At 71.9% G+C, this 57671-nt stretch carries 48 protein-coding genes (2 of these 48 running past the window's edge); 23 read left to right on the top strand and 25 right to left on the bottom strand.

The window, feature by feature from the left end; translation table 11 throughout:
* The 3 genes from ACFQBR_RS18170 to ACFQBR_RS18160 form a co-directional block, all read left to right on the top strand.
* Positions 1–372: the 3' portion of an IclR family transcriptional regulator gene (locus tag ACFQBR_RS18170; RefSeq protein WP_344179711.1), read on the top strand. Its footprint begins 420 nt before the window's first position; only the last 372 of its 792 coding nucleotides appear in the window; its start codon lies off the left edge, out of view; the stop codon is at positions 370–372.
* 265 nt (positions 373–637) lie between these two features.
* A complete protein-coding gene (gene glpK / locus ACFQBR_RS18165) occupies positions 638–2134 on the top strand; it encodes a glycerol kinase GlpK (RefSeq protein WP_344179714.1) in 1497 nt (498 codons plus the stop codon).
* Positions 2135–2354: 220 nt separating this feature from the next.
* A complete protein-coding gene (locus ACFQBR_RS18160) occupies positions 2355–3104 on the top strand; it encodes an MIP/aquaporin family protein (protein WP_267948391.1) in 750 nt (249 codons plus the stop codon).
* Between the two features lie 118 nt (positions 3105–3222).
* On the opposite strand, the gene ACFQBR_RS18155 is transcribed toward ACFQBR_RS18160, so the two are convergent.
* The gene (locus ACFQBR_RS18155) at positions 3223–4065 is read right to left on the bottom strand and encodes a helix-turn-helix domain-containing protein (RefSeq protein ID WP_267948390.1); all 843 of its coding nucleotides are present in this window, start codon (positions 4063–4065) and stop codon (positions 3223–3225) included.
* Positions 4066–4473: 408 nt separating this feature from the next.
* Between ACFQBR_RS18155 and ACFQBR_RS18150 the strand changes: the two genes are divergently transcribed.
* Positions 4474–6042, top strand: coding sequence for a glycerol-3-phosphate dehydrogenase/oxidase (locus ACFQBR_RS18150; protein ID WP_267948389.1), 1569 nt, complete (start codon positions 4474–4476; stop codon positions 6040–6042).
* A gap of 160 nt (positions 6043–6202) precedes the next feature.
* Here ACFQBR_RS18150 and ACFQBR_RS18145 read toward each other — a convergent pair whose 3' ends face one another.
* The 10 genes from ACFQBR_RS18145 to ACFQBR_RS18100 form a co-directional block, all read right to left on the bottom strand.
* Positions 6203–6406, bottom strand: coding sequence for a cold-shock protein (locus ACFQBR_RS18145; RefSeq protein WP_267948388.1), 204 nt, complete (start codon positions 6404–6406; stop codon positions 6203–6205).
* A gap of 689 nt (positions 6407–7095) precedes the next feature.
* Positions 7096–8004 (bottom strand): ABC transporter ATP-binding protein, encoded by a 909-nt coding sequence (locus ACFQBR_RS18140; protein ID WP_330157431.1) that lies wholly within the window; start codon positions 8002–8004, stop codon positions 7096–7098.
* Positions 8005–8012: 8 nt separating this feature from the next.
* Positions 8013–8963, bottom strand: a complete 951-nt coding sequence (locus ACFQBR_RS18135; RefSeq protein WP_330157432.1) for an ABC transporter ATP-binding protein — start codon at positions 8961–8963, stop codon at positions 8013–8015.
* Complete coding sequence (locus ACFQBR_RS18130; RefSeq protein ID WP_344179717.1) at positions 8963–9865, bottom strand: ABC transporter permease; 903 nt, start codon at positions 9863–9865, stop codon at positions 8963–8965. Before ACFQBR_RS18130 ends, ACFQBR_RS18135 begins: the two co-directional genes overlap by 1 nt.
* Complete coding sequence (locus ACFQBR_RS18125; protein WP_330157434.1) at positions 9862–10857, bottom strand: ABC transporter permease; 996 nt, start codon at positions 10855–10857, stop codon at positions 9862–9864. Before ACFQBR_RS18125 ends, ACFQBR_RS18130 begins: the two co-directional genes overlap by 4 nt.
* A gap of 183 nt (positions 10858–11040) precedes the next feature.
* Positions 11041–12747 (bottom strand): ABC transporter substrate-binding protein, encoded by a 1707-nt coding sequence (locus ACFQBR_RS18120; protein WP_344179719.1) that lies wholly within the window; start codon positions 12745–12747, stop codon positions 11041–11043.
* 280 nt (positions 12748–13027) lie between these two features.
* Positions 13028–14047, bottom strand: coding sequence for a LacI family DNA-binding transcriptional regulator (locus tag ACFQBR_RS18115; RefSeq protein ID WP_267948382.1), 1020 nt, complete (start codon positions 14045–14047; stop codon positions 13028–13030).
* Positions 14048–14166: 119 nt separating this feature from the next.
* Positions 14167–15048, bottom strand: coding sequence for an Fpg/Nei family DNA glycosylase (locus ACFQBR_RS18110; protein WP_267948381.1), 882 nt, complete (start codon positions 15046–15048; stop codon positions 14167–14169).
* 100 nt (positions 15049–15148) lie between these two features.
* Positions 15149–18271, bottom strand: a complete 3123-nt coding sequence (locus ACFQBR_RS18105; RefSeq protein WP_378553889.1) for a DNA helicase — start codon at positions 18269–18271, stop codon at positions 15149–15151.
* Positions 18272–18413: 142 nt separating this feature from the next.
* Positions 18414–19868, bottom strand: a complete 1455-nt coding sequence (locus ACFQBR_RS18100; RefSeq protein WP_344179722.1) for a PucR family transcriptional regulator — start codon at positions 19866–19868, stop codon at positions 18414–18416.
* Positions 19869–20056: 188 nt separating this feature from the next.
* On the opposite strand from ACFQBR_RS18100, the gene gabT reads away from it, so the two are divergent.
* Entirely contained in the window at positions 20057–21394 is a 1338-nt protein-coding gene (gene gabT / locus ACFQBR_RS18095; protein ID WP_267948379.1) for a 4-aminobutyrate--2-oxoglutarate transaminase, read from the top strand.
* Positions 21395–21451: 57 nt separating this feature from the next.
* Here gabT and ACFQBR_RS18090 read toward each other — a convergent pair whose 3' ends face one another.
* A complete protein-coding gene (locus ACFQBR_RS18090; protein ID WP_344179726.1) occupies positions 21452–23059 on the bottom strand; it encodes a PucR family transcriptional regulator in 1608 nt (535 codons plus the stop codon).
* A gap of 194 nt (positions 23060–23253) precedes the next feature.
* Here ACFQBR_RS18090 and ACFQBR_RS18085 point away from each other — a divergent pair, with 194 nt between their 5' ends.
* Both ACFQBR_RS18085 and ACFQBR_RS18080 read left to right on the top strand, forming a co-directional pair.
* Positions 23254–24540, top strand: a complete 1287-nt coding sequence (locus ACFQBR_RS18085; RefSeq protein WP_267948377.1) for an aspartate aminotransferase family protein — start codon at positions 23254–23256, stop codon at positions 24538–24540.
* Positions 24541–24677: 137 nt separating this feature from the next.
* Positions 24678–26186, top strand: a complete 1509-nt coding sequence (locus tag ACFQBR_RS18080; protein ID WP_267948376.1) for a CoA-acylating methylmalonate-semialdehyde dehydrogenase — start codon at positions 24678–24680, stop codon at positions 26184–26186.
* 241 nt (positions 26187–26427) lie between these two features.
* Here the strand turns inward: ACFQBR_RS18080 and ACFQBR_RS18075 are convergent, their stop codons facing one another.
* From ACFQBR_RS18075 to rlmN, 4 genes are all read right to left on the bottom strand, one after another.
* Positions 26428–26673 carry a hypothetical protein gene (locus tag ACFQBR_RS18075; protein ID WP_267948375.1) on the bottom strand — a complete coding sequence of 82 codons (246 nt, stop codon included), beginning with the start codon at positions 26671–26673 and terminating at the stop codon, positions 26428–26430.
* Between the two features lie 240 nt (positions 26674–26913).
* On the bottom strand, positions 26914–27723 hold the full coding sequence (locus ACFQBR_RS18070) for a carbon-nitrogen hydrolase family protein (protein ID WP_267948374.1): 810 nt from the start codon (positions 27721–27723) through the stop codon (positions 26914–26916).
* A 408-nt stretch (positions 27724–28131) separates the two neighbouring features.
* Positions 28132–28602, bottom strand: coding sequence for a hypothetical protein (locus ACFQBR_RS18065; protein ID WP_344179729.1), 471 nt, complete (start codon positions 28600–28602; stop codon positions 28132–28134).
* 25 nt (positions 28603–28627) lie between these two features.
* Positions 28628–29725, bottom strand: coding sequence for a dual-specificity RNA methyltransferase RlmN (gene rlmN, locus ACFQBR_RS18060; protein WP_267948370.1), 1098 nt, complete (start codon positions 29723–29725; stop codon positions 28628–28630).
* A gap of 200 nt (positions 29726–29925) precedes the next feature.
* Here rlmN and ACFQBR_RS18055 point away from each other — a divergent pair, with 200 nt between their 5' ends.
* Entirely contained in the window at positions 29926–31011 is a 1086-nt protein-coding gene (locus ACFQBR_RS18055) for a suppressor of fused domain protein (protein ID WP_267948369.1), read from the top strand.
* A gap of 78 nt (positions 31012–31089) precedes the next feature.
* Here the strand turns inward: ACFQBR_RS18055 and ACFQBR_RS18050 are convergent, their stop codons facing one another.
* Positions 31090–31464 (bottom strand): BlaI/MecI/CopY family transcriptional regulator, encoded by a 375-nt coding sequence (locus ACFQBR_RS18050; protein WP_267948368.1) that lies wholly within the window; start codon positions 31462–31464, stop codon positions 31090–31092.
* Positions 31465–32154: 690 nt separating this feature from the next.
* On the opposite strand from ACFQBR_RS18050, the gene ACFQBR_RS18045 reads away from it, so the two are divergent.
* The 4 genes from ACFQBR_RS18045 to ACFQBR_RS18030 all read left to right on the top strand — a co-directional run bounded on the left by ACFQBR_RS18045 (position 32155) and on the right by ACFQBR_RS18030 (position 38304).
* On the top strand, positions 32155–35781 hold the full coding sequence (locus ACFQBR_RS18045) for a multifunctional oxoglutarate decarboxylase/oxoglutarate dehydrogenase thiamine pyrophosphate-binding subunit/dihydrolipoyllysine-residue succinyltransferase subunit (protein ID WP_344179733.1): 3627 nt from the start codon (positions 32155–32157) through the stop codon (positions 35779–35781).
* A 14-nt stretch (positions 35782–35795) separates the two neighbouring features.
* Positions 35796–35978, top strand: coding sequence for a DUF6104 family protein (locus ACFQBR_RS18040; protein WP_267948366.1), 183 nt, complete (start codon positions 35796–35798; stop codon positions 35976–35978).
* Between the two features lie 325 nt (positions 35979–36303).
* Complete coding sequence (locus ACFQBR_RS18035; protein WP_267948365.1) at positions 36304–37155, top strand: DUF4097 family beta strand repeat-containing protein; 852 nt, start codon at positions 36304–36306, stop codon at positions 37153–37155.
* Positions 37156–38304 carry a PadR family transcriptional regulator gene (locus ACFQBR_RS18030; protein WP_344179736.1) on the top strand — a complete coding sequence of 383 codons (1149 nt, stop codon included), beginning with the start codon at positions 37156–37158 and terminating at the stop codon, positions 38302–38304. It begins immediately after the preceding gene.
* Between the two features lie 80 nt (positions 38305–38384).
* On the opposite strand, the gene ACFQBR_RS18025 is transcribed toward ACFQBR_RS18030, so the two are convergent.
* Together ACFQBR_RS18025 and ACFQBR_RS18020 are read right to left on the bottom strand one after the other, a co-directional pair.
* Positions 38385–39932 (bottom strand): serine hydrolase domain-containing protein, encoded by a 1548-nt coding sequence (locus ACFQBR_RS18025; protein ID WP_344179738.1) that lies wholly within the window; start codon positions 39930–39932, stop codon positions 38385–38387.
* A 400-nt stretch (positions 39933–40332) separates the two neighbouring features.
* Positions 40333–41526, bottom strand: a complete 1194-nt coding sequence (locus ACFQBR_RS18020; protein WP_344179741.1) for an NAD(P)-dependent malic enzyme — start codon at positions 41524–41526, stop codon at positions 40333–40335.
* 390 nt (positions 41527–41916) lie between these two features.
* Between ACFQBR_RS18020 and ACFQBR_RS18015 the strand changes: the two genes are divergently transcribed.
* The 7 genes from ACFQBR_RS18015 to ACFQBR_RS17985 all read left to right on the top strand — a co-directional run bounded on the left by ACFQBR_RS18015 (position 41917) and on the right by ACFQBR_RS17985 (position 47480).
* Positions 41917–42834, top strand: a complete 918-nt coding sequence (locus ACFQBR_RS18015; protein ID WP_267948361.1) for an ABC transporter substrate-binding protein — start codon at positions 41917–41919, stop codon at positions 42832–42834.
* 43 nt (positions 42835–42877) lie between these two features.
* Complete coding sequence (locus ACFQBR_RS18010) at positions 42878–43840, top strand: amino acid ABC transporter permease (protein WP_267948360.1); 963 nt, start codon at positions 42878–42880, stop codon at positions 43838–43840.
* Positions 43840–44658 (top strand): amino acid ABC transporter ATP-binding protein, encoded by an 819-nt coding sequence (locus ACFQBR_RS18005; RefSeq protein ID WP_344179744.1) that lies wholly within the window; start codon positions 43840–43842, stop codon positions 44656–44658. The genes ACFQBR_RS18010 and ACFQBR_RS18005 overlap by 1 nt, the downstream gene beginning before the upstream one ends.
* A gap of 188 nt (positions 44659–44846) precedes the next feature.
* Positions 44847–45434: a class I SAM-dependent methyltransferase gene (locus ACFQBR_RS18000; protein WP_344179746.1), complete on the top strand. Its 588-nt coding sequence runs from the start codon at positions 44847–44849 to the stop codon at positions 45432–45434.
* A 203-nt stretch (positions 45435–45637) separates the two neighbouring features.
* The gene (locus ACFQBR_RS17995; RefSeq protein WP_344179747.1) at positions 45638–46129 is read left to right on the top strand and encodes a GNAT family N-acetyltransferase; all 492 of its coding nucleotides are present in this window, start codon (positions 45638–45640) and stop codon (positions 46127–46129) included.
* A 125-nt stretch (positions 46130–46254) separates the two neighbouring features.
* Positions 46255–46680 (top strand): ATP-binding protein, encoded by a 426-nt coding sequence (locus tag ACFQBR_RS17990; protein WP_267948356.1) that lies wholly within the window; start codon positions 46255–46257, stop codon positions 46678–46680.
* A gap of 41 nt (positions 46681–46721) precedes the next feature.
* Positions 46722–47480: an RNA polymerase sigma factor SigF gene (locus tag ACFQBR_RS17985; RefSeq protein WP_267950266.1), complete on the top strand. Its 759-nt coding sequence runs from the start codon at positions 46722–46724 to the stop codon at positions 47478–47480.
* 33 nt (positions 47481–47513) lie between these two features.
* Here the strand turns inward: ACFQBR_RS17985 and ACFQBR_RS17980 are convergent, their stop codons facing one another.
* A complete protein-coding gene (locus tag ACFQBR_RS17980) occupies positions 47514–47903 on the bottom strand; it encodes a hypothetical protein (protein ID WP_267948355.1) in 390 nt (129 codons plus the stop codon).
* Between the two features lie 143 nt (positions 47904–48046).
* Between ACFQBR_RS17980 and ACFQBR_RS17975 the strand changes: the two genes are divergently transcribed.
* Both ACFQBR_RS17975 and ACFQBR_RS17970 read left to right on the top strand, forming a co-directional pair.
* A complete protein-coding gene (locus ACFQBR_RS17975; RefSeq protein WP_344179748.1) occupies positions 48047–48979 on the top strand; it encodes a diacylglycerol/lipid kinase family protein in 933 nt (310 codons plus the stop codon).
* Positions 48980–49281: 302 nt separating this feature from the next.
* Positions 49282–49539 (top strand): WhiB family transcriptional regulator, encoded by a 258-nt coding sequence (locus tag ACFQBR_RS17970; RefSeq protein ID WP_267948353.1) that lies wholly within the window; start codon positions 49282–49284, stop codon positions 49537–49539.
* 206 nt (positions 49540–49745) lie between these two features.
* Here the strand turns inward: ACFQBR_RS17970 and ACFQBR_RS17965 are convergent, their stop codons facing one another.
* Positions 49746–51290, bottom strand: coding sequence for a sensor histidine kinase (locus ACFQBR_RS17965; RefSeq protein ID WP_267948352.1), 1545 nt, complete (start codon positions 51288–51290; stop codon positions 49746–49748).
* A gap of 144 nt (positions 51291–51434) precedes the next feature.
* Here ACFQBR_RS17965 and ACFQBR_RS17960 point away from each other — a divergent pair, with 144 nt between their 5' ends.
* Positions 51435–52175, top strand: a complete 741-nt coding sequence (locus ACFQBR_RS17960; RefSeq protein ID WP_267948351.1) for a GntR family transcriptional regulator — start codon at positions 51435–51437, stop codon at positions 52173–52175.
* An 80-nt stretch (positions 52176–52255) separates the two neighbouring features.
* Here the strand turns inward: ACFQBR_RS17960 and ACFQBR_RS17955 are convergent, their stop codons facing one another.
* From ACFQBR_RS17955 to ACFQBR_RS17940, 4 genes are all read right to left on the bottom strand, one after another.
* Positions 52256–53590: an HD-GYP domain-containing protein gene (locus tag ACFQBR_RS17955; RefSeq protein ID WP_267948350.1), complete on the bottom strand. Its 1335-nt coding sequence runs from the start codon at positions 53588–53590 to the stop codon at positions 52256–52258.
* Positions 53590–54960 carry an HD-GYP domain-containing protein gene (locus ACFQBR_RS17950; RefSeq protein WP_344179749.1) on the bottom strand — a complete coding sequence of 457 codons (1371 nt, stop codon included), beginning with the start codon at positions 54958–54960 and terminating at the stop codon, positions 53590–53592. Before ACFQBR_RS17950 ends, ACFQBR_RS17955 begins: the two co-directional genes overlap by 1 nt.
* An 817-nt stretch (positions 54961–55777) precedes the next feature.
* The gene (gene rsrA / locus ACFQBR_RS17945; RefSeq protein WP_267948349.1) at positions 55778–56086 is read right to left on the bottom strand and encodes a mycothiol system anti-sigma-R factor; all 309 of its coding nucleotides are present in this window, start codon (positions 56084–56086) and stop codon (positions 55778–55780) included.
* Positions 56083–56745, bottom strand: coding sequence for a sigma-70 family RNA polymerase sigma factor (locus ACFQBR_RS17940; protein WP_276567186.1), 663 nt, complete (start codon positions 56743–56745; stop codon positions 56083–56085). The genes rsrA and ACFQBR_RS17940 overlap by 4 nt, the downstream gene beginning before the upstream one ends.
* A gap of 356 nt (positions 56746–57101) precedes the next feature.
* Between ACFQBR_RS17940 and ACFQBR_RS17935 the strand changes: the two genes are divergently transcribed.
* Positions 57102–57671 carry the 5' portion of a class I SAM-dependent methyltransferase gene (locus ACFQBR_RS17935; protein ID WP_267948347.1) on the top strand. It continues 246 nt past the right edge of the window, so 570 of the gene's 816 nt are visible here — the first part of the coding sequence; its start codon is at positions 57102–57104; its stop codon lies off the right edge, out of view.

The raw sequence follows: 57671 nt of genomic DNA, 5'->3' as shown, positions 1-57671 counted from the left end.
GGCCGGGTGCTGATGGCCTTCGACCCCCTGGCCGTGCCCGAGGAGGACACGGACGCCGTCGAGGCGGGCGGGGCGGTGACCCTGCCGTCGTTCACCCGGCACACCGTGACCTCCCCCGCCGTCCTGGAGCGGCGGCTGGACGAGGTCCGCGAGAACGGCTGGGCCTGGGAGGTCGAGGAACTCGTCGACGGAGAGGTGTCGATCGCCGCGCCCATCCGCGACCGGCGCGGCACCACGGTCGGCGCCATAGGCGTCCGCGGCGCCGTCGAGCGCCTGCGCGGCGAGGAGGGCCGGCCCGACATGGAGCAGGTCTCGTACGTGCGCGACGCCGCGAGGGCCATCTCGCGGGACCTGGGCGTCACCCCGTACTGAGCGCGTCCCGCCGCGCCCCGGCCCGGCCGCCCCGCGCCGGTTCCGCGCGGTGGCTTCCGTGAGCCGCCCCTTCCCTGGCACCGTTGCCCGGCAGGCTGCGTGACCCACGCGACACGATTGCGTCACACGGCCTTGACATGGGAAGGAAGAACGGATGAAACTAACGCCTACCCATGCGTCAATGTCGTACAACGTGCGGGGATAACCCGTGTGCGTGTGTGTCCGGCCCCCATCCCGAGCCCTCCACCTTGAAGGCGAGCAACCGATGAGTCAGCAGTACGTCGCCGCGATCGACCAGGGCACCACGTCGAGCCGCTGCATCCTCTTCGACCGGGACGGACGCATCGTCTCCGTCGACCAACGCGAGCACAGGCAGATCTTCCCCCAACCGGGGTGGGTCGAGCACGACGCCGAGGAGATCTGGACCAACGTCGAGGTGGTCGTCCAGGAGGCCCTGGAGAAGAGCGACATCACGCCCGACCAGGTCGCCGCCGTCGGCATCACCAACCAGCGCGAGACCACCGTGGTGTGGGACCGGGAGACCGGCAAGCCCGTCCACAACGCCATCGTCTGGCAGGACACCCGCACCGACGACCTGATCCGCGCACTGGCCGCGGACGGCGGCCAGGACCGGTTCCGCGAGAGGTCCGGCCTTCCGCTGGCCACCTACTTCTCCGGCCCCAAGCTGCGCTGGCTGCTCGACAACGTGGACGGGCTCCGCGAACGGGCCGAACGGGGCGAGGTCCTGTTCGGCACCATGGACACCTGGATCATCTGGAACCTGACCGGCCGCCACGTCACCGACGTGACCAACGCGAGCCGCACCATGCTCATGAACCTGGCCACCCTGGAGTGGGACCCCGAGATCCTCGACGCACTGGGCATCCCGGCGGCCGTGCTGCCGGAGATCCGCTCGTCCTCGGAGGTCTACGGCGAGGCCCGCGGCTACCTGGAGGGCACCCCCGTCGCGTCCGCTCTCGGCGACCAGCACGCCGCCCTGTTCGGCCAGACCTGCTTCGACCCGGGCGACGTCAAGGGCACCTACGGCACCGGCACGTTCCTGGTCATGAACACCGGCACCGAGCCGGTGACCTCACAGAACGGCCTGCTCACCACGCTCGGCTACAAGCTCGGCGACGAACCGGCCGTGTACGCCCTGGAGGGCTCGATCGCGGTCACGGGGTCGCTGGTGCAGTGGCTGCGCGACAACCTCGGCCTGATCTCGACCGCTCCGGAGATCGAGACGCTGGCCCGCACCGTGGACGACAACGGCGGCTGCTACATCGTGCCGGCGTTCTCCGGCCTGTTCGCCCCGCACTGGCGCAGCGACGCCCGGGGCGTGATGGCGGGCCTGACCGGGTACGTCACCAAGGGCCACATCGCGCGCGCCGTCCTGGAGGCCACCGCGTGGCAGACCCGCGAGGTCGTCGACGCGATGAACGCCGACTCGCGGATCGACCTGACGACGCTCAAGGTGGACGGCGGCATGACCGCCGACAACCTGCTCATGCAGATCCTGTCCGACGTCCTGGACGCCGAGGTCGTACGGCCGATGGTCGCCGAGACCACCTGTCTCGGCGCCGCCTACGCCGCGGGGCTGGCGGTGGGCTACTGGCCCGACGTGGAGACGCTGCGCGCCAACTGGCACAAGGCGGCCGAGTGGAACCCGGAGATGGAGCCCGCCGTCCGCGAGCGCGAGTACCACAACTGGAACAAGGCCGTGCGACGCACCCTGGACTGGGTCGAGCACGAGGAAGCGTAGGCCGGGGCAGGGCCCCGTCCGAACGACCGCCGCCCAGGGGCGCCACGGCTGCCACCTGCTCCCCTGGGAGGCGGTACAGGGGGCGCGACCGCGCCCCCGTCCCATCTCCATCCTGTGACGGGTGTGTCTGATTATGCCCGCGTCCGGCGTGCGGTCGCGCCCCGCGAGCACACCTGACCTCCCGTGACCCGGCTGCCCCTCACCGGGGCGGAGGTCCTCCATGGTGTACCTGGCAGAGTTCGTCGGAACGGCGATCCTCATCCTGCTCGGCGGCGGTGTCGTCGCCGGAGTCTCCCTCGCCCGATCGAAGGCCCTCAACGGGGGCTGGATCGTGGTCACGTTCGGCTGGGGCATGGCGGTCGCGATGGCCGTCTACGTCGTCGGTTCCACGAGCGGCGCGCACATCAACCCCGCGGTGACCCTCGGCCTGGCCAGCATCGGCGAGTTCGCCTGGGCCCAGGTGCCCGGCTACATGCTGGCCCAGCTGGGCGGCGCGTTCACCGGCGCCGTCCTGGTCTACCTGGCCTACTTCGCGCACTGGAAGGTGACCGACGACCCGGAGGCCAAGCTGGGCGTGTTCAGCACCTCCCCCGGCGTGCGCAACCCGGTCGCCAACCTCGTCACCGAGATCATCGGCACCGCGATGCTGCTCCTGGGCGTGCTCGGGATCGGCGCGAACTCGGGCTTCGTCTCCGAGGGGGACGTGGACCTGGGCGGCTTGTTCACCAACGGCATCGCGCCGCTGATGATCGGCCTGCTCGTGCTCGCGATCGGCCTGTCCCTGGGCGGGCCGACGGGCTACGCCATCAACCCCGCCCGCGACCTGGGTCCGCGCCTGGCGCACGCGCTGCTGCCGATCCCGGGCAAGGGCGGATCGGACTGGGGCTACTCCTGGATCCCGGTCGTCGGCCCGCTCGTGGGCGGTGTGATCGGCGCGTGGATCTGGAAGCTGACCGGGTTCGGGGTCTGACCGCCCCGGCCCGCGGTGGAACGGGGGCGCCCGGCGTTCGCGCCGGGCGCCCCCGTCCGCGTCCGCCCGACCGCCCCACCGCCCCGGAGGACGGGAGCCGGTGCTCGGCACGCGGGCCCTAGGCCCCGAGGTGGACCTCACGGAGGTAGTCGAGGGTCTCCCCCGGGCGGAGGGCGACCAGTCGGAGGTGGTTGAGGATGTTCTGGTAGCGCACCACCTCGTCGGGCTCCTCCAGGTAGATGCCGTCGGTGTCGGTCTCCAGGTAGACGACCATCGGGTCGATGGGCTCGGGGAACTCCATGATCACGAAGGGGCCGCCGGCGCCGGGGTTGAGCTTGGCCGCCAGGGTCATCTGGACGGTGACGTGGGGACGCTCCGCCATCTCCACGATGTGCGCCACCTGGGCCCGCTTGGCGTCGGGGAAGTCCCGGAGCCTCAGCAGCGCCCCCTCGTCGAAGACCGCGTACAGCTCCGGCGGGTCCTCGTCGTCCAGAATGCGCTGGCGGGTCATCTTGGCGTCCGTCACCCTGCGGATGTCCTGGGGGTTGGCCATCCCGGCCAGGGCCGTCACCCGCATGTACTCGGGCACCTGGAGAAGGCCCGGCACGACGATCGGCTGCCAGGTGGTGATGGAGCTCGCCTCGGTCTCGAAGCCGACGTAGCGCGCGGCGAGGACGTCCCGGTAGCGGCTCCACCAGCCCCGTTCGAGGGCCTGGCGGCACAGGTTGAGGATCTCGTCGTACTCCTGGCCGGGCCCGACCCCGAAGGCGTCCAGGACGGCTCGGACCTCGCTGAGTCTGGGGCGCTTCTTCACGCCGGACTCGATGTTGGAGTAGGTGGACTTGGACAGGCCCGAGGCGGCGGCGGCCTCTTCGCTGGTCTTCCTCGCGGCCAGCCGCAGCCGCCGGAGTTCGGCGGAGAGGCGGCGGCGCCGGATCGTGGGTGAGTACCTGGTCGCCATGATGCCCCAATCGTAGGACTCGGGATGTCCCTCCGGTGGGGCAATCCGGGGAACCCGGGACCCGAAACCGCGCCCGGCCCCGGAGCCCCGCCCGCCGGCATCACACCCGTCCGGGCCCGGGCGCGACCGCGGTCCGGCGGGGCGCGCACGCGAACGGCCGCAAAGTATTCGACAATGCCGCACATCGATCACGAAGCGGGTTCACGCAGTCGTCTCTGGTCACACCGGCAGTACGACGCCCCCGTCAGGACCGGCGCGGGGCCGACGACACCCCGGACGGATGACCTCAGATCGTGCCGCCGTTCGGCATTGTCGTATTATGCAGGCGACACACGTCTGAAGGGTCTGAGCCCGTTCAGGCGCTTGCGGAGTCCCCGCCATCCCTCCGAACGGACGGAGCACCAGCCCATGACCACCAGCGCCCGCCAGAACGACACCTCCTCCGCCCGCTCCCGCACCCGGGACGAACTCTCCCGGGGAACCTTCGACCTCCTCGTCGTCGGCGGCGGCATCCTCGGCACGTCCGCCGCGTGGACCGCCACCCAGGCCGGGCTCCGGGTGGCCATGGTCGACTCCGGCGACTTCGCCGGGGCCACCTCCAGCGCCTCCTCCAAACTGGTGCACGGCGGACTGCGCTACCTCCAGACCGGCAACGTGCGCCTGGTCGCGGAGAACCACCGGGAGCGCCGCTCCCTCGCCTCCGACGTGGCCCCGCACCTGGTCAACCACATGCCGTTCCTGGTCCCCGTCTACTCGGGCGGGCCCCACGGCGCCGCGAAGATGGGGGCCGGGGTCTTCCTGTACTCGGCCCTGTCCGCGTTCGGTGACGGGATGGGCCGCCTGCTCTCCCCCGCCCAGGCCAAGCGCCTCGCGCCCGGACTGCGCACCGAGGGCCTGCGCTCGGTGGCCGCCTACAGCGACCACCAGATGAACGACAGCCGCATGGCCGTCATGACCGTGCGCGCCGCCGCCGACGCCGGCGCGGTGGTGCTCAACCACGCCGAGGTGGTGGGCCTGCGCACCACACGGGGCAGGGTCACAGGCGCCGACCTGCGCGACCGCGTCGGGGGCCACGAGTTCGGGATCGACGCCCGCCTGGTCCTCAACGCCACCGGGCCCTGGGTGGACGGCCTGCGGCGGATGGAGGACCCGGCGGCCGGGCCCAGCGTGCGCCTGTCCAAGGGCGCCCACCTGGTCCTGCGCACGCCCGAGCCGTGGCGCGCGGCGCTGACCATCCCCGTGGACCGGTACCGGGTCTCGTTCGCCATCCCGTGGGAGGGGAGGCTGCTGCTCGGCACCACCGACGAGGAGTACACCGGCGACCCGGCCGAGGTGGGGGTGGTCCCCTCCGACGTCGAGCAGATCCTGGGCGAGGCCGCGGTGGGCATCGACGCCCCCTACCTGGACGCCTCCCAGGTGACGTACTCCTTCGCCGGCCTGCGGGTGCTGCCGGGAGGCCCCGGCGGCACCAGCGCGGCCAAGCGGGAGACCGTGGTGAGCCAGGGGCGCGGCGGGATGCTGTCGGTGGCGGGCGGCAAGTGGACGACGTACCGACACATCGGCCGCACCGTCCTGGAGGAGCTGCGCAAGGTCTCGGCGGTGCCCCTGGGCGAGGACATGGTCGACCCGCTGCGCACCGTGCCGCTCCCCGGGCTGGCCAGCCCGGACGCGGTGACCCAGCGGCTCATCATCGACCGCGAGCCGGGCGCCCGCCTCGACCCGCTGGTCGCACGCCACCTGGCGTCGCACTACGGAAGCCTGGCGATGGACATCGCGGTCCTGGTCCGGGACCTCCCGGAGCTGGGCGAGCGCATCCACCCCGACGGGCCCGACATCTGGGCGCAGGTGGTCTTCGCGCGGGACCGCGAGTGGGCCGTGACCGTCGACGACGTGCTGCGCCGGCGCACCACGGTGACCGTGCGCGGCCTGGACACCCCGGAGGTGCGCGAGCGCACGGAGGCGCTGCTCGCGGACTGACCCGCCTCGCGGCACCCCGTCGGCCGCCGTCCCCTCACGGGGGCGGCGGCCGGTCCCGTGAGGGGGCACGGGGCCCGGGACGGCCGTCCCGACCGGGCCCCGGACACGCGAACGCCCCGGAAGGCGGTGCCTTCCGGGGCGTCCTACGACGTTCTACGTCTTAGAGCGCGACGACGTTCTCGGCCTGCGGGCCGCGGGTGCCGGCGACGATCTCGAACTCCACGCGCTGGTTCTCCTCCAGGTTGCGGAAGCCGCTACCCTGGATGGCGCTGTAGTGAACGAAGGCGTCGGGGCCACCGTCGTCGGGGGAGATGAAGCCGAAGCCCTTCTCGCCGTTGAACCACTTCACAGTTCCCTGAGCCATGTTCTCTCCTTCAGCTCGGTGTACACGAACGCATACTCACGTCCGAGAATTGCCGCGAGCCGACTCCAAGAGAAACCGCCCGCCGGTCACAAACTCCGCGGGCAAGACACCAACTGCGAAATTCAACGACTAACAATCTTCACCGAACTTACCACAGCCGAGCCAGCTCGCGAAGGTTTTCGGTGTGGCAACCCGCACGGCCCCGTCAGGAATACCGGCGGGCGGGGAGGGAACCGCGCGCGGCGGACCCCGTGGTCACGGGCGTGTCACGGCCTGTTCGCGAACCCGTCACCGCGATGTCGTTCCCGCACTTCAGCGCGGATGGGCGTCCGGGCGCTCCCCCGCACCGCCCCACCGCCGCCCCTCGGCGCGGGGCCCCTCCGTGCGGCCTTCCGGAAGGCGCCGCACGCGCCCTGGAACCCCCGTGGAACGCCCCCGGGGGGGGACGGTGCGGGGGCCCTGCGCGCGCCGGCGACTTCGCGGCCGCGCGCGTATGGGTGCGTATGGGCGCGTAGGAGAACGATCCCCACTGGTTTCGTAGGTGAATTCCGTTTTCGGTCGGCGGACCCGGCGCCGGCGGCCGAAGAACCGCGCGGCGCCGGTGGGAGCGGCGCGTGTGCCCGGCCGCCCCCACAGCACGCACCGCCCCGGATCCGCACGGTCCGGGGCGGCGTGGCGGCGCGCACGGACTACCCCTGGTCGATCCCGACGAAGTGTCCCTCCTCCACCTCGATCAGCGGAGCGGACTCCTCGTCGGCCGCCACCGGGAGGACGACGTCCTCCGGCGGGTTCGCCGCCAGCTCCGCGTCGACCTCCGCCCAGGTGCGGTGCAGCTGCGGCACGCACGAGAGGAGGTGGCGGCTGTAGGGGTGGAGGGGGTTCTCGAACACCCTGAGCGTGGGGCCCATCTCCGCGACGGCGCCCTTGCGCAGGATCACCGACTTGTCGCTGACGTAGTTGCCGAGCGACAGGTCGTGGGTCACGAACAGGATGCCGAGCCCGCGCTCCTTGAGGTCGCTGAGCAGGTTGAGCACGTCGATGCGCGTGGACGCGTCCAGCATGCTGATGATCTCGTCGGCCACCAGCAGCTTGATGTCCAGGAGCAGCGCCCGCGCGATCAGCACCCGCTGCAACTGGCCGCCGCTGAGCTGGTGGGGGTACTTGCCCAGGACGTTGCCCGGGTCCAGTCGGACCGTGGCCAGCGCGGCCAGGACCCGGTCCCGCCAGTCCGCGTCCGAGACCTCCGGGAAGTAGGAGGTCCTGATCATCTCGAAGACGCGATCGGCCTTGAAGATCGGGTTGAAGCAGCTGAACGGGTCCTGGAAGACCCCCTGCACCCTGCGGTAGTACTCCTTGCGCGCGGCGTGGCCCCGGATGGTGGTGATGTCGGTGCCGTCGAACGTGATCGTGCCGCCGGTCGGCCTGCTCAGGCCGAGCACCATCTTGCCGAGGGTGCTCTTGCCGCTGCCGCTCTCACCGATGAGCGAGACGACCTCGCCGGGCTCCACCGTCAGGCTGACGTCGCGCACCGCGCGCAGGCGGCCGCCGCCGAACGCGCCGACCCGGTACACCTTGTGCACATGGCTGAGTTCCAGCACGGTCTACCTCACCCCGTCTTCCAGCAGGCGGCCCAGTGGCCGGGTTCGATCTCCAGCAGCGGCGGCTGTTCGGAGCACTTGGAGAAGGCCATCGGGCAGCGGTCCTTGAACCGGCAGCCGGTCGGCGGGTTCAGCAGGCCGGGCGGCGTCCCGGGGATGCCCTCCAGTCGCCCCTGCTCCATGGTCGAGCCGACCTCGGGGAGAGCCGAGATGAGCATCTGGGTGTAGGGGTGGCGCGGCGCGTTGATGATGGTCTTCGCGGGGGCCTTCTCGGCGATGCGGCCCGCGTACATCACCATGATCGTGTCGGCCATCTGGTACACGAGCGAGATGTCGTGGGTCACGAACACCATGCTCTTGACGTACTCGCGGTCGCGGAACTCCACGAGCGACTCGGCGACCGACCGCTGCGTGGACACGTCCAGCGCCGAGGTGACCTCGTCGGCGATGAGCAGCGACGGGTTGAGCAGCGTGGCCATCACCATGACGACGCGCTGCTTCATGCCGCCCGACAGCTCGATCGGGAACCGGTTCAGCACGTCCGGGTCGAGTCCGACGAGCTCCAGTCGCCGGGTGAGCTCCTGGGAGATGTCGGCCGGACGGACGCCGCGCGAGCGCAGCAGCTCGTTGATCATCCGCCCGATCTTGCGGGTGGGGTTGAGCGCGCTCATCGCGTACTGCGGGATGAGCGAGATCTCGTGGTAGCGGAGGGGCACCATCGCGTCGTCGTCCGCGATCGGCACGTCCTTGCCGTCCAGGTCGATGGTGCCGCCGACGTGGCGCATCCGCGAGTCCAGCCGGATCAGGCTCTTGCCGAGGGTCGTCTTGCCGCAGCCGGACTCCCCCGCCAGGCCCATGATCTCGCCGTCGGCGAGGTCGAACGTGACTCCGTCGAGGGCGTGGACGTCCCCGCGCAGGGTCTTGTAGTAGACCTTCAGGTCGTTGACGCGCAGGGTCATTACAGCTCCCGCAGCTTGGGGTTGAAGACCTCGTCCAACCCGACGTTGAGGATGTACAGCGAGCTCACGATCACCGTGATGCCGAGGCCCGGCGGAACGAACCACCACCACATCCCGAACTGCAGGGCGCTCCACGCGACGGCGCTCTCCAGCATCAGGCCGAGGGACACCCCGTCCGAGGGGCCGAGCCCGATGAAGTCGAGGCCCGCGGCGATGAGGATGGCGCCGCCGAACAGCAGGATGAAGGACATCACCAGGTAGGAGCTCATGTTCGGGGCGATCTCGGTGGTGATGATCTTCCCCGTGCGCCGGCCGCTGAGGCGGGCCAGGTCCACGTAGTCGCGGGTGGCCAGCGACAGCGCCTGCGAGCGCACCGCGCGCGCGGCCCACGGCCAGGAGGTGAGGCCGATGAAGAGGCCCTGCACGAACACGCCGCGCGCGTCCAGGTAGGCGATCGCGACGATCAGCACGACCATCGCGGGCAGGACCAGGACCACGTTCGTGAGCATGTTGAGGATCTCGTCGACGATCCCGCCCTTGTAGCCGGCGATGAAGCCGACCGTCGTGCCGATGACGAACGCGATGCCGCCGCCGAACACGCCGATGAGGAACGTGGTGCGGACCCCGAACACGAACTGCGCCCAGATGTCCTGGCCGAAGGAGGTGGTGCCCAGCCAGAACTCTCCGTTGGGGGGCTGGCTCTGGGGGCCGACGTACTCGTTGGGCCCGTGGTCGACGAAGAGGGGGCCGATGAGGCCGAGCAGGAGGAACGCGAGGACGATGCCCAGGCCGATGAGCAGCTTGGGGTTGCGGCGGGCGTAGTGCAGTGTCTCGGAGCCCTTGCGCGGAGCCGCGGGTTCGGCTGCGGACTGGGCTCCGGGCGCCCCGGCGACGTTGGTCATGACGAGCCTCCCGTCATCTGGACCCGGGTGCGCGGGTCAACCAGGACGTACACGATGTCGATGATGAAGTTGGCGATCAGCACCCCGACGACCACGAACAGGAAGATCCCCTGGAGCAGGAAGAAGTCCCGGCTGTTCAGCGACTGGATGATGAGGGTGCCGAGGCCGGGGTAGTTGAACACGATCTCGGTGAGCAGCGATCCGGCGATGATCGTGCCCAGCTGCACCGCGAGCCCGGTGATCTGGGGCAGCATCGCGTTGCGGAAGGCGTACTTGCGGACCAGCCTGCGCGGAGCGCCGAGGGCCTGGAGGTAGTTCGAGTAGTCCGCCTCCAGCTCGTAGATGATCATGTTCCGCATGCCGATCGCCCAGCCGCCCAGCGCCACGACGAACATGGACAGGAACGGCAGGAACCAGTGGCTGATCAGGTCGGAGATGAACAGCCAGGTGAACTCGGGCCGGAGGGAGAAGCTGTACCCGCCCGAGACCGGGAAGACCCCGGCGACGACGCCCAGGCTCCAGGCGAGCAGCAGGGCCAGCCACATGTAGGGCGTGGCGGTCAGGACGTACCCGAGCGGCAGGATCGTGTTGTCGAGGATCTTGCTCCGGGCGGCGAAGGCCCCGAAGTGGTTGCCGACGACCCAGCTGAGCAGGATCGCGGGGAGCAGCACGGCCAGGGTGTAGGGCACCGAGCGCATGATGACGTCGGTGACGGGTTCGGGGTAGAGCATCACGCTGACGCCCAGGTCGCCCCGGAACAGCCCGCCCCAGAAGCTGAAGTACTGCTGGTACAGCGGCGTGTCGAGGCCGAAGACCTCGTTGTAGTAGGTGGTCATGCGCTCGAGGGCCTCGGGGTTGCCGACCGAGGCTCGCGCGAGCATGCTGCGGACGGGGTCGCCCGGCATGAAGCGCGGGATCATCCAGTTGATGGTGACCGCGATGACGAACGTAAGCAGGTAGACGAAGAGCTTACGGCCGATGTAGCGCCACACACGTTCCTCCAGGTGATGGCGTCGGACAGGCGGGGGTCCCCGGAGGGGCACGGCGGCGGACCCGGGAAGGGGAAGGGGTCCGCCCCGTGCCCCTCGGGGGCTCCCCGGCCGGGCGCGTACGCCGTGCTCCGGCCGGGGTGGGAGGGGTCGACGGGTGCGCGGAGGGGGGTGTCCGCGTGCCCACTAGCCGACCGGTTCGATCTCCGCGAGGGTGTGGATGGCGCCCATCTCGAGCCAGCCGTTCCAGAGCGTCGCGGCGCTCTGCGGAGCGCCCTCCTGCTCGCTGGGCCAGTTGGTCCAGGTCTCGTTCGTGGACTGCGACCAGAGGCCGTTGTACCAGAGCGGGATGGCCGGGAGCTCGGCCAGCTGGATCTCCTGGATCTGCGAGGTGATCTCGGCCGCGCCCTCCACGTCGTCGGCGGGGACGGCGGCCAGCTGCTCGACGAGCTGCCACACCTCCTCGTTCTCGTACCGCCCGAAGTTGACGGTGGTCTGCTGCTCGTTGACGGGCAGCTGGAAGAGGTAGTCGTAGTAGGTCCACGGCGTGTTGCTCATCTGGCGCTCGTTGTTGATCACCAGGTCGAACTCGCCGGAGTTGCGGTTCTCGACCAGCAGGTCCTCTTCGGGGAACTGGGCCTCGACGTTGATGCCGACCGCCTGGGCCTGCTGCGCGATCAGGCGGGCCGCCTCCATCCAGTCGGTCCAGCCGGAGGGGACCTCCAGGGTGAGGGCGATGGGCTCGCCGTCGGGCGTCTCGACGTAGCCGTCGCCGTCCTCGTCCATGTAGCCGGCGTCCTCGAGGATCGCGACGGCCTCATCGGCGTCGAAGGAGAAGCCCTCCTGCTCGACCAGCTCCTGGTCGATGTACTCGTCCCACTCGGGGAGCAGGCCCGTCGGGTTGGCCGCCTGGACCAGGTCCGTGTAGGGGCCGGAGATGATCTGCTCCATGTCGATGGCGTGGGCGAGCGCCTGGCGGAAGGCCGTGTCGTCGAGCGGCGCGCGCGTGACGTTGGGGACCAGCCACGCGGTGTTCGCGCTCTTCATGTACGGCGGGCCGTCGTAGAAGCTGGTGACGTTGGGGTTGCTGTTGAGGACCTGGTCGATCCCGGGGAGGAAGTTGTTCGAGAGGTCGATGTCTCCCTGGTTGATCATGTTCATCGTCACCTCGTTGGAGGCGTTGACGATGTCAACGATGTAGCGGGGCTGCATCTCCAGGTCGAGCGCCTCGGTGCCCCACCACTCGTCGTTGCGCTCCCAGACCATCCGGTCGTCGGTGTGCGACTCGTAGACGTAGGGGCCGGTGGCGACGATGTCCTCGTTGGCGCTGTCCGTGAGCGCCGTCTCCTCCATGTCGGCCCAGATGTGGGCGGGGAGGATCGGGTTGAGGTAGACCCAGTTCATCCACTCCTGGGGGCGGTTCTCCGCGAAGGTGACGGTCACCGTGCGCTCGTCGGTGGCCTCGGCGCTCTCGATGAAGTTCCAGATGTTGCTGTAGGAGACGGAGCCGAACTGGCCCAGCTCCAGGGTGGCGACGACGTCCTCGGCGACCAGGGGCTCGCCGTCCGACCAGGTGATCCCCTCGCGGAGGGTGATCTCGTGGACGTTCTCCGCGGTCCACTCGTCGCTCTCCGCGAGCCAGGGGACGTACTCGCCCTCGTTGGGGTCGTACAGGAAGAGCGTCTCGTAGGCCAGGCCGATCGTGCCGGGCGCGTACTGGCCCTTCATGAGCGGGTTCCAGCTGACCGGCGGACCCCATGCCGTACCCGTGGTGTACAGCGTCTCGCTCCGGGGGTACGACCCGGAGCCCTCCTCGTTCCCGCCGCCACCCGAGCACGCAGTGGCCGTGATGGCCAGTGCCGCGAGTGCCGCCGGAATCCGCAGACTTCTCATCCGGACTCCTCCTTGTCACCCGGTCGGCCTGTGGGGGGGCGCCCCTCCGGGAACCGGAGGGTTGGGAGCGCTCCCAGCAGAGGGAGCACAGGACCGTTGCTGAACCGGGTAAGTGAGGTTAACAACAACACGCCCACGGGAAGGCCGTCAATCCCCGACACTTCGCTGTTATTCGCTTGTAACAGCGAAGATGCGGGTACGTCAGTAAATTCACCCCTACTGAACCGGTTCCGCACAGGCGTTCACCGGCTCTCGGACGACGGTCGGCCGCGCTGCACCGTCACGCCCCCATGGGGCCCGTGCTCGCCCGCGGGTACAGCTCGCCCCGCGAGGTCTCCTGGTTGCGCACCGGCCTGCCCTCGATCGCGTCGCCGAGCATGGCCGCCGCGAGGCGGCCGTAGGAGACGATGTCCCGGGCGATCGCGGTCAGCGAGGGCCGCACCAGTCGGCACAGGACGGAGTCGTCCCACGCCACGATCGACAGCTGGGAGGGCACGCCGACCCCCATCTCCCGCGCCACGCCGAGGCCGGCCACGGCCATGAGGTCGTTGTCGTAGACCAGCGCGGTCGGGCGGTCCGTCCGTGCCAGCAGCCTGCGCGTGGTCCGCGTCCCGGCCTCGCCGGTGTAGTCGGCGTGCACCGAGTACGCCTCCGCCAGGCCCGCCTGCTCCGCCGCGTCCAGGAACGCCGCGGTCCTCGCCCTGGTGTGCACGAACTCCTCCGGGCCCGCCACCCGCACGATGCGCCGGTGCCCCAGCGCTGCCAGGTAGTGGACGACCTCGCGCATGGCCACGGAGTCGTCGGTGTAGAGGCACGGGAGCGAGCCCGCCCCCTCGGGGCCGCCCAGGACGACCGCGGGCAGCGGCAGGCCCTCCACGAGGCCGATCCGGGGGTCGTCCACCCGCAGGTCGACCATGATCACGCCGTCGACCCGGCGCTCCGCCGACCAGCGCCGGTAGGCCGCGGTCTCGGCGCCCATGTCCTCGGTGACCTGGAGGAGCAGGTCGTTGTTGGAGGAGGCCAGTTCCGTCTCGATGCCGGAGACCAGCTGCATGAAGAAGGGTTCGAGCCCCAGCGAGTGCGCCGGGCGGTCGACCACCAGGCCGATCGCCCCTATCCGACCGCCCGGCGAGAGCGCCCGCGCGGGACTGCTCGGGGCCCAGCCCATGTCGCTGGCGATCGCCAGGATACGCCGACGGGTCTCCTCGGAGACCCCGGGCCGCCCGTTGAGCGCGTACGAGACCGCCCCCTTGGACACCCCGGCGGCCTTGGCGATGTCCACGATCGTCGGACGCCGCATCAACCCCCCCATTCGCCCCCCTGATCACAGAAACTGAACCGGTTAAGCAGACGGCTAGGGAGTGTACTGCATGGCCTGTCGGCGTCCAGATCCCCTCGGCGGCCGGGGCCGGGAGCGGGTCAGCCCCGCTGACACCCCGGGCACCAGTAGAGGGTGCGTCCGGCCAGCTCGGACGCGGCGACGGGCGAGGAGCACACGCGGCACGGCTCGCCGGTCCGGTAGCAGACGTACAGCGTGTCCGGCCTGGGCACGGGACGCGCGTCGGGATCGGGCCGGTCCTCGGGGCGGGTGGTGATGATGTAGCCGTCGCGCACCCCGTCGCGGAGCAGGCCGGCGAGGTCCTCCCACAGCGCCGCCCACTGCCCGGCGGTCAGTTCGCGGCCCGGCGTCGCCGGGTCGATCCCCGCCCTGAAGAGCGACTCGGCCCGGTAGATGTTGCCGATCCCCGCGATGACGTCCTGGCGCATGAGCAGCGCCGCGATGCTGGTCCTGGAACGGCTGACCGTACGCCAGGCCCGTTCGGGGTCGGCGTCGTCGCGCAGGGGGTCGGGGCCGAGCCGGTCCTGGACGGCCTGCTTCTCGTCCTCCGTGACGACCTCGCAGGCGGAGGGGCCGCGCAGGTCGGCCCACCCGGAGGCGTTGACGAGCCGGGCGCGCACCGCGCCGACGGGTGCCGGCGGCACGACCAGCCCGTCCCCGTCCCGGACGAGGGGGGCGAGGTCGGCGCCCCGCGCGCGGGGCGCGCCGAGGTGGCGTTCGCCGTCCGCGTCACCGAAGGTCCACGCCCCGTACAGGCCCAGGTGCACCCGCAGCCACTCACCCGAGTCGAACCCGAGGAAGAGGTGCTTGCCGTGGGCCTCGCTCTCCGTGAGGACGCGGCCGTCCACCCGCGCGGCACCCTCCGCGAAGCGGCCCTGGGGGCTGGTGGCGCGTACCGTCCCGCCGCCGAAGGCCTTCTCGAAGTGCGCCGCCAGTCGGTGCAGCGTGTGACCCTCGGGCACCGGTGTTCCCCTCTCCCCTCCGCCCGGCGGGCACGCGGATCCTCCGCGTTCCGGGCGTTCCGTCCCAGGGTAGTGCGGCGCGCAGGCCGCCCGGGGCCGGTCAGCAGGCGGCGAGGATCTCCCCGACGAGGGCGCCGGGGTCGGCCAGGCAGCGCCAGGCCGGAACCACCACCACGGGGTCCCCGGTCGCCCGGTTGAGCGCCTCTCCCCTGGCCAGCAGGTGGCGCAGGGCCCTGCCGTCGGGCTCGCGGTCGAGCAGGAGCAGCAGGCGGCGCGAGCCGAACCGGACCACCATGTCGGCCGTCCACCCCTCGACGGTCTGCTGGAGCACGACCCCCGTGCCGACGGCCCGCAGCTCCTCCACCAGCACGGTGGCGGCCGGGTCCGCGCCGACCACGCAGGTACCCGTGACCATGGCGTCCAGGTCGCCCAGCGGGCCGTCGTCCCCCGACCAGTACCCCCGGTCGCCCACCACGAGGAGCCGCTGCCGGGTCCGGGTGAGCACCGAGGACCACAGGTGGCCCATACCGCGGACCCGGCGCTCGGCGGCCGCGGGCGCGCCGGCGGCGAGCACCGGCGAGAGCACGGTGACGTCCGCGGCGGCACGGTCGCTGTCCAGGAGTTCCGGCCCTCCGACCCTCACCTCGTGCAGCAGGGCGCGCCGGCTCAGCAGCCGGCGGATCAGGGCGACCTGGGGCTGGGTCGGCGCGACCACCGCGACCACCCGCCCCGGGGGCAGGCGGTCGTCGACCTCCCCCACCACCACCGCCACGCGGTACGCCTCGTCGCGGTTGACGAAGGACGCGCCCGGCACCGCCTCGCAGGATCCGGCGACGTCGCGCCACTCGAACGGCGGACCGCAGCGCGGGTCGGGGTCGGTGCGCACCACGATCCTTCCGCCGTAGCAGTGCCGGGACGCGGCCCCGGCGAGCAGGGGCGGGGCGCCGTCGTGCTCGTCCAGCCACAGCATGGCCGGTGCGGCCCGGTGGAGGGCGCGCATCGCGGAACCCGAACCGTGGCGCAGCCCGCGGGCGTCCAGCTGGTCGGGCGCCAGGCCCGCGGCGGCCAGGGCCCGGCGCTCCTCGTCGGGCTCCAGGACCGTGGTCGGCCCGGGGTGCGCCGGGTCCCCGAACACCACGGCCCGGCCGGCCCTGTAGAGCGCCGGCAGCAGCTCGGCGACCCGGGTGCGCTCCGCGCCGAGGACGACGACCAGGTCGAACAGGCCCGCCTGCGGCGGCAGGGCCCTGACCTGGTCGGTGCGGCAGGTCCACGCGGGCAGGGCGTCCAACAGGCTGGCGACCCCGGGCCACCCGTTGCCGTGGTGCCAGTCGAGGGTCTCCAGCCGGTTCTCGACGGCCGCCCGGCCGCGCCGCAGGCGGGGTCCGGAGACGGACCGCAGGCAGGCGGCGCTGGACCTGCGGTGCCGGGCGAGGGCGTCGGCCAGCTCGGAGGTGAGCTCTCCCAGGGGCGCGCACCGGGTGCGCCGGTCGACGGCGGAGCGCCACTCGCTCTCCATCCGGGCGACCGCTCCCAGGCGGTCGAGGTTGTCGGGGTCGGTGCTGACGCCCAGTTCGCGGCGGATGGCGCCGCGGTGCTGGAAGCCGACGAAACCGCCCGCACGGGCGCGCTCGGTCCGGTGCAGCCAGTACTCGGGGCCCCCGCGCTCGGGGGTGAAGAGGGTGTCGGGGTCCCAGCCCCGGGCGATGCCGCGTCCGCGCTCCTCCGCGAGCTGGGCGAGGGCGTGCCCGCCGGAGGCCATGGTGTCCATGTCCCTCCAGGCCCCGCGGACCCGGGCCCAGTCCTCGGCGAGGGCGGCCCAGTGGGCGGCGGGGTCCTCCCCGGCGGAGCCGGGGCCGGAGGCGGGCAGGCCGCCGGCCTGCTCGGCGAGGAGCCTGGTGAGCATCCGGGCCTCTTCGGCGCGGTGCCCGCGTCCGCCGACGCGCACCACGGGGTGCGCGGGAGAGGTGTCGGCCCTGGCCGCGGTCTCGTCGATGTCGGTCTCCGTCCTCCCGCAGACCAGGACGCGCTGGCCGTTGCTGACGGCGGTGCGGACGATGGCGTCCACCAGGTCGTGGGCGCCGCTCCCGGGCGGGGCGGCGGCCACGGTGATCTGCTCGCTCATGGCGGCGCGCAGGATCGCGTACTGGGCCTGGTCGAGCGGGGTGGCGGAGACCGGGACGGTGGCGTCGTCCGCGCCGTCCGCCTCCGCGGTGTCGCGGGCGGCGCGGCGGGCTGCGGCCCGCCCTCCCCTGAAGAGCCGCCCCGGGGCGTCGGCGGGGTCGGGCCCGGCCCCGCGCCCGGCGGACGGCTGCCCGAGCAGGGGCTCCAGCGCGGTCCCGGTGACGGCGTCGGGGTCGAGGCCGGCGCGGTCGGAGGGATCGAGGTCGGCGAGGACGCCCTCGACCGTCCCGGGTTCGGCGCCCTCGGCCTCGGCCTGCCCGCTGGGCCCGGCCAGGAAGACCACGGCGACGTTGTGCGCCCCTCCCTCGACGGTGCGCGGGGCGCCCCGGGTGGCGAGGGGGTCGATGTCGTCGACCCGTTCGATCTCCAGGCGGGTGAGGAGGCCCCGGACCTTGGCGGCGAGGTCGGCGACCGCGGCGGGGCGGCGCGCGGGGTCGGGGGCGCCGGACCTCAGCCGCGCGCGGAGCTCGAACAGGTCCTCGGGGTCGGTGATGCCCAGGCGTGTCAGGAGGCCGGTGTTGACGTCGGGCGGCCCCACGGCCCTGACCAGGGGCACGTCCGGTTCGCGGCGGCTCTCGTCGATGTCGTCCACGACCCGCACGTCGACGGTCAGCAGGGGCAGCGCGACCCGGTTCCCGCCCTCGCGGAGGACGACGAGCGGGTACCCGTAGCGCAGCGCCTGCCCCCGGCGCCGGCCCAGGCGCAGGACCCTGGCGGCCTCCGGGTGGGGCGGGAGGGTCTCCCCCGCCCCGCTGAACAGGACCTCGGGTCCCTCCGGGAGGCAGGCGCAGGTGTCGGAGTCGAGGCTGTCGGCTCTGACGGCGTGGGTGTGCACGGCCTCGCGGCGCACGCAGGCGCGCAGGTAGGCGAGGAGGGAGCGCACCTCGGAGCGGTCGATGGGCGGCTTCCAGCGGAGCGAGGCGGCGCCGACCCCCGTCCGGCCGGCCGGTCCTTGGACGGGGGCGGCGCCGGGGATCCCCGTCACCCTTCCCGGACCGATCCCCTCGTCGATCTCCTGCGCGTCGTCCCGTAGTGACCTCACGTCGCCCCCCGCACCCCGCCCGTGTGACCAAGCGGTTACACGCTGCTATCGGGGTCCATTGTGGAGGATGGAGCAACCCCGGATCCCGGGAACGCGGGAACCCGCCCGATTTTCACCGTGCGCGGCGTCGGCCGGGCCGGGCCTACCGGCCGGGAACGCCGCGGAGGCGGAGGGCGATCCAGAGCTCGGCGCGGTGGTCGGGGTCGTCCAGGTCGCCGGGGAGCAGCTCGCGGATGCGGTTCATCCGGTAGCGGAGCGTGTGGCGGTGGACGCCGAGGGCCTCCGCGGCCGCGTCCCAGCGGCCCGACGCGGCGAGGTAGGCGCGCAGCGAGGCGAGGAGCTCGGCGGCGGCCCGCTCCCGGAGGAGCGGCGCGAGCAGGTCGCCGGCCATGCGCGCCCCGGCGGGGCTGTCCGCCAGGCCGAGCAGCCCGCCGGGCAGGTCGCCGACACGGACGATCCGCTCCCCGGGGCCCCGCGCGGCGGCGGCCTCCAGCGCGCGCTCCGCCTGGGAGAGCGCCGGGGCGAGGTCGCCGTAGGCCGCCGGCTCGCTCACCCCCACCGGCCCCTCCAGGACCTCCCGGAGCACGTCCTCGCCGATCTCCGAGCCCGCCAGCAGGAGCGCGTTCCCGCCGATCTCGGTGACCAGGACCCCCTCCGGGGGGTGCGCCGGACCTGCCCCTCCGGCGGCGGCCACCACGACCGGAGGGACCGGAAGCGTCTCCCGCAGCCGCTCCGCCCCCGGGTGGAGCGGGTCCAGCGCGCCGGTGAGCAGTGCGGCGAGCACCCCCTCGTGCACCCGCGCGGTACGGCTGTGCGCGGTGCGCTCCAGTTCCAGGGAGAGCAGCGACACCGCGGCGTTGACCAGGGTGCGCTCGTCGGGGCCCAGCACGCCGCCGGTGCCCACGACCAGGAAGCCGCGGACCTGGCGGCCCGTCGCCAGGGGTTGGGCGGACACCTGCTCCCCGACGGAGGTCAGGGACACGCTCGCGCGCATGCCCGCGTCCCGCAGCCGGTCGAGCTCGGGCCCCAGGCCCGTCGCGCGTCCGGCCGCCGACGCGGGCGCGGCGTGGCGGACCGAGCCGTCCGCGGACAGCAGCAGCACCCAGGCCCCGAGGTCGCGGGCCAGGAGGTCCACGATCGCCGGAGCCCCCGTGAGGGCGGCGCGGGTGAGCCCCCGCTGTGCGGCGAAGGCCCGGCTGAGGCCTTCGTACTCCTCCTTGGCCAGGAGGCGGGAGACCTCCTTGCCGACCGCGATGAAGGGGGTCTCCCTGCCGACCTCGACCAGGGCGAGCCCGTACTCGTCCGCGGCCCCGCGGAGCTGTTCGGGGGTCTCCTCCAGGACCACGCCGACGGCGAAGCCCAGCGCGGTGATCCCGCGCTCGGCCAGGCGCCGCGTGTAGTCGCGCAGGTCGGGGACCCCGCCCGCCCAGCGCACACCGGTGGTGAGGAGGAGCTCGCCGCCCTCCAGGTAGGGGGTGGGGTCCTCCAGCTCGCTGACGGCGACCCACTCCACGCGCCGCTCCTGGTTCTCCTGTCCCGCGAGCAGGCTCAGCCGCAGGTGCGGCGTCCGCAGCAGGGCTCCCAGAGTCGGGGGCATCCCTGTCTCCCTCCAGACGTGTCCGTCGTCCGAACCCCGCCGCAGTGGCGCAAGGCCCTCCACCGATTATCCACTGTGTCCATGCACTCTCCGCCCCGGTCGTCCTAGTGTCAGGCGAGTCGGGGAGCCCACCCCCGGCCGGCCCACATCCGTTCCGCCCCGTGCCCACCGCAGAAGGAGGCAGCCGCATGGCAGCGACCCAGGTCGTCCAGTCCCGCCGGATCGTCACCGAGATCCCCGGCCCCAAGTCCCGCGCCATCCAGGAGCGCCGCAGCTCGGCCGTCGCCCAGGGCGTCGGCAGCGTCCTGCCCGTCTACGTCGAGCGCGCGGGCGGCGGCATCGTCGAGGACGTCGACGGCAACGCCCTCATCGACTTCGGGTCCGGCATCGCCGTGACCAACGTCGGCAACGCCGACCCCCGGGTGGTGGAGCGCGCCGCCGAGCAGCTCGCCCGGTTCACCCACACCTGTTTCATGGTGAACCCGTACGAGGCGTACGTGGACGTGTGCGAGGCCCTCAACCGGATCACCCCGGGGGACCACGAGAAGCGGTCCATCCTCCTCAACTCCGGGGCCGAGGCCGTCGAGAACGCGGTGAAGATCGCCCGCAGCGCGACCGGCCGCCAGGCCGTCGTGGTGTTCGACCACGCCTACCACGGCCGCACCAACCTCACCATGGGGCTGACCGCGAAGAACATGCCCTACAAGCAGGGCTTCGGGCCGTTCGCGGGCGAGATCCACCGCATGCCCATGGCCTATCCGTACCGCTGGCCGACCGGTCCGGAGAACTGCGGCCCCGAGGCCGCCGCCATGGTCGTCGACCAGATCACCAAGCAGATCGGCGCCCGCAACGTCGCGGCCGTGGTGATCGAGCCGATCCAGGGCGAGGGCGGTTTCATCGAGCCGGCGCCGGGCTTCCTGCCCGCGGTGGCCGAGTTCTGCCGCGCCAACGGGATCGTGTTCGTCGCGGACGAGGTGCAGACCGGCTTCGCGCGCACCGGCGACATGTTCGCCTGCGACCACGAGGGCGTCGTCCCGGACCTGATCACGACGGCCAAGGGCATCGCGGGCGGCCTCCCGCTGGCCGCGGTGACCGGCCGCGCCGAGCTCATGGACGCCGTGCACAGCGGGGGCCTCGGCGGCACCTACGGCGGCAACCCCGCCGCGTGCGCGGCGGCCCTGGCGGCGCTCGACGCGATCGGGTCCGACGACCTGGTCGGGCGCGCCCGGGAGATCGGCGAGCTGATGCTGGGGCGCCTGCGCGAGCTGGCCTCCCGGCACGACGTGATCGGCGACGTGCGCGGCCGCGGCGCGATGATCGCGATCGAGCTGGTCGCGGGCGAGGACAAGGCCCCCGCCCCCGAGGCGCTCGCCAAGGTCCTGGCGCACTGCCACTCCCAGGGGCTGATCCTGCTGAGCGCGGGCACCTACGGCAACGTGATCCGCATGCTGCCGCCGCTGGTCATCGGCGACGACCTCCTGCACGAGGGTCTGGACATCCTGGCCGAGGCGTTCGGCCGCCTCTGACCGGTCCCCGGCGGCGCCGGGCCCCGCGGGGCCCGGCGCCGCCGCGTTCCCGGGGCCTCAGCGCTCGTCGCGCACCGAGTCCAGCGACAGGAGCGCCACGTGCAGGGACACGCAGGTCTCCACCGAGTCCAGGTCCGCTTCGAGGACGTGGGAGACGCGCCGCAGCCGGTCGTAGAACGCGGGGCGGGACAGGTGGGCGCGGTTCGCCGCCAGCGCCTTGTTGCGGCCTGCGCCGAGGTAGTGCCGGAGCATGTCGGTGAGGTCGCTCCCGTGCCGGGCGTCGTGGTCCAGGAGGGGGCCCAGCTCGCGCTCGACGTAGGTCTGCAGCCGCTCGTCGTCCCGGAACAGGTGGAGCAGGCCGCGCAGGTGGAGGTCGGGCAGCCGGTAGAAGGGCCGGTCGTCGCTCTGGCGGACGGCCACGTCCCCGACCTGGCGCGCCTCCAGGAAGGAGCGCCGCACCTCCCGGATGCCGTCGACGGAGGAGCCGACGGCCAGCACGGCCGCGTCCCCGATCGCGCCCCGCACCCGTTCGGAGAGCATGTACAGGGTCGGGTCGAGCCGCTGCCTGCCGGGCAGCGCGAGCAGGATCCCCACGCGCAGGTCGTCCAGCGAGCCGACCAGGGCGGGCAGGCGCAGTTCGCGGCACGCGCGCGCGGCCCCCTCCGCCGTGTCGGACAGCCGGGCCTGGGCGGCGAGGCCGGTCCCGCTCTCGCGCAGGCGCAGCACCACCCCCACGAGCTCGCGTCCGTTGAGCGGGACGCCCACGGCCCGGGCCCGGACCAGCGCCTCCTCCGGGTCGGAGTAGGCGCGGTCGACGATGCCGGCGATGATCGTCCGGTGCGTCTGCCGCTCCAGGCTCTCCTCGTGGCGTTCGAGCAGCCGGCCCAGGGCCAGGGTGGTGGCGGCGCGTTCGATGAGCATGCTCTGGCGCGGGGTGGGGCCGGCCCCGGCGACGAGGATCAGCCTCCCCCAGTCCTGCCCGCGCGCCCCGACCGTGGTGACCAGCCACCCGGTGGCGGGCACGTGGACGGTGCGCGAACCCGAGCGGACGGCGCGCGAGCGGCTCTCCCAGGAGGTGAGCAGGGTGCCGGGGTCCTCGCCGTTGAGGTCGCAGGCCAGCACCTGGTGGGTGAGGTTCTCCAGGACCACGGGGCAGCCGGACAGCTGGGCCACCTCGTGCAGGATGCGGTCGGCGTCGGCGCCCTCCACCGACAGCTGGGTGAACACCGAGTGCAGCTTCTCGGACTCGCGCAGCTCCTCCAGCTGCTCGTTGACGACGCGGATGTGCACGGCCTCGGTGATCTCGACGAACCTGGCCTCGCGGTCCAGCAGGACGACCGGCACCCCGGCGTCGCGGGCGGCGTCGAGGAAGGCGGGGGGCAGCTCGGCGTGGTACTTGCGCCCGAGCTCGACCGCGATGCCGCTGACGCCCACGGCGGCGAGGTCGTCGATGTAGCGGCGGAGGGCCTCGGGGTCGTCGGGCAGGGCGATGCCGGTGCTGAGCACCAGCTCTCCGCCCCGGAGCAGGTGGGCGAGGTCGGTGACCTCGGCGATGTGGACCCAGCGCACGGCCACGTCGTCGAGCAGTTCGGCCCCGACCACGACCCGGGGGCGGGCGCGTCGCAGCGCGGGGAGCCGGAGGACCTCGGCGAGGGTGGGGAGCACCGGCCCATTCTAGGAGACCGCCTCGGACGCGGTGTCGGTGTGGGGCCGCCCGTCCTTACACGGTGTCCGCGCCGCGGGCCCGCGTCCCCGGGTCGGAGCGCCGCCGACCGTCCTTGACAGAGCGTAAACCCGGCCACCATGTTGTCAACACGGTGATCCTGGCCATCCGGGTGGGAGCGGGCGAGACTGGAGCCATGTCGGAACTTCTCTCGCGCCACCGCGCGGTCATGCCCTCCTGGCTGCCCCTCTACTACGACTCCCCGCTGGAGATCACCAGCGGCAAGGGCGCCCGTGTCACGGACGCCGACGGCAACACGTACCTGGACTTCTTCACCGGCATCGTGACCAACATGCTCGGCTACGACGTGGCCGAGGTCCGGGAGGCCGTCGAGCGCCAGCTCGCCAAGGGGGTCGTGCACACCTCCACGCTGTACCTGATCCGCAACCAGGTCGAGCTGGCGGAGAGGATCGCCGGCCTGTCGGGCATCCCGGACGCGAAGGTCTTCTTCACCAACTCGGGCACCGAGGCCAACGAGACCGCCCTGCTGCTGGCCACGTTCGCGCGGGGGAGCGACGAGGTGCTGGCGATGCGCGGCAGCTACCACGGGCGCTCCTTCGGCACCGTGGCGGTGACCGGCAACCGTGCGTGGAAGAACTCCTCCCTGTCACCGCTGAACGTGCACTACCTGCACGGCACCGACCACGCCGCTCCCGCCTTCCGGAGGATGTCGGACCGCGAGTACGTCGAGGCGTGCGTCGCCGACCTGCGCGACGTCCTGGACACGGCCGCGCCCGGCGTGGCGTGCCTGATCGCCGAGCCGATCCAGGGCGTGGGCGGGTTCGCGATGCCGCCGGACGGCCTGTACGCCGCGTACAAGGAGGTCCTGGACGAGCACGGCATCCTTTTCGTGTCCGACGAGGTGCAGACGGGGTGGGGCCGGACGGGGACGAGCTTCTTCGGCATCGGCAACCACGGGGTGACCCCGGACGCCATGACCTTCGCCAAGGGGCTGGGCAACGGCTTCGCGGTGGGCGGTGTCGTGGCCCGCGGCGACCTGATGGACCGGCTGGGCGCGCTGGGCGTGGCCACGTTCGGCGGCAACCCGGTGGCGATGGCGGCCGCGGGGGCGACCCTGGACTACGTGCTGGAGCACGACCTCCAGGGGAACGCGCGGCGGCAGGGCTCCCTGATCATGGAGGGGCTGAAGGCGCTGACCGCCCTGCCGAGCGTGAAGGACGTGCGCGGCAAGGGGCTGATGTTCGCCGTGGAGATGTCCGACCCCGCCACGGGCGCCCCGGCGCCGGCGCTGGCCGGACGGGTCCAGGAGGAGACCCGGGAGCGGGGACTGCTGGTGGGCAAGGGGGGCGTGCACGGCAACGTGCTGCGGATGGCCCCGCCCCTGACGCTGTCGCAGGAGGAGGCCGTGGAGGGCCGCGACGTGCTGCTGGACGCGGTGCACGCCGTGAACGACGGGGCCTGAGGCCCCCGCGGGGCCCGGTGTGCCGGAGGGGCCGGTGTGACTGCGGGTCCCCCATTCAGGGGATTCCCCGGCCCCCTCCGCGCACGCCCGCGCCCCCGCACCTGTGGACAACGCCTGTGGACGAGGAGAGGGATCACATGAGCAAGCACGTCACCCACTGGATCGGCGGGCGCGCCCACGAGGGGGCCGCCGGGCGACGGGGCGACATCCACGACCCGGCGTCCGGCCGGGTCTCGGGCACGGTCGACCTGGCCGGGGCCGGGGAGGTCGACGCGGCGGTCGCCGCCGCGCGGGAGGCCTTCCCGGGATGGCGGGACACCCCGCTCTCCCGGCGCGTGCAGATCCTGTTCCGCTTCCGCGAACTCCTCGCCCGCGACCAGGACCGCCTCGCGGAGCTGATCAGCGCCGAGCACGGCAAGGTGTTCTCCGACGCCCGGGGCGAGGTGGCCCGCGGCCTGGAGGTCGTGGACTTCGCCTGCGGCATCCCGCACCTGCTCAAGGGCGGCTACTCCGAGAACGTGTCCACCGGCGTGGACTCCTACTCGATCCTCCAGCCGCTCGGCGTGGTCGCCGGGATCACCCCGTTCAACTTCCCCGCCATGGTGCCGATGTGGATGTTCCCGATCGCCATCGCCTGCGGCAACACGTTCGTGCTCAAGCCCAGCGAGAAGGACCCGTCGGCGGCCGTGCTGCTGGCCGGGCTGTGGGCCGAGGCGGGGCTGCCCGCCGGGGTGTTCAACGTCGTGCACGGCGACAAGGAGGCGGTGGACGCCGTCCTGGAGCACCCCGGCGTGGCCGCGGTCAGCTTCGTGGGCTCCACCCCGATCGCCCGGTACGTCTACCGGACCGCCGCCGGGCACGGCAAGCGCGTGCAGGCGCTGGGCGGGGCCAAGAACCACATGGTGGTGCTGCCCGACGCCGACCTGGACCTGGCGGCGGACTCAGCGGTGTCGGCCGGTTTCGGCTCGGCGGGCGAGCGCTGCATGGCCATCTCGGCGGTGGCCGTGGTCGACTCCGTGGCGGACGGGCTGGTCGAGAGGATCCGTGACCGGGTGTCCCGGCTGAGGGTCGGTCCCGGCGACGACGACCGCAGCGACATGGGCCCGCTGGTCACGCGGGAGCACCGCGACAAGGTCGCCTCGTACCTGGAGTCGGGGGTCCGCGAGGGCGCGACCCTGGCGATCGACGGCCGGGTGCACCCGGTCCCGGACGGGGATCCCGGCGGCTTCTGGCTGGGTCCCTCACTGCTCGACCGCGTCGGCCCGGAGATGGCCTGTTACCGGGACGAGATCTTCGGCCCGGTGCTGAGCGTGCTGCGCGTGCGCGACTACGACGAGGCGGTGGAGCTGGTCAACGCCAACCCGTACGGCAACGGGACCGCGATCTTCACCAACGACGGCGGCGCCGCGCGCCGGTTCCAGAACGAGGTCCAGGTCGGCATGGTCGGGATCAACGTCCCGATCCCCGTGCCGGTGGCCTACTACTCGTTCGGCGGATGGAAGCAGTCGCTCTTCGGCGACTCCCACGCACACGGCACGGAGGGTGTCCACTTCTACACCCGCACGAAGGCGGTCACGGCGCGCTGGACCGACCCGGGGCGGCGGCCCTCCGGCGGCGTCGACCTGGGGTTCCCCACCAACGGCTAGTCCGAGTTCGGGGAAATACCGGACGGATGTCTCTCACTGACGGTCGGCGGGGGACGACACGGAGTATCGTTGTCCCCGGAAGCCCCTCACGGGGCGTGTTCGGCGGCGTCGGCCGTCACAGGAGACCATCCGGGATAGACGCGCTCATTTCCCCTCCTCCCCGATGGAAGCGGGCGCGTCAGCGGAAGCGCTCCGGGTCCGTCTCTCCCCCTGGACCCGGAGCGCGACCGTCCTGCCGCTCCTACCGCACCGCGAACAGCCGTTCACCGGCGGGTATCCCCGGATCGACGCCGATGATCCCCGCACACTCCTCACAACCGAAGACGCGGCTTCCGTCGGGAAGCTCTCCGAGGACCTTTCGGGGCCGCGGCCACTTGGCGTGGCAGACGACGCAGGCATCCCCCATGCACTGCGCCCCGCTCAGCGATCCCGGGTCGTAGACGTAGGTGTCGTGTGAGTCGTCAGGCAGCGTGTCTGGATCGCACATCGTGCTCGTTCCGCGCAATGTCCTTGCTCCCCCCGTGGTTTAGGACAGTCTGGCGGGCCGATAGTTACCGGCTCTTTATTGAATCAGAAGCGCTGGGCGCCTGGAAGGGTCCGGACCGAACTAAATCACTCCGTGCAGGGAGATCATAACCCTAAGTGATCAAGTCTGGGAAGACCCCTGTCGCCAACTGCATGTTCATACCCTTTGTCTGATATCTACAACGGGCTCGCCGCGCGCCCTTCAGCCCGAAGGACGCTCACAGACCGAGAAACGGCGCAGTGACAGCGCGGGATTGATCCCCCGCACTTCCTCGACCCTGTCGGCCGAAACCTGGGCCGTGGCGATCGCGAAGGACTGCTCCCCCAGGGCCGCGACGGGGGTCCCCATCGGGTCGACCACCATGCTGTTGCCCGAGCCCGTCGGGGCCGCCTGGCCGGACGCCGCGACGTACACGGTGTTCTCGATGGCACGGGCGCGGGCCAGCGTCCGCCAGTGCTCCTCCTTCAGCGGGCCGGGAACCCACTGCGCCGCCAGCAGCACCACGTGCGCCCCCGCGTCGACGATCCGCCGCGTCACCTCGGGGAAGCGCAGGTCGTAGCAGGTCTGGAGTCCGAACACCACACCGTCCACGGCGAAGGTCTCCGGCTCCTCGACGGGCCCGGGCCTCAGCACGTCCGACTCCCTCACGCCGAACGCGTCGTACAGGTGGATCTTGCGGTAGCGCGCCACCCGGTCCCCGTCCGGGGAGAGGGCCACCAGGGTGTTCGTGAAGCGCTCCGGGTCCTCCCCCGCCTCGTTGACGCCCAGGACGACGTGCACGCCCTCCCGGCGGGCGGTGTCCGCGACCGACGAGACGAAGGGGCCGTCCAGGGGCTCGGCCGCCTCGACGTAGCGGTGGTCCATGCGCGACGCCGTGAACATCGCGTACTCGGGGAAGAGGACCACGCGCGCGCCCTCCGCGGCGGCGCGCGCGGTCAGCCGCGCCACCGAGCGCCGGTTCTCCGCCTTGTCCCGCCCGGGGGCGAACTGGGCGACCGCGACCTGCACCATGGACCTCTCCTCGTGGTTGTGGGGGCGCCCGGGGGCGCCGTGACCCGAGTGTACGACCGCTTCCCCGCCCGGCCCGGCGGCGGACGCGGGTGCGCCACGCCCTTGCCGAGCAACCGAACACGCGTTCAGTGTGATGGGCATGTGTCCGGCCACCGCGCCCCGGAGGGGTCGGCCGGGGTACGCAAGCCGACGGTCGACGGCGCCCCGGCCCTTCCCCGCCGAGGCGTGGACGGCCTCCCGGGCTCTCAGGCTCCGGGGTCCGTCCACGCCTCGGCCGCCTCGTGCAGGCGCAGCAGCCGGTCCCAGTGGGCGGAGACGGTGACCCGCCCGTCGGGGGTGAGCCGGACGGTGGTGCGGGGGCGGCCCGTGGCGCGACCGGCGGGCCGTGGGCGGCGGGCCCGACCCGGATCAGGGCAGGAAGGACATCGCCCAGGCGGGGGCGAACACCACGACGAGGAACCGCGCGGTGCGGGTGGCGAAGGTGACCGCGCAGAACAGCACGACGTTCATGCGCACCACCCCGGCCAGCACCGACACCACCACGAACGGCGGGACGCTGGCGAAGGAGCTCAGGGCCACCAGCCCCGCGCCCCAGGCGGGGCGCGCCTCCGCCTTGCGCCGCCATCCCTCGGCGCGCTCCGCCCACTTGCCCGGGGTCTGCGCCTTGCGGCGCATCCACGGCACGGCGATCGTGCCCCTTCCCACGTAGAAGTAGGGCAGTTTGCCGAGGGTCTGCCCCAGCCCCGCGGCGACGGCCATCGCGACGAGGGCGCCGTCGTCCATGGCGACGACGGCGCCCACCAGGTAGATCTCGATGTTGATCACCGGGACGGCCCCGGAGACGAGGGCGACCGCGAAGGCCAGCGCTGTCTCGATCACCTGCCGCCCCCGGGCCCGGCCCCGGTCAGTTCTCGGCCGCCGCGAGCTGCCCGCAGGCCCCGTCGATCTCCTGTCCACGCGTGTCGCGAACCGTGACCGACACCCCGTGCGCCTGGAGCCGCCGGACGAACTCGCGCTCGTCCTCCGGCCGCGAGGCCGTCCACTTGGAACCGGGGGTGGGGTTGAGCGGGATGAGGTTGACGTGCACCAGGTGGCCCTTGAGGAGCTTGCCGAGCAGGTCGGCCCGCCACGCCTGGTCGTTGATGTCCTTGATGAGCGCGTACTCGATGGAGACCCGGCGGCCGGTGGTCCCGGCGTAGCGCCAGGCGGCGTCCAGGACCTCCCCGACCTTCCAGCGGGTGTTGATCGGCACCAGCTCGTCCCGCAGCTCGTCGTCGGGGGCGTGCAGGGAGATCGCGAGGCGGACCTGCATCCTCTCGTCGATGAGCTTGTTGATCGCGGGCACCAGACCGACGGTCGACACGGTCACGCCGCGCTGAGAGATGCCCATGCCGTTGGGCACGGGGTCGGTGATGCGGCGCACCGTCTGGAGGACGCGCTTGTAGTTGGCCATGGGCTCCCCCATGCCCATGAACACGATGTTGCTGATCCGGCCCGGCCCCCCGGCGACCTCGCCGCGCGCCAGGTCGCGGGCGCTGGCGACGACCTGCTCCACGATCTCGCCCGTGGACAGGTTGCGGGTCAGGCCCGCCTGGCCGGTGGCGCAGAACGGGCAGTTCATGCCGCAGCCGGCCTGTGAGGAGATGCACAGGGTCACGCGGTCCGGGTAGCGCATGAGCACGGACTCGAACAGGACCCCGTCGAACGCCTTCCACAGGGTCTTGCGCGTCATCCCCTTGTCGGCGGTGACGTGCCTGACGGGCGTCAGGAGGGTGGGCAGCAGGGCTTCGCCGAGGCGTGCCCGGGACTCCGCCGGCAGGTCGGTCATCGCTTCGGTGTCCGACTCCAGCCCGCCGAAGTAGTGCTTGGCGAGCTGCTTGGCACGGAAGGGCTTCTCCCCCAGTTCGGTGACGACCTCGGCCCGCTCCTCGGGGCTGAGGTCGGCCAGGTGCCGGGGAGGCTTGGCACGGCGCGGGGCGACAAAGGTGAGCTCGGCGGGCATAGAGAGTCCGTAAGGGGTGGAGTCGATGGTCTCGGCCCGGCGCGGGTGGCAGCGGCTCGGGTCGTTATACGACCTATACGCGGCTGCGGTGCAGCTCCGCCTGTCAGGGCACTACCGTCGATTCTACGCACTGTGTGGACGGCCCGGACGAGTTCGTCCACCAGCCACGACAATCAGGGGATCGGCGCGTTGGAGGGCCGGTGACAGGGATCGACGTCCTGCTCGACGAGATCAGCCCGTACCAGAGCCGCCGTGTCGTGGTGGAGTGCGACTCCCACACCACGGCCGCCTACCTGCTGGACGCCCGGGGCCGCATCCGGGTGCCCGTGTGGCTGGCCAACCACGAGATGGCCCCCCGCACGAGCGAGTCGGGCGGGCTGTACGAGGGCCAGGCGCCCCTCATGCCGGAGGCGTACACCAAGCACCCGCAGGGCCGTCCACGCTTCGACCCCTCGTGCCTGCGCGCGGTGTGGTTCGAGGAGGGCGACGGCGTGGCCCTGGTCGACGAGGAGGGCCTGCTCGCGGTCATCCCCGGCTGGGCCGAGGCGGACAGCGGGCTCCCCGGCTACGCGCGGGAGGCCATCGGCCGCAGCGCCTACGCCTGGGAGCTGGACTCGGTGCGCGGCCAGCTGTGGCCGCGCGTCGTGCACGCCGAGGCCTACTGGGACTGGCGCCGCGCCTCGGGGGCGTGGCGGAGCGTGCAGCGCACCGTCCTGAGCCACCTCAACCGCCGCGTCGGCGAGCCCGGCCACTACTGGGACGTGTCCGACGGGCACCCGCCCCTGCTCCGCGTGTCCGAGCGCCCGCCCACGGCGGAGCGCCCGTTCACGGTCCTGTCCACCGTCGGGATGTGCGGCCAGCGCATGCCCACCCTGGACCGCTACATGGCCAACACCTCCCAGCACGCGCGCGTCGAACTGGCCCTGGCCACGACCATGCCCGCCCACCGGGCCGCCAGGATCTTCCGGTGGATCGGCGCGTTCCCCTGGCGGGCGGTCACGTGGTTCGGCACCGGCCACACGGTCAAGTGGCTGGACAACCCCGAGGACCGCGCGATGCGCGGCGGCGCGGGCGCGGTCCTGCTGATGGAGGACCCGGCCCCCCTGGTCGCGCACCCCGACCACCGGCCGCTGGACACCTCCGGGCTCTCCTTCCAGGGGGATCCGGTGCGCTGGCTGTGGATCGTGCCGATCACCCGGCCCGAGCACCTGTTCGCCAAGGAGCACGACAGCGCCACCCTCGTCGAGAAGCTGGCGGCCGAGGGGCGCAGCTGGGTCCTGGAGTAGCCCCGGACCGGGGAGGCGGCGCCGCCTCCCCGGTCCGCCCGGAACGGCCGTGCCCGGCCCGGCCGACGCCGAACGGGGTCAGCTGGCGATGCCGCGGCGGCCCCTCACCTGGCTGAGCATCTGGTGGAAGCGCACCATGTCCTCGTCGCTGAAGCGCTCCACGAAGCTGAGCAGCGTGGCGCGCGGGTCGGGGCCCGTGTTGAGGACCTCGTCCATCACCCGCGCGGTGTACTCGGCGTGCGTCTCCCGGGGCCAGTACACCCAGGCGCGCCCGCACTTCTCCCGGTCCAGCAGAGCCTTGTGGAAGAGGATGTTCGCGACCGTCATGACGGTCGTGTAGGCGATGTCGCGGTCGTAGACCATGTTCTCGCGGACCTGGCGCACCGAGAGCGGTGTGTCCGACCGCCACAGCGCGTCCATGATGGCCGCCTCCAGTTCCCCCAGCCCCCTCATGGGCCTCCCCTACCCCGCGACGTCGGTGTGCTCGTCACCGAGATCGTAGACAGCGCGGGGCCCGTTCCGTGGGAGAACTCCGGAGAGCGCGCAGATCCGCGCATCCTCGGCGTCCCGGACCGGCGTTTCACCCGTCGGCGGCCCGCGGGGACCAGGGAAAGAGGCGGGACGCCGACCACCGGGCCACCCGGGCACGGGGAGGGGGGGTCCGCGGCCGGGCCCGGGTCCCCCCGCCTCCGCTGGGAAACGCCGGCGGCGGGGACCCGGCCGTCCTGCCCGGCCGCTCACACCCACTCCGACGCGGTCCGGCCGCCGACGGTTCCCGCCCTCCCGGGACCCCCGAGTGGCACGCGCCACACCCCGGTTGGCCGAACGAGGACAGTGTCTTCACATCTCAAAATCCCCTGAAATCAACACAAAACAGACGGCATAACAACGCTGCGCTTAGTTACCCGTGCGTAGGGAGAGCGGCGATGTGAAACATTGTTACCTATCTCCTAGTTTCAACAACGCCCGGGTTCCCCGCGAGGAGGCCGGTACAAGTAGCCTGGTATCCGACGAGTGCTGGCCAGGTCAGATGCTTCCCGCATGCGCGGGGATGCTCCCACGTTCCTTCGAGCCCGCCTTGCCAGCAGCCACCCGTCTTCATACACATTCACAAGCGAGCTGCGGAAGTGGGCGATCTCCGCCGTGTCGTCTGAGGCGTCTCAACCCCTGACAGACTTCGGTCCCAACGAGTGGTTGGTCGAGGAGCTTTATCAGAAGTACTTGAACGACCCGAACTCCGTCGACAAGGCCTGGTGGAACTTCTTCGCGGACTACAAGCCCGCGGAGACTGCCGGCGCGAAGGGCGGGGGTGCTGCCAAGGCGCAGGACCAGAAGACTCCCGCAGCCCCCGCGCCCAAGAAGTCCGCTGCCCCCCCTGCGCCCGCGCAGGGGAGCAAGGACGAGGCACTCCAGGTCAAGCAGGAGCGTCTGCGCGGTGCACCCGCGCGGACCGCTACCAACATGGAGTCGAGTCTGACCATGCCCACCGCGACGAGTGTGCGCGCGGTGCCGGTCAAGCTCCTGTTCGACAACCGCATCGTCATCAACAACCACCTCCGGCGCGGACGCGGTGGGAAGGTCTCCTTCACCCACCTCATCGGCTACGCGATGGTCAAGGCCGCCAAGGCCATGCCGGAGATGAACTACTCCTACGTCGAGGTCGACGGAAAGCCGGGCGTGGCCAAGCCCGAGCACGTGAACTTCGGTCTCGCGATCGACCTCCAGAAGGCCGACGGTTCCCGTCAGCTCGTGGTGCCCAGCATCAAGGGCTCCGACGAGATGGACTTCAACGAGTTCTGGAGCGGCTACGAGGACATCGTCCGCAAGGCCCGCGCCAACAAGCTGGGCGTGACCGACTTCCAGGGCACCACGATCAGCCTGACCAACCCGGGCGGCATCGGCACCGTGCACTCGGTCCCGCGCCTCATGCCCGGCCAGGGCACCATCCTCGCCGTCGGCGCGATGGAGTACCCGGCGGAGTTCCAGGGGGCGTCCCAGGACACCCTGAGCGAGCTCGGCATCAGCAAGGTCATGACGATCACGTCGACCTACGACCACCGGATCATCCAGGGCGCGCAGTCCGGCGAGTTCCTCCGCCGGATCCACCAGCTCCTCCTGGGCGAGGACGGCTTCTACGACGAGATCTTCAACTCGCTGCGGATCCCGTACGAGCCGGTGCGCTGGGTGCAGGACATCCACGTCAACAAGGCGACGCAGCTCGACAAGACCACCCGGGTCCAGGAGCTCATCCACGCGTACCGCGTGCGCGGCCACCTCATGGCCGACACCAACCCGCTGGACCACGAGCAGCGCAAGCACCCCGACCTGGACGTGCTCGAGCACGGGCTCACCCTGTGGGACCTGGACCGCGAGTTCCCCACCGGGGGCTTCGGCGGCAAGCAGGTCATGAAGCTCCGCGACGTGCTGGGCGTGCTGCGCGACACCTACTGCCGCACGGTGGGTATCGAGTACATGCACATCCAGAGCCCGGAGGAGCGGGAGTGGATCCAGTCGCACGTCGAGCGCGAGCACGAGAAGCTCGACCGCGACGAGCAGCTGCACATCCTGCACAGGCTCAACAGCGCCGAGGCGTTCGAGACCTTCCTCCAGACCAAGTACGTGGGCCAGAAGCGCTTCTCGCTCGAGGGCGGGGAGTCTCTGATCCCGCTGCTGGACGGTGTGATCTCGCGGGCGGCCAAGGCCGAGCTGGACGAGGCCGTCATCGGCATGGCCCACCGCGGCCGGCTGAACGTGCTCGCCAACATCTGCGGCAAGTCGTACGGGCAGATCTTCGGCGAGTTCGAGGGCAACCTCGACCCGCGCAGCGCGCACGGCTCGGGTGACGTCAAGTACCACCTGGGCACCGAGGGGGTCTTCGAGACCCGCGAGGGCGACAGGATCCAGATCTCGCTGGCCGCCAACCCGTCCCACCTGGAGACGGTCGACCCGGTCGCCGAGGGCATCGTCCGCGCCAAGCAGGACGTCCTCAACAAGGGCCCGCACGGCTTCACGGTGCTGCCGATCCTGATCCACGGCGACGCCGCGTTCGCCGGCCAGGGCGTGGTGGCCGAGACGCTCAACCTGTCGCAGCTGCGCGGCTACCGGACCGGCGGCACGGTGCACGTCATCGTGAACAACCAGGTGGGCTTCACCACCTCCCCGGCCGACAGCCGCTCCAGCGTGTACGCCACGGACGTGGCGCGCATGGTGCAGGCGCCCATCTTCCACGTCAACGGGGACGACCCCGAGGCCGTGGTCCGGGTCGCGCACCTGGCCTTCGCGTACCGCCAGGCGTTCAACAAGGACGTCGTGATCGACCTCATCTGCTACCGGCGCCGCGGTCACAACGAGGGTGAGAACCCCGCGTTCACCCAGCCGCTGATGTACGACGTCATCGACGCCAAGCGCTCCACCCGGAAGCTGTTCACCGAGGCCCTCATCGGCCGCGGGGACATCACCGTGGAGGAGGCCGAGTCGGCCCTGCGCGACTACCAGTCCGAGCTCGAACGGGCCTTCACCGAGACCCGCGAGGGCGAGAAGAAGCCGATCGAGCCGGGCGCCGTGGTCAAGCCCGAGGTGTTCACCGAGGGCCGCCTGGACCACTCCGCGGTGGAGACGGCGATCAGCTCCGAGACGGTCAAGCGGATCATCGACACCCAGGTGTCGCTGCCCGAGGGCTTCACGCCGCACCCGCGTCTGGCGCCCCAGCTGGCCCGTCGCGCGACGATGGTCGAGACCGACGCCATCGACTGGGCGACCGGTGAGCTGCTGGCCTTCGGCGGGGTGCTGCTCGACGGCCACCCCGTCCGCCTGATCGGCCAGGACAGCCGCCGCGGCACCTTCGGGCAGCGGCACGCCGCCATCATGGACCGCGACACCGGCGAGACCTACACGCCGCTCAAGCAGTTCGACGAGGGGACCACCCGCTTCCACGCGCACGACTCGCTGCTGAGCGAGTACGCGGCGCTGGGCTTCGAGTACGGCTACTCGCTGACCCGTCCGGACGCGCTGGTCATGTGGGAGGCGCAGTTCGGCGACTTCGTCAACGGCGCCCAGACCGTCATCGACGAGTACATCACCGCCGGCGAGCAGAAGTGGGGCCAGCGCTCCAGCGTGACCCTGCTGCTGCCGCACGGCTACGAGGGCCAGGGGCCGGACCACTCGTCCGCCCGCATCGAGCGGTTCCTGCAGCAGTGCGCGCAGGAGAACATGACCGTCGCGATGCCGTCGACCCCGGCGAGCTACTTCCACCTGCTGCGCTGGCAGGCCAAGTCGCCGTTCCAGCGCCCGCTGGTGGTGTTCACGCCCAAGTCGGTGCTGCGCCTGAAGGCCGCCACCTCGGCCACGTCCGAGTTCACGTCGGGGCACTTCCAGCCGCTGATCCCGGACGACTCGATCGCGCCCGACAAGGTGCGCCGCGTGGTGCTGTGCTCCGGGAAGATCTACTACGACCTGGACGCCGCGCGCCGCAAGAGCGGTGACAAGCACACGGCGATCATCCGGGCGGAGCGGCTCTACCCGCTGCCGATCGAGGAGATCCGCGAGCAGCTCAAGGCCTTCCCGAACGCGGGCGAGGTCCTGTGGGTGCAGGAGGAACCGGCGAACATGGGCCCGTGGCCCTTCGTCGCGCTGGTCTTCTCCGAGCAGCTCGACCGTCCGTTCACCCGGATCTCGCGTCCGGCCTCCTCCGCGCCGGCGGCCGGTTCGGCCAAGCGCCACGAGGCCGAGCAGCGTGCCCTGGTGGACACGGTGTTCCCGCCCGCCGACTGAGGACGGGGCAGAGCGTGTACTACACCGATCGCGGGATCGAGGAGTTGGAGGGCCGCCGCGGCGAGGAGGAGGTCAGCTTCGCCTGGCTCGCCGAGCAGCTGCGGGTGTTCACCGACGTCCACCCCGAGTTCGAGACGCCGGTCGACCGGCTGGCCACCTGGCTGGCCCGGTTGGACGACGAGGACGACGAGGAGTAGTCACCGCCCCTCCGCGTGAGCGGCGGGGTGTGAGGGGCCCGGGTCATGGCGACCCGGGCCCCTTTCCCGTGTCCGGGGCCGGACGCCCGGCCGCCTCGGGGCGCGCCCGGCCGGCGCCGGCGGGAGGCCGTACGAGCGGCCCGCTCCGCCGGGCGCCCCGCCGGAGCGCTCGTCCCCGAGGCCGGGCCGGGGCCCGGGCCCCGGCCCGGCCTCGGGGAGAACCCCTGCTCCCCCCTGAACCGCCCCCGAAACTACGCGACATATCTTGAGTTCCCCCCACTCGCGACATATCGTGAAGGCACAGAGCAAGCGAAGGGAACACACGATGGCGCGTTGGACCATCGACAGGCCGATGACCCAGACCCTGGACGGCATCGTCGCGTTGCGGGTCCGGATCATCGGCGGTCACGTCAACATCCTGCCCACCGACGACCCGGCCACCTTCGAAGTCACCGACATCGTGGGCGACCCCCTCCTGGTCACCCAGGAGGCGGGCATCCTCACCATCCAGTACGAGGACCTCACCGGGCCCGGTTTCCTGGACCGGCTCCGCCCGATGCAGCTCTCCGCCTACAAGCGCGTGCAGCACCGCAGGGCGACCGTCAACCTGCGCCTTCCCCACGACTGCCCGGTGGAGGTCACCACGGCCACCGCGCCCATCGTGGCGGCGGGGATCAGCGCGCGCAGCCAGCTGCGGACCGCCTCCGGCGAGATCACCCTCGACGAGGCCTCGGGCGAGACCGAGATCGCCACCGTCTCGGGCAACACCGCCGTGCGGGGCGCCAGCGGCAACCTCAAGTTCAACAGCGTCAGCGGCCAGCTGGCGGTGGCCGGCGGCCGCCTCTCCGCGCTGAGCGCCAAGACCGTGTCGGGCCAGCTGCTCGCCGACACCGACATCGCGCCCGCCGGCCGGGTGCGGCTCAACTCGGTGTCCGGGGAGATCGCCCTGCGGGTCCCCGCCGACACCTCGGCGACCGTCGAGCTGCGCACCTCGACCTCGCCCGTGAACTCCGACTTCGGCCTGGACCGGCGCAGCGCCCCGGCCAGGACGATCCTCAGCGGAAAGATCGGCAGCGGTGTCGACCCCGCCTCCATCACCGTCAACTCCGCGTCGGGGCGGACCGCGCTGCTGCGGCGCGCGCCCGAGGCCCCGGCCGCGATCCCCGAGGGGGCCTGAATGAGCACCATCTTCGGCCACGGCAGACTGCGGCTCTACCTGCTCAAACTGCTGGACGAGAGCCCGCGGCACGGCTACGAGATCATCAGCCTGCTCCGCGACCGCTTCCTCGGGGTGTACTCGCCCTCCCCCGGCACCATCTACCCGCGCCTCGCACGGCTGGAGGAGGAGGGCCTGGTCACCCACACCGAGGAGGGCGGCCGCAAGGTCTACCGGCTCACGGACAAGGGCCGCGCCGAACTGCGCGGCCGCAGCGGCGACCTCGACGACCTGGAGAAGGAGCTCACCGACTCCGTCCGGGACGTCGCGCGGGCGGTCAAGCAGGACGTGCGCGCCACCATCAGCTCGCTGCGCGAGGAGCTGAAGTTCGCCGCGGGCGGCGCGCGCCGCCCCGAGCCCCCGGCCGGGGGCGACCGGACCGACGGCGGTCGCGAGGAGGCCCCGGGACCCGCACCCTCCGCGGAGGAGGCCGACACCTCGGAACGACGCGCCCCGGAGGCCGGGGATCCGTCTGAGGAGTCCTCCGGCCGGCAGGACGGGGCCCGGGACAGGCCCGGGGACCAGGGCTGCGAGGACGGCTCCCGCTGGGCCCGCGAGTGGGAGCGCTTCGCCCAGGGCTTCGGTGCGTTCGGCGCGGTCTGGAGCCGCGGTGACTCCGAGCGCCGGGCCGGGGGGCCCGAGTTCGACCAGGCCCTGCGCGACTTCGGCGACAGGGTGCGCGACGTCGTCCGCGAGGCGGGCCACGTCGGCGAGGCGGCGGCGCACGACCTCCGGCGCATCCTGGACGACACGGTCGAGGTGATCCGCAAGGACGCGCGGAACTGGGGCCCGACCGGGGACGGCGGCGCCGGGACCGGGACGTCCGGGGAAGCCGCCGAGGAGGCACGGGACGCAGGGGACGCCCCCGGCCCCGAGGGCTCCGGCGACTCCGGCGGCTCCGGCGGACCGGCCGGGACGCACGCGGCTCCCGGGGAACGGGCCCAGGACGGGCCGGAGGCCCGGCCGATGCCCTCCGCCCCGGGAGGGGACCCCTGGAGCGAGGCCGTCGGCGATCCCGGTGACGGGAACGCGGACGGCGCCGCGGAGGGCGGCGACGCCCCGGAACCCGGGAGCGGCTCCGCCGACGGGAGCGGTGGCAAGGACCGGTAGTCGAACGATCGGGGCCCGGCAGGCGTCGCGGGGGCGCGCCTGCCGGGCCCTCTCGTGCCCCCTCCCCCGCCCCGGCGGGGTCAGAGGGAGGCCAGGGCCGCCAGAAGGGCCGTGCCCGCCGCGGCGACGGGGAGCACCAGCACCCACCGCGCCCACCGCCGGGCCCCCCGCGCGGTCGGGAGCTCCGGCCACCGGTACGCGCCCACCGCCAGGGACGCCGCCAGGAGGAACACCCCCGCAACCCATGCCCACGGGGACACCAGGTGCCAGAACCCGGCGAGGCGCGCGTACTCGAGCAGCGCCGCCCCGGCGAGCCCGTGGGCGAGCAGGCCCAGCCGGTCGGTGGGGCGGCGCCACAGGACCCCCGGTCGGCGCCGGGCGGCGAACCCCAGGGCGAGGAGGCCCGGCACGAGCGCGAGAAGGGCGGTGGCCGCTCCGTAGAGCCGCTCCCCCGCCGCGTTGTCCGGGCTGGACTCCTCGACCCCGAGCAACCTGATGCCGATGTCCTCGCTGAACCGGTGCGTGTCGGACAGGACGACGGCGCCCCGGCCGCCGGCGTAGCCGATCCACGCCGTGTGGCCGTTGGTCGTGGCGTTGCCGCCGTGGCCGGTGATCGGCACGCCTCCCAGCGTCTCCACGTACCAGCCGAGGCCCTGTTCGCGCCGTTCGACGTCGCCGGGGGCAACAGGCAGCACCGCCCCGGCGCCCGGGGCCGAGCCGTCCATCACCGCGGCCAGGAGCAGGCCGAGGTCGTACGCGGTCGTGACCAGCCCGCCGGAGGGGCTGTTGGCCTCGGCGCGGTCCGGGACGAGGGGTCGCCCGCGGTCGGCGTCGTGCACACCGAACCCCAGCCCGGCCCCGTCGGTCCAGACCGCGCTGTCGTCCATGTCCAGGGGCTCCAGGATCCTCTCCCGGACCAGGTCCGCGTAGTCGGTCCCCGCGCGGGCCGCGAGGGCGTGCCCCAGCAGGTCGACGCCGGTGTTGGAGTAGTGGTTGGTCCCCCGGAGCCCCGGGTCGACCCTCGCCCGCCCGGCGACGTCCTCCAGGAACTCCTCGACGGAGCCGGGGGGCTCGGGGTGGTGTTTGGCGGCGAACTGCCACAGGGTCTGGGGCAGACTGGTCTCCTCCCTGCTCAGCCCCGCCGTGTGCGTCGCCAGCTCCTCCACCGTGACCCCCGACAGGGCCGGGTCGGCGAAGTCGAGGCCGTCCAGGAGGTCGCCGACGCGCGTGTCCGGGGTGAGTTCGCCGCGGTCGACCATGTCGGCGAGCAGCATCCCGGGGAGGACCTTGGCGACCGAGGCGGACCCGAACAAGGTCCGTCGGTCCACCGGATCGCCGCCGGTCCCGGCACCGCCCAGCTCCGCCGTGCGCACGCGGAGCGCGCCGTACCCGTCCGGTTCGACGACGGCGACCGCCAACCCGTGGTAGCCGGTGGGATCGGTGATCCCGTCCCGGACCTGTGCGGCCAGCTCCGTGTCCCCGCCGGACCGCGGTCCGAGCTCGTAGGGGCGCGGCGCTGCCGTCACCGCGCAGACCGCGGCGAGGACGGCGAGAGCGGCGGGCAGCGCCGTCACCGCCCACCGCCCGCGGGGGCGGCGCCTGTGGGGGGCGGGGTCGGGGTCGTTCATCGGCGGCGGGGCTCCTCGCTCGGGTCCGCGCCCTCGGTGGCGCGGGTGACCTGGAAGAACCTACGGCCGCGGCCCTCGGCGCCGCCCTACGCCCCTCCCCCGGTTCCGGGGTGGGGCCGGCCCCACCCCCGGAGGCGCCGGGGCCGTCCGCGCACAGGGGAGGGACGGGCTGCGCCCGCCGGGACCTCGGGGCCGGGCCCGTGCAGGGTCCTCCGAGGCGACTCGACGCCACCGGCCGCCCCGTTCCCGTGTACGGGTCCCGGGCCCCCGCACACGGGAACGGGGCCCCGGCGCGTGCGCGCCGGGGCCCCGTCGTGTCACCGCGGTCCCGCGTGGTGTGTCCCGCGCCCGCTTCCGACCGGCGCCTCCGCCCCGCGGTCGCGGAACGGCGCGCGCGGTCCTACGCGCGGACGACCCCGTCCTCGCGGGCCTGGGCGGCGACCGCGGCGGAGACCGCGGGAACCACCCGCGGGTCGAAGGGGCTGGGGATGACGTAGTCGGCGGCCAGGTCGTCGCCGACGAGCCCGGCGAGCGCCTCGGCCGCGGCCAGCTTCATGCTCTCGGTGATGTCCGTGGCGCGGGCGTCGAACGCCCCCCGGAACACGCCGGGGAAGGCCAGCACGTTGTTGATCTGGTTCGGGAAGTCGCTGCGCCCGGTGGCGACGACGCTCGCGTACTTGCGGGCGACGTCGGGGTGCACCTCGGGCTTGGGGTTGGCCATCGCGAAGATGATCGCGTCGTCGGCCATGGTGGCCACGACCGACTCCGGGACCTCCCCGGAGGACAGGCCGATGAACACGTCGGCGCCGGCGAGCGCGCTCTCGATGGAGCCGCGCAGCCCGGCCCGGTTGCTGATCCCGGCCAGCTCCTGCTTGACCGGGTTCAGGCCCTCCCGGCCGTCGTGGATCATGCCCTTGGAGTCCGCGACGGCGATGTCGCCGATCCCGCCGTCGATGAGCATCTTGGTGACGGCGACCCCGGCGGAGCCCGCCCCGGAGACGACGACGCGCAGGTCGGCGAGGGTTCGGCCGGTCAGGCGCGCGGCGTTGTGCAGCGCGGCGACCGTGACGATCGCCGTGCCGTGCTGGTCGTCGTGGAAGACGGGGATGTCGAGGCGCTCGCGGAGCCGGCGCTCGATCTCGAAGCAGCGGGGGGCCGCGATGTCCTCCAGGTTGATCCCGCCGAAGGACGGGGCCATCCGGACCACGGTCTCGACGATCTCGTCGACGCCGGTGCAGCCCAGTGCGATCGGCACGGAGTCGACGTCGCCGAACTGCTTGAACAGCAGCGACTTGCCCTCCATGACGGGCAGGGAGGCCTCGGGGCCGATGTCGCCCAGGCCCAGCACCGCGGTGCCGTCGGTGACGACGGCGACCAGGTTGCTCTTCCAGGTGTAGGTCTCGACGAGCTCGGGGGTCTCGGCGATGGCGTCGCAGACGCGGGCGACGCCGGGGGTGTAGGCGAGGGACAGCCCCTCGTGGTCGTGGACGTCGACGGAGGAGGAGATGTGGAGCTTGCCACCGCGGTGCAGCGCGAAGGCCGGGTCCTCGTCGAGGTGGGAATGCTGGTCTTGGGTACGCGAAACGGTCGTCACTACTCAAACCCCTCGGTGTGCGTGTCCACCCGGCCGTCGGCCATGACGGGGGCGGACCTTGGCAGTGGTGCGAACCGCGCGCGAAGAAGTGAAGGTGCCAGGGGAGCTCTCCTCCGGTGCCGGTCGGCCATGACCGGTGGTGTCGCCGGGGGTGAGTCGTTCTTCGCCGGACTCTTATGCGAGTACTGCGCGGTCGCCTCTCACGGGGATGACCCGTTACGCAATCCTCTCACAACGGTGACCACAGGAAAATCGCGGGTCGGCACGATAGGACGGCACCGACTTATCAGCTTTTGTCGCACAATGATCTCAATAGTCGTTTTGGCTCGGGCGGTGGGGCCACGAACCCGCCTCCGACCAGGCACTCCGTGCTCTGAAGGAGACCCCACGATGGCTCTGCTCAAGCCCCACTCCGCGCCTCTCACCCTGGGCGCCCTGTCCGTCGCCGGCGTCCTGGCCCTGACCGCGTGCGGCGGGGACGGCGGCGCCTCGGAGGAGACCGCGACGCCCGAGGCCCCCGCCGTCGAGGTCGACGAGGAGCTCGCCGCGCTGGTGCCCGCGGACATCGCCGAGGCCGGTTCCGTCACGATCGGCGTCGAGGCCTCCTACCCGCCCGGGGAGTACCTGGACGAGGACGGCGAGACGGCCCTCGGCTTCAACGTGGACCTGGTCACCGCGGCCCTCGGCAAGCTCGGCCTGGAGGCCGAGTGGGTGCCGACCGCCTTCGACTCCATCGTCATCGGCGTCGACACCGGGACCTACGACCTTGGCTCGTCCTCGTTCACCGTCACCGAGGAGCGCATGGAGCAGGTCAACATGATCAGCTACTTCTCCTCGGGCACCCAGTGGTTCGCCCAGACCGGCAACCCGCAGGACGTCGACCCCGACAACGCCTGCGGCATGCGCATCGCGGTCCAGTCCGACACCACCCACGACGCCGACATCGAGGCGCGCAGCGAGGCCTGCGTCGAGGCCGGCGAAGAGGCCATCACCATCCAGAAGTTCGAGAACCAGCCGCTCGCGACCGAGACCGTCGTCTCCGGGGTCAACGACGCGTCCCTGGCCGACATGCCCACCGCCGTCTACGCGCTGGAGCAGACCGGCGAGGGCGTCCTGGAGCTCATCGGGGAGCAGTACGACGCCGCCCCGTACGGCGTCCTCACCCACAAGGAGGACACCGAGCTCGCCGAGGCCGTCGCCGCGGCCTTCAACGCCATCATCGAGGACGGCACCTACACCGAGATCCTGGGCGAGTGGGGCGTCGAGGCCGGTGTCCTGGAGACCGCCGAGGTGAACCCCGAGCTGTAGGGGCACAACCCCCACAGACATCCACCGAGCGAAAGACTGACCTGTGTCCTCACCGACCGAACCGGTGAGCGGTCCGGGGTCGCCGAATCCGACCCCGGGCCGCTCCACCGAGCCCGTCACCGCCGTCCCCGTCCGCTACCCGGAGCGGTGGGTCGCCGCGGCGGTGATCCTGGTCCTCGCCGCCATGTTCGTGCACATGCTGTTCACGAACGACGCGTTCAACTGGCCGTTCATGCTGGAGCACATGTTCTCGGACCCGGTGGTCCGCGGCGTGTGGGTCACCATCAGCGCCACCGTGCTCTCGATGCTCATCGGCATCGTCCTGGGCATCGTCCTCGCGGTGATGCGGCTCTCCGGGAACCCCGTCCTGATGGCGGTCTCGTGGCTGTACACCTGGTTCTTCCGCGGTGTGCCCCGCCTGGTGCTGGCGGTGCTCTTCGGCAACATCGCCATCCTGTACACCACGATCGCCATCGGCCTGCCGTTCGACAACTACTGGATGCCGTGGCTCGGGCTGGAGGGCGACGCCCGCTTCTTCGAGATCGACACCCGCACCCTCCTGAGCGGCTACGTGGCGGGCCTGCTCGCCCTGTCGCTCTCCGAGGGCGCCTACATGGCCGAGATCATCCGGGCCGGGCTCCAGTCCGTCGACAAGGGGCAGACCGAGGCCGCGCAGGCCCTCGGCATGGGCCGCGGCAGGATCATGCGGCGGATCACCCTGCCGCAGGCCATGCGGGTCGTCATCCCGCCCACGGGCAACGAGACCATCGCCATGCTCAAGGACACGGCGCTGCTGGCGTACGTGCCGGTCACCATCGAGCTGTTCTACCAGCTCCAGGCCATCGGATCCCGGACCTACCAGATCTTCCCGATGCTGGTCGCCGCCTGCCTGTGGTACCTCACCATCACCAGCGTGCTGATGGTCGGCCAGTACTTCATCGAGCGCAGGTTCAACCCCGGCCAGTACGGCGGGATCCGTGGCCGCATCGTCGGAGGGGCTCACTGATGGGCGAGCAGAGCAGCGACCGGGTCATCGAGACGGCCGAGGGCGCCGAGCTGCCCGCCGACGCCCTCGTGGTGGCCGACAACGTGCACAAGAGCTTCGGGCGACTGGAGGTCCTCAAGGGCATCGACCTCCAGGTCAGGCGCGGTGAGGTCATGTGCATCATCGGCCCCTCGGGGTCGGGGAAGTCGACGTTCCTCCGGTGCGTCAACCACCTGGAGAAGCTCTCCGCCGGACGGCTGTGGGTCAACGGGGAGCTCATGGGCTACCGGCAGAAGCGCGGCCGCCTGTACGAACTCCGCGACAACGAGATCGCCGCCCAGCGCAGCGACATCGGGATGGTCTTCCAGCGGTTCAACCTGTTCCCGCACCTGAGCGTCGTCGGCAACATCATCGAGGCCCCGGTGCAGGTCAAGAAGGTCCCGCGCGCGGAGGCCACCGCCAAGGCCCTGGAGCTCCTGGAGCGCGTGGGCCTGCCGGACAAGGCGGACGCCTACCCGGACCAGCTCTCCGGCGGCCAGCAGCAGCGCGTGGCGATCGCCCGCGCGCTGGCCATGGAACCGGCCCTCATGCTGTTCGACGAGCCCACCAGCGCGCTCGACCCGGAGCTGGTCGGCGAGGTCCTGGACGTCATGCGCGACCTGGCCCGGGGAGGCATGACCATGGTGGTCGTCACCCACGAGATGGGGTTCGCCCGCGAGGTCGGCGACTCCCTGGTGTTCATGGACGACGGCCTCGTGGTGGAGTCCGGGGTGCCCTCCGAGGTGCTCTCCTCCCCCAGGCACGAGCGCACCCGGGCCTTCCTGTCCAAGGTGCTCTAGAGTCGGTCTCCTTCCCCGGGCGCCCCGCACCGCCGGTGCGGGGCGCCCGCGTCTTCCGGCCCGGCCCCGGGAGGGCCCGCCCGGGGCCGGAAGGCCGGAACCGGCCGGGAACGCGCCCCGTCTTCCCCTTGACCCGAAGACGGCGGGGACCCAGAGTCGTGGTGTAGGCGCCGCTGCCAGGGGGAGACATGGATTCGCGCACGGAGGACGGCCGCAGGCGCGGGGAGCGGCCGACCGCCCATCACGACCACGGCGGGCGCTTCCAGAGCCCGGCCATGCGCCGGACGCGGGAGATCCTGTGCGCCGGGGCCCGGGGGCACACGCTGGAGGTGGGGGTGGGCGCGGGCAGGAACCTGCGCCACTACCCTCCCCAGGTCCGGCTCACCGGCATCGACCCCGACCCGGAGGCGCTGTCCCGGGCCCGCGAGAGGGCCGACGAGCTGGGCATGCCCGCCCGCCTCGTCGAGGGCGACCCCCAGGACCTGGACTTCCCCGACCAGACCTTCGGCACCGTCCTGTGCACGCTGGCGCTGTGCGCCGTGCCGGACCAGCGGCGCGCGCTGGCGGAGATGTACCGGGTCCTGGTGCCGGGCGGCAGGCTTCTCATGGTCGACCACATCGAGTACGCCCGGCTGCCCGGACGGCTCGTCGAGCAGCGCCGCGAGAACCCGCGCCGCCTGCCCAGGGAGGTCGCCGCGGAGGTCGGCTTCGAGATCGGCCACCACGACCGCCTGGTCCTGGGTCTCGTCGAACGCGTGGTCGCCCACCGGCCCTGAGCGCGGGCGGTAGGGCTTCCGGGCCGTGCCGGCCGCGCCCGCCGCCCCCGCTCCCCGGCCCCGTGAGGACCCACGGCCCTCCCGCGTGCGGACGGCCGGGCGGCCCCGTCCCCCGGCCGCGCGGGCGGCCCACGGGTTCCTCCCTCCCCAGCGCATAGGCTGTGGGTGACCGTGTCCGCCGATCCGCGACCCGAGGTGACCCGATGATCCGTCCCGCCCGGCCCGACGACGTCCCCGTCATCCACCGGATGATCCGGGAGCTCGCCGAGTACGAGAAGGAGCCCGAGGCGGCGGTCGCCACCCAGGACGACCTGCGCACCGCGCTCTTCGGCCCGGACGCGTCGGTGTTCGCGCACATCGCGGAGGACGTCGGCGGGGACGGCGACGCCGTTCCCGTCGGGTTCGCGCTCTGGTTCCTCAACTTCTCCACCTGGACCGGCAGGCACGGCGTCTACCTGGAGGACCTGTACGTCCGCCCGGAGTCGCGCGGCGGGGGCCACGGCCTGGCCCTGCTCCGGACCCTGGCGGAGATCTGCGTGGAGCGCGGCTACTCCCGCCTGGAGTGGTCCGTCCTCGACTGGAACGAGCCCTCGATCCGGTTCTACGAGGCGCTCGGCTCCCGGCCCATGGACGGATGGACGGTGCGCCGCCTGGACGGCGCGGCGCTGACCGCCCTGGGCTCCCCGCGGGACTGAGGGGGGGCGATCGTCTCGCCTTCATTCCGGATCCATCGGACACGATCCGTTCTCCCTGCGTCAGTGGCAGGGTGAAACGAGATACATTGCTTTCAAGCGGCAACCTCGCCCCCCGAAGGAGGGACGTGACCGAAGAAACCGCTGTGCCCACGGCCGACGCCATTGGCGTCAGGGACGCTGTCACCGTCAACATGCCTGCGGACAGCGCTTATCTGTCCGTCTTGCGGACGGCGACGGCCGGCCTGGCCGCGCGACTCGATTTCACCCTCGACGAGATCGAGGACCTGAGGATCGGTGTCGACGAGGCCTGCGCGATGCTCCTCTCCCAGGCGTTGCCCGGCACAGAACTGACCACGGAATTTGAACTCACCCCCGAGGGAATGCGCATCTCCGTCTCGGTGCTCACCGCAGACGGCCGCCTTCCCGCCCGCGACACCTTCGCGTGGACCGTCCTCTCCGCCCTCGCGGGCGAGGTCGACTCGGGGGTCGGTCCGGACGACCGCGTCTACATCGTCCTGTACAAACGCCGCGGCACCCTGGAGTCGGCGTGAGCGAAAGGGGGCCCGCTCTGACAGCGAAGACCGAACACGCGGTGCCCGACCGGGCGCGAGCGAGACTGTTGTTCGAGCGCCTTAACGAACTCGACGCGGACTCCGAGGAGCGCCGTCGGATCCGCGACGAACTGGTGGAGCTCCACCTGCCCTTGGTGGAGTACCTGGCCCGACGCTTCCGCAACCGCGGCGAGTGGCTGGACGACCTCACCCAGGTGGCCACGATCGGGCTGATCAAGTCCATCGACAGGTTCGACCTGGAGCGCGGGGTGGAGTTCTCCACCTACGCGACCCCGACCATCGTCGGTGAGATCAAGCGCCACTTCCGCGACAAGGGCTGGGCGGTGCGGGTTCCCCGCCGCCTCCAGGAGCTGAAGCTCTCGCTCACCAAGGCGGTCAGCGACCTGTCACAGCGGGAGGGGCGCTCCCCGACCGTGGCGGAGCTCGCCGCCCACCTCCAGATGACCGAGGAGGAGGTGCTGGAGGGCCTGGAGTCCGCCAACGCCTACTCGACGGTGTCGCTGGACGCTCCCGACAGCGGTGACGAGGACGCCCCCGCGGTGGCCGACTCGCTGGGCATCGTGGACGAGTCCCTGGAGGGCGTGGAGTACCGGGAGTCGCTCAAGCCCCTCCTGGAACAGCTCCCGCCGCGGGAGAAGCGCATCCTGCTGCTGCGCTTCTTCGGCAACATGACCCAGTCGCAGATCGCCCAGGAACTGGGGATCTCGCAGATGCACGTGTCCCGTCTGCTGGCACGCACACTGGCGCAGCTGCGCCAGGCCCTGACCACGGACGACTGAGCGGACGGCGGTCCGCCGCGGGCGGCCGCGGAGCTACTTCCCCCGCTCCTCGGGGAAGAGCGCCGCGGTCGTCGGCGGCGAGAGCACCGCGGCGGAGGCGCACACCGCCACGCCCAGCAGCACCGCCCCGATCGCGTACTGCTCGCTGGTGAACATGTAGTAGGACACCACCGCGAGGAAGAGCTGCGTGACGAACACCGGCGTCCTGGCCCACTCCCTGAGCTGCCAGAGCCCCCGCGCGACGAACACCAGCAGCGCGCCCACGCCCAGGCCCAGGGCGGCCAGGGGGATCGCGTTGGTGAGGTCGCCGGCCCGGCCGGTGACGGCGATGACGAAGCTGTAGAGTCCGCCGACCGCCGCGGCCAGCCCGATCAGGGCCTCCAGTGCTGCTGCGGCGACGACGGTGACGGGACGAGAAGACACCCGACGAGCCTATACGCGCCCGCGCGGCCCCGCCGCCCGCCCCCGGGCTTCGCGCCCGGCCGCGCGGGCCCCGCGGCGGACATCCGCGGGGCCCGTCACGGGTACGGCGGGCCCCGTACCCCCCGAACGCCTACACTGAGCGGGTGCGCGCCCTATTCATCGTGAACCCCCAGGCGACCACGACCACGTCACGGACCCGTGAGGTGATCCTGGGCGCCCTGGCCTCGGAGCTGGACATCACCGTCGCCGAGACCGAGTACCGCGACCACGCCGTGGTCCTCGCCCGCGAGGCCGCGGCCCGCGGCTACGAGCTCGTGCTGAGCCTCGGCGGCGACGGCACCGTCAACGAGGTGGTCAACGGCCTCCTGACGGCCCCCGAGGGGCTGAAGCGTCCGCGCTACGCGGTGATCCCGGGCGGCAGCGCCAACGTGTTCATCCGCGCCCTCGGCGTGCCCGGCGATCCGGTGGAGGCGACCGGCGCGGTGCTCGAGGCGGTCCGCGAGGGGCGCGAGCGCGAGATCAACCTCGGGCGGATCACCAGCGACCAGGACGACCGCTACTTCACTTTCTGTGCCGGCTTCGGATGGGACGCCGATGTGGTCCAGCAGGTGGAGCACGAGCGCGCGAACGGCCGCAAGGCCACCCCGGCGCTGTACGCCGAAGTCGCGGTAAAGCTGTTCTTCCAGGGTGATATCCGCGATCCGTCACTAAGCGTGTCCAGTCGCGGAAGGAACCTCGAAGAGGTGTATTTCGCGCTCGTCACCAACACCACACCGTGGACGTACGCGGGCGCCCTCCCCCTTCAGCCGACCCCCGCGTCCCGTTTCGAGCTGGGGCTGGACGCTTTCGCCCTGACCCACTCGTCACACGCGATCACCGGCTGGGTTCTTTCCCAAATGTTCTTCCCCAAAGGCTTGCCCGCGCAGGGGGACGGCTACGCCACGTGGCATGACCAGGACTCTCTCCGCATCACGTCGTCGCACCCCAGGGCGTTCCAAATCGACGGCGAATACCTGGGCGACCGAGAACAGGTCAACTTCCACTCTGTACCGAAGGCATTACGAATCATCTGTTAATTGCGGCGATAGATGCCATTCGCAAGCACTGTGACGCACCTGACACACCGATCAGGACCTTCGGCCTCGGGACCTCTTGCATGCCCCGGGGAACCCTGTCACGCTCAAGATATCGCCGCGAGTTACGGGCGAGTTAATTTGGGCGCTTCCCACATGGCCGTGGGGTGAAACCTGAACCATCTCGGCCTGGACATCCTCCGATGGGACCCATCCATCGGGCGCCCTTCGCACAATCCGCACACGCGCACGATCGTGAAAAGCTTCACAAGCATCCGATCGCCTCACCGTGAGGAGTGGACCGCATGGACTGGCGCCATGACGCAGCCTGCCGTGACGAAGACCCCGAACTCTTCTTTCCCATCGGGAACTTCGGCCCCGCACTGATCCAGATCGAGGAAGCGAAGGCGGTCTGTCAGCGCTGCCCCGTCAGCTCGGCCTGTCTGAAGTGGGCGCTGGAGAGCGGCCAGGACGGCGGTGTGTGGGGCGGCACCAGCGAGGACGAGCGCCGCCTGCTCAAGAAGCGCCGCGGCTCCTCCCACCGCTCCATGGTCCGCAGCTGACACCCCCTCGGCCGCACCCGCGGCCACAGCGGTACACCGCCGCACCGGCGCACCCCCTCCGGTGACACCGGCGGAACCCCCGCGGCGGAACCCGCCGCGGGAGGCTCGTCCCGACGGACGGCGCTCCCCCGTGCGCACACGGGGAGCGCGAGAGGTCCCCGCGGCGCGACGGGGACCGCGCGCCTCCCCTTCCGGGGAGACCTCCCTCAGGGCACCTCGCCCTCCTCGCGCTCCAGCGGCAGGCTGATGGCGACCTCGGTCCCGCCGCTCTCCATCGGCTTGATCGCCAGGGTTCCCCCCAGCTCGCCCACGATGAGGGTCCGCACGATCTGGAGTCCCAGGCTCGTGGCGCCCTCCAGGTCGAAGTCGAGGGGCAGCCCGCCGCCGTCGTCGGACACGGCCAGCTCCAGGCTCCCCGAGCCCGGATGGGCGGGCTCCGGGTCGAACCGGCGCACCCGCACCTCGATCCGCCCCGGCCCCTGCTCCAGCCCGTGCTCGACGGCGTTCTGCACGAGCTCGGCGAGCACCATCGACAGCGGCGTCGCCACCAGGGCGTTCAGCAGCCCGAAGCCGCCGACCCTGCGGGGCACGACCGTTCCGCCGGTCGAGGAGACCTCCGCCGCCATCTGGATCACCCGGTCGGCGATGTCGTCGAAGTCCACGACCTCGTCCGGGGTGTGCGAGAGCATCTCGTGCACGATCGCGATGGACCCGACCCGGCCCACCGCCTCGTCCAGCGCCGCCCGCGCCTCGGGCACGTCCAGGCGCCGGGACTGGAGCCGCAGCAGGGCGGCCACCGTCTGGAGGTTGTTCTTGACCCGGTGGTGGATCTCCCGGATGGTGGCGTCCTTGGTCATCAGCTCGCGCTCGCGCCGCCGCAGCTCGGTGACGTCGCGGACCATCACCAGCGCCCCTATGCGCACCCCGTCGATGACCAGGGGGATGGCACGCAGCTGCACGGTGACGCCGCGCGTCTCCACCTCCGCCTCCTGCGGCGCACGGCCGCTCGCGGTGTAGGTGAGCGCCTCGTCCCGCGCCTCCCCCGTGGCGGCCAGCTCCAGGGTGGTGCGGTCCAGGCGCGCGCCCACCAGGTCGGCCGCCAGCCCGAGCCGCCGGTAGGCCGAGAGGGCGTTGGGGCTGGCGTAGACCACCTCGCCGTTCTGGTCCAGCCGCAGGAGCCCGTCGCCCACGCGCGGGGACCGCACCATGAGCGGCCCCTGGTCGCTGAACGGGAACGCCCCCTCGGCGATCATCTGCGCCAGGTCGCCCGCGCTCTGGAGGTAGGTCAGCTCCAGGCGGCTGGGCGTGCGCGCCGAGCTCAGGTTGGTGCTGCGCTGGATGACGCCGATGAGGTTGCCCTCGCGGCGCACCGGGATGGTCTCCTCCCGCACGGGGACCCCCCCGGACCAGTCCGGGTCGCCGTCGCGGCAGATCCGCCCCTCGCTCCACGCGCGGTCGATGAGGGCCCTGCGGCCGACCGCCCGCGACGCCGTCCGCGACGTGACATCCGTCATGTCGTCCAGGAGCACGGCCTCGACCAGGTCGTCCTGGAAGGCGGTCGGGCCGGTCGTGGGGCGCATCTGGGCGATCGACACCCAGCCGTCGTCCTCGCGCAGTCGCACCCACAGCACGAGGTCCGCGAAGGACAGGTCCGCGAGGAGCTGCCAGTCCGAGACCAGGGAGTGGATCCACTCCAGGTCCGCTTGTTTGAGTGACGTGTGTCGCCGGATGAGATCACTGAGGTGAGGCACTCACAAATCATCCCATGAAGGCGTGCATACTCAAGGGGTACGCACTCGACCAGTGGTCCACACCAATCGGCGGCCGCCCGCCCGCCGTACCGGCCACGCCGGCGGGGTGTGTGCGGCAAGCGCGGGACGCGGCGGAGGAGACTGATGACTGGTCAGCGCACACTGGACGGCAACCCCCGGGTGCCGAAGTACTACCAGGTGAAGAAGCAGCTCCTTGAGCTGATCGAGGCGATGCCCGCGGGCAACCCGGTCCCCCCGGAGAGGGCGCTGGCGACCCAGTTCGGCACGTCCCGGACGACGGTGCGCCAGGCGCTGACCGAGATGGTGGTGGAGGGCCGCCTCCTCCGCATCCAGGGCAAGGGCACGTTCGTGGCCAAGCCGAAGGTCGCCCAGGTGCTCCAGCTCACCAGCTACACACAGGAGATGCGCGCGCACGGCCTGCACCCGGCGACCCGCATCCTGGACGTGAGCTACATCAACGCCGACGACCAGCTCGCCGAGCTCCTCGCGATCCGCTCGGGCGGCCGCGTGCTGCGCATCGAGCGGCTGCGCCTGGCCAACGGCGAGCCGATGGCCGTGGAGACCGCCCACCTCGCCGCACGGCGCTTCCCGGGCCTCCGGCGCCAGTTGGACCGCTACGCCTCGCTGTACGAAGCCCTGGCGAGCGCCTACGACGTCTCCCTGGCCGAGGCGGAGGCGTCGATCGAGACGGTCCTGGCCACCCCCAACGAGGCCCGGCTGCTGGGCGTGGACGTCGGCCTGCCCCTGGTGCTGCACTGCCAGCACAGCTTCGACGGCGACGGCCACCCGGTGGAGTGGGTGCGGTCGCTGTACCGCGGCGACCGCTACAAGTTCGTCACCCGCCTGCGCCCGCCCCTGGACTGACGGGCCCCGCCGCTCCCCCCGCGCCCCGCCGGGGCGTCCGGGGAAGCGCAGGCGGGGCCGTCCCTTCGCCGGGAGGCGGCTCAGACCCGGGCGAGCACCGAGGCCAGGGCGTCGACCACGCGGGGGTCGTACTCGCTGTCGGTGTCCATTCGCAGGCGTTCCAGCACGGCGGCGCGGCGCTCCGCGTCCCCGTTCTCCCCCACCAGGTCGTCGAAGGCGTTGGCGACCTTGATGATCCTGCTGCCCAGGGGCGGCACCCCCTCGTCGCCGTCGCCCGCGAGCGGCTCGCACTGGCGCCGGACCGTCTCCGCGACGTTGTCCAGCACGCCGGTCTCCCGGATGATCGCCGATCCGAGCTCGGCGATCCGCCTCTGCTCCCGCGGGGAGGCGAGCACGGTCGCCCCGCCCGCGATGGGCTCCCGCAGCGACAGCTGGCCGATGTCGTGCATCAGCGCCGCGTACTCCAGTTCCAGCAGCTCGGCCTCGGCCAGTCCCAGCTCGCAGGCGATCCCGTGGGACAGCTGGCTGACCCGGCGCGAGTGGCCGTTCTCGACGTACCCGCCCACCTCGGTCACCCGCGACAGCGCGCGCACCGTCTCCAGGTAGGTCCGCCGCACCTCCGCGTGGCGGCGGAAGGCCGCCTGGGACACCAGCAGGGGCGCCGTGAACACCAGGAGGCCGGCCAGGCCGGTCACCGTGCAGGCGAGCGCGATCAGCACACCGCTGGAGCCGATCGCGGCGCCCGTGGCGAACTGGGCGCGCAGCTCGTCCCGGACGGCGACCATGAGCCTCGTGCGCAGGCGCTCCGCCCTGAGCACGGCCGCGACCAGGGAGTCCGCGAACCAGGTGAGCAGCACCAGTGCGGCCATCAGCAGCGTGGCCGTCACCGACGGCCCCACCAGCCCCAGCTGCTCGGCCAGCGGACGGAAGGCCACCGCGAGCACCGTGGCGGCGAGCACCCTGCGGACCGCGTCCTCGACCCGGGGGCTGCGCCCCACCGCGACGTGCGGGAGCTCCCCCAGTGCCACGCCCAGCGCGACCACCGCCACCACCTGCCAGGCGGAGTGGTGGAGCGGCCCGGCGCCCAGGGTGAGCAGGAAGGCGTAGCTGATCGCACCGGCCGAGGCGATCGGCGCGACCTCGCGCGATCCCGGAAGCGTGATCCTGGCCAGCTCTCCGACCGCGATGACCAGGCAGAAGGCGAGCGCCACGTAGGGTTCGACGAAACCGGTGGCGGCCGTCCACACCAGGGCGGCCAGGGCCCCGGCCCCCACCGAGCCGACGAGCACGGCGCGGAACGGCCGGGCCGTGCGCCAGAGGGGGCCGCGCGGGCGCTGGTGGCTGAGGGCCCCGCCCTCGGGTCCGCTCAGCGCCGGGCGCGACGTCCCCGCGCCGTCGGACTGCTTCTGGGTCATCATCGCTCGCTCCCGCCCGTCACCGCGTCGGCGGGAGCGGCCGTGTCGGCCGCCTCCTCCTCCGGCTCCGGCACGGGCGCCGGGGCCGGCGCCTCGTCGCCGGCCGCGGTGTCCGCGGACCCCGGGCGGGTCCGGTTCGTGGGGTCCGCCTCGGTGTAGCAGCCGCCCGGGGGCTCGGCGATGTCCGGCGTCTCCCAGCCCTCCCGTTCGACGGCGCGCACGAGGGCCTCCACCATCCTGGGGTCGAACTGTGTCCCGGCACAGGCGCGGAGCTCAGCGATGGCGTCCTCCGCCGACCACGCCTGCCGGTAGGAGCGCGTGGAGGTGAGGCAGTCGAAGACGTCGGCGACGCTGATGATGCGCGCGGACTCGGGGATCTCCATCCCCACCAGCCCCATGGGGTAGCCGCGCCCGTCGAGGCGCTCGTGGTGGTGGCGGATCCCGGCCAGCGCCTCGTCCAGGAAGCTGATCTCGCGGACGATCTCGTAGCCGCGGGTCGGGTGGAGCTTGATGGCCGCGTACTCGTCGTCGGTGAGTTTGCCCGTCTTCTGCAACACCTTGGTGGGTACTCCGAGCTTGCCGATGTCGTGCAGCATTCCGGCGTACCGGATCTTCTGCACCCGTTCGGCGGGCATACCCAGTTCCCGGGCGATCATGGCGGCGCCCTCGGCGACGCGCATGCAGTGGCCCCGGGTGTAGTAGTCCTTGGTCTCCACCGCCTGGCAGAGGGTGGCGAGGGTCGCCTCGTGGGCGCGCGCCTCGTCCAGCTGCTGGGCGAAGGTCCAGCGGGCGATGAACAGGGGCAGCAGGACCAGGAGCGGGGCGACGAGTCCGACCCCTCCCCAGACGGCCGCGATGGCGAGCCCCAGCATCTGGTAGCCCATGGAGGACAGCTCGACGGCGACCAGGGGACGCCAGTGGAGCCTGCTCCGGCTCCCCGGCCGCACGACCCCGAGCGCCCACATGAGGGTGCCGATGAGGACCGAGTTGACCAGGGAGTGGGTCAGGACGGCGGCGACGTAGGGGAGCACCACGGCCGGGAAGTCCTCCCGGCCCGGTTCCCCCACCGTTCCGCCGAGCAGAAGGTAGACGTGTCCGGCCGCGTAGGCCGCCAGTGCGAACTGCGCGCCGTTGAAGGCCCTCTTGACGAGGTCCATCCTGCGGATCGTGAGGCAGGAGGCGAAACCGACCACCGCCGCACCGACCGGTCCGACCAGGACCACCGCGGCCAGCGAGACGGCCGAGCTCGGTGATATCCCCGCTCTGACGCCCTTGAGGACGGCTGTGCTGATCGACTCCGCGACCACGAAGAGGATCGCGACGAGGACCAGCGTCTGCAGATCGATTCCCGAGTAGGGACCGATGAGCACGATGGCGACAGCACTGACAACGATGATTCCGACGTAGACACGCGCGCCCCGAGGAAGAGCCCGCACCCCCGTTCACCCCCCGCCAATGACGACCGGACTGTCATGGTTTCACCGGTTCTGTTCTACCACCAGGACCACCCGGTGAAGGCGGTTACGACCCAAAGAGCACCGATCGCGGTGTGGAGCATGCTGATGAACATCGTTGTTCCCCTCTCCCCGACGCAGGCGCACCTCCATTCCCCCGGGCACGCCGCGTAAATTACCCCATTCGTTGGATATGGCAACCAGTTTAACGGGCAACAGCAGGCTCCTGTTTACCTCCGACCCGAACCACCGTCGATCCGCAACCCCGTGATGGCAACAAGTTCCGGAATGCGGAATTACGAATTCAATTAGTAATTTTATTCTATTACCCTGAGTAACCACTGATCATCGGACAAGCAGGTTGGACTACCCACCGTCAAGTCGATTGCCCTCGGCCCACCCGACCGAGACCACCTCGAACGACTACGGAAAGTAACCATTCGCAACAGTCTGGGGGACTCGGGGGAAAAAACATTCCGAGTCGGTTACGGCCTGGGACGGAGCCGGTGTTCCGGGCGTGTCGAAGAACGCTGCGAGAAGGTTGCCGCGTCCGCACGTGACCAAAACTCCGGCAGCCACGGGGAAACGGGGAAGACATTCACGCAAAAGCCCTAAATTGCCACACAAGTAGCCAGAGTCAGTCAATTCAGAAATGGGGCACAAAATAGACAATGGCGGTACCTGGAATTCCAGGTACCGCCGTCTCGGGTGTCGGAGGCCGAGGGCGAGGCCCTCAGGCGGGCGCTCCCGGCGCCTCCGCGCCGGCCTCCTTGGCCAGCTGCTCCGTGCGCGCCAGGGCCAGACGCCCCAGCACCTTGTCGCGCAGGTCCATCGGGACGGGGTCGCAACCGCAGTGCTTGGCCACGAGCTTCTTCACCGCCTCGTCGAGCCCGTACTCCTCCAGGCAGGGGCTGCAGCCGTCCAGGTGTTCCCTGATCTGCTCGCAGTTGCGCTCCTCGAGCTCACCGTCGATATAGGTGTAGAGCTTGTCGAGCACCTCGCTGCACGGGGTGTCGCTGTGTTCGCCGTGACCGCCGCTCATCGCAGATCTCCTCGATCCGACCCGTCCTGACCCCCACCAGCGGACGTTCCCGAGGCGACGCCGGCGGCCGCGGCCGCCCTCGCCGGCAGGAAGCCGCGCTCCGCCGCGTACTCCTCCAGGTGCGACCGGAGCTGGCGACGGCCTCTGTGCAGACGGGACATGACCGTCCCGATCGGCGTCCCCATGATCTCGGCGACCTCCTTGTACGCGAAGCCCTCGACGTCGGCGAGGTACACGGCGATCCGGAAGTCCTCGGGCAGCTCCTGGAGCGCCCGCTTGACGTCGCTGTCGGGGAGGTGTTCGAGCGCCTCGGCCTCGGCCGACTTCAGACCGGCCGCGGTGTGCGACGCGGCCTGGGCCAGCTGCCAGTCCTCGACGTCCTCGGTCCCCGCCTGCTTCGGCTCCCGCTGCTTCTTGCGGTAGGAGTTGATGAAGGTGTTGGTGAGGATGCGGTACAGCCACGCCTTGAGGTTCGTCCCCTGTTTGAACTGGTGGAACGAACCGAACGCCTTGGCGAAGGTCTCCTGGACGAGGTCCTCCGCGTCAGCGGGGTTGCGTGTCATCCGCAACGCCGCGGAGTAGAGCTGGTCGAGGAAGGGGAGCACGTCCCTCTCGAACCGCTCGTCCCTCTCCTCGGCTGTCTCCTGGCCCTGTTCCAAGCCCGTCGGCCTCCTCGCACTGGTCCCAGCTGGGGCATCCATACCCCAACGATACGGTCCCGTGGCCCTGACCCGCGCACCGCCACCGCGTGGCGGCGACGCCGTCTCCCCGCGCTCGAGACATGAACCGGCAGTCGGCATGCTCTGACGACCCTCCTCATAGGACTTTCGTCCGCCCCGGACGTCCGCTTCCGGTGGCGGTGTGGAGGACAACAACGTTCGCGCCGGGCTGATTCCGCGCCACCGGGGGGACGAAGGTCCCTTACCCGCCCGAAATTGTCGTTTGCCTCGGTCATCGGAGGTGAGGCATGGCAGAGTGCGGGTAGGACCACTTGAAGGATGGGAGAGGAGCGCACGTGCAACCGTCCTCAACCCCTGCCTCCGAACGCCCCCGCTCGCCCGCGGCGCAGTTCGCCACCCCCGACCGCCTCTCGGACTACTGGCGGTTCTACTGGGCGGTCGCGGAGGCGCAGATCGCCCGCTGGCTCCCCGAGGCACCCTCCCGGCTCCTCGACGTGTCCAGCCCCGACTACCAGGGCACCCCGCGCGCGGTGGCCGCCGGCCACGACGTCGTGACCCTGCTCCCCTCCGCCGACATGGCGGTGCGCCGCCCGCTCACCCTCGTCAACGGGCGCGCGGTGGTGCCGCGCCCGGCGCGGCGCGGACGCCTGCGCCACGTCGTCGGGGACTCCGCCTTCCTGCGCAACTTCGCCTCCGAGGTCTTCGACGGGGTGATCGCCGACAACCGGGTCCTGTCGCGCCACCTGGCCACCGAGTCCTCCGTCGCGGAGGTCGCCAGAGTGCTGCGCCCGGGGGGACGCGCCCTGCTGTGCGTGGACTCCGTGGTGCTGGGCATGGCGCTGCTCGCCGAGCAGGACTGCTGGCCGGAGCTGAGCCACGCGCCGAGCGCGGACGTGCTCCTGGTC

Source organism: Nocardiopsis tropica, assembly GCF_042660575.1.
Classification (GTDB): domain Bacteria; phylum Actinomycetota; class Actinomycetes; order Streptosporangiales; family Streptosporangiaceae; genus Nocardiopsis; species Nocardiopsis tropica.
The sequence above is the reverse complement of the archived record's forward strand: the minus strand, read 5'-3'. Positions and strand labels throughout refer to the sequence as shown.

Coding starts and splice junctions, on each gene's coding strand:
- glpK (WP_344179714.1), top strand. CDS start 638: ATGAGTCAGCAGTACGTCGCCGCGATCGACCAGGGCACCACGTCGAGC.
- ACFQBR_RS18160 (WP_267948391.1), top strand. CDS start 2,355: ATGGTGTACCTGGCAGAGTTCGTCGGAACGGCGATCCTCATCCTGCTC.
- ACFQBR_RS18155 (WP_267948390.1), bottom strand. CDS start 4,065: ATGGCGACCAGGTACTCACCCACGATCCGGCGCCGCCGCCTCTCCGCC.
- ACFQBR_RS18150 (WP_267948389.1), top strand. CDS start 4,474: ATGACCACCAGCGCCCGCCAGAACGACACCTCCTCCGCCCGCTCCCGC.
- ACFQBR_RS18145 (WP_267948388.1), bottom strand. CDS start 6,406: ATGGCTCAGGGAACTGTGAAGTGGTTCAACGGCGAGAAGGGCTTCGGC.
- ACFQBR_RS18135 (WP_330157432.1), bottom strand. CDS start 8,963: ATGACCCTGCGCGTCAACGACCTGAAGGTCTACTACAAGACCCTGCGC.
- ACFQBR_RS18130 (WP_344179717.1), bottom strand. CDS start 9,865: ATGACCAACGTCGCCGGGGCGCCCGGAGCCCAGTCCGCAGCCGAACCC.
- ACFQBR_RS18120 (WP_344179719.1), bottom strand. CDS start 12,747: ATGAGAAGTCTGCGGATTCCGGCGGCACTCGCGGCACTGGCCATCACG.
- ACFQBR_RS18115 (WP_267948382.1), bottom strand. CDS start 14,047: ATGCGGCGTCCGACGATCGTGGACATCGCCAAGGCCGCCGGGGTGTCC.
- ACFQBR_RS18100 (WP_344179722.1), bottom strand. CDS start 19,868: ATGCCCCCGACTCTGGGAGCCCTGCTGCGGACGCCGCACCTGCGGCTG.
- gabT (WP_267948379.1), top strand. CDS start 20,057: ATGGCAGCGACCCAGGTCGTCCAGTCCCGCCGGATCGTCACCGAGATC.
- ACFQBR_RS18085 (WP_267948377.1), top strand. CDS start 23,254: ATGTCGGAACTTCTCTCGCGCCACCGCGCGGTCATGCCCTCCTGGCTG.
- ACFQBR_RS18080 (WP_267948376.1), top strand. CDS start 24,678: ATGAGCAAGCACGTCACCCACTGGATCGGCGGGCGCGCCCACGAGGGG.
- ACFQBR_RS18075 (WP_267948375.1), bottom strand. CDS start 26,673: ATGTGCGATCCAGACACGCTGCCTGACGACTCACACGACACCTACGTC.
- ACFQBR_RS18070 (WP_267948374.1), bottom strand. CDS start 27,723: ATGGTGCAGGTCGCGGTCGCCCAGTTCGCCCCCGGGCGGGACAAGGCG.
- rlmN (WP_267948370.1), bottom strand. CDS start 29,725: ATGCCCGCCGAGCTCACCTTTGTCGCCCCGCGCCGTGCCAAGCCTCCC.
- ACFQBR_RS18050 (WP_267948368.1), bottom strand. CDS start 31,464: ATGAGGGGGCTGGGGGAACTGGAGGCGGCCATCATGGACGCGCTGTGG.
- ACFQBR_RS18035 (WP_267948365.1), top strand. CDS start 36,304: ATGGCGCGTTGGACCATCGACAGGCCGATGACCCAGACCCTGGACGGC.
- ACFQBR_RS18030 (WP_344179736.1), top strand. CDS start 37,156: ATGAGCACCATCTTCGGCCACGGCAGACTGCGGCTCTACCTGCTCAAA.
- ACFQBR_RS18025 (WP_344179738.1), bottom strand. CDS start 39,932: ATGAACGACCCCGACCCCGCCCCCCACAGGCGCCGCCCCCGCGGGCGG.
- ACFQBR_RS18015 (WP_267948361.1), top strand. CDS start 41,917: ATGGCTCTGCTCAAGCCCCACTCCGCGCCTCTCACCCTGGGCGCCCTG.
- ACFQBR_RS18005 (WP_344179744.1), top strand. CDS start 43,840: ATGGGCGAGCAGAGCAGCGACCGGGTCATCGAGACGGCCGAGGGCGCC.
- ACFQBR_RS18000 (WP_344179746.1), top strand. CDS start 44,847: ATGGATTCGCGCACGGAGGACGGCCGCAGGCGCGGGGAGCGGCCGACC.
- ACFQBR_RS17995 (WP_344179747.1), top strand. CDS start 45,638: ATGATCCGTCCCGCCCGGCCCGACGACGTCCCCGTCATCCACCGGATG.
- ACFQBR_RS17970 (WP_267948353.1), top strand. CDS start 49,282: ATGGACTGGCGCCATGACGCAGCCTGCCGTGACGAAGACCCCGAACTC.
- ACFQBR_RS17960 (WP_267948351.1), top strand. CDS start 51,435: ATGACTGGTCAGCGCACACTGGACGGCAACCCCCGGGTGCCGAAGTAC.
- ACFQBR_RS17955 (WP_267948350.1), bottom strand. CDS start 53,590: ATGACCCAGAAGCAGTCCGACGGCGCGGGGACGTCGCGCCCGGCGCTG.
- rsrA (WP_267948349.1), bottom strand. CDS start 56,086: ATGAGCGGCGGTCACGGCGAACACAGCGACACCCCGTGCAGCGAGGTG.